This window comes from Streptomyces sp. NPDC048479 (genome assembly GCF_040651435.1).
GTDB lineage: Bacteria > Actinomycetota > Actinomycetes > Streptomycetales > Streptomycetaceae > Streptomyces.
The window spans coordinates 56,190-112,254 of record NZ_JBEZKA010000010.1 but is presented as its reverse complement, the minus strand read 5'-3'; the positions used below and the strand labels follow the sequence as shown (position 1 = coordinate 112,254).

Sequence of the window (56,065 nt, the reverse complement as noted above, 5' to 3'; positions counted from 1 at the left end):
CAGGTGGATCACGTCGGCGACGGCGTGGCCGCGCAGGGTGCCGTCGATCGGCGGTACCAGTTTGACCCTCGGGTACTGCTCCACCTCTGCGATGGCGGACCGGAGCACCTCGGTCATGGTGACCGGGTTGGACCATTGCCGACGGGAGATGGCGCCACCGAGGACCGCGAGGTTCTCGGCGTGCCTGCGGATGCGGGTGGCCAGGTGGTCCACATGGAAGAGGCCCTTGAGCAGCTCGGGATCCTCGACCTCGTTCTCCAGCTCGTCGAGCAGCTGGATCTCGCGGTGGACCAGGGACTGGAGCCGACGGGCCAGATTGACGAAGACTTCGACCTTCTGTTCGTTGCCGACGCTGCTCGAGAGCCGGGACGCCTGCACCACCGCCGCCACAGCGGCCTCGTGGGAACGGCTCAACTCCTGTGTCAGCAGATCGAATTCGTCTCCGCCCGGTGGTACGGGCTGCGGCGTCCTGCGGGCGGGCGGGCCTTCGCCCCGTCTGAGCTGCTCGATCACCGTGCGCAGCTCGGTCTGCCCGCGCGCTGTGGACTGGCGCAACGCGGCGCAGCGGTCGTGTACGGATTTGGCCATGCGGTCCGCGCCCATCGCCGCCGCCGCCACGGAGGCGACGGCCAGCACAGCGGAACCGGTGAGCACGGCCCACAGGTTGGCGGAAGGCTGGGCAGCGGCGGAGCGGATCGCGAAGATCACCGCGGCCGCGCCGATGAGCGCGGTGACGACCGCGGGCAGGACTGCGGTGCGCAGGAGTTGAGGACGTATACGGGCTTCCGGTGACGACGGCACGGAATGCGGCCTCCCTGCCGATGACAGGGAGCGGGCGCCTGGCCGGCCGTGGCGCCCGCCCTCACGGCGGTCCGGCCGCGCGGCGGGTGCGCGTAGTTGAGACATCAGCGTCCTTGGTACGTGGGGCCCCAGGAATCGGCGTACTGCAAGTGGTCAGCTTCGGCTCCCAGCGGGCTCGTCATGCACAACATGAGCCCACCGCTGATCACCGGCAACACACGGTAGTCGCCAAGCGCGCACGTGCGACGGGCAGTTGACAAACTTGCCCGCCATTCGTCCCGCTCTGGTATGAGGCCTCGTACGCCAGCCCGAAAACGCGGGCTTGACCCCCTCCCGCCGCGAGGGCGGCGAAGGGGGACTCGGATGCCGCAGGGTAACGCGTTGCGGGTCGGATGCCGCAGGGTCACGCGCTACGGATCAGGCGCCGCAGAGGCAGGCGCCGCAGGGTCAGGCGCTACTCATCAGGCGCTCGGTGCCACCTCGGGGCTGCCCGTATCGGCCGACGCGGTCCACCCCGTGGCGGGCGCCGTCGCCACCGCGCGCCACCACGGCTGGGACGGAATGCCCTCGGCGGTCGGCTCGAACGGCTCGCCGGGCCGCGGCAGCGCGATGCGCGCACCTTCCGCGGCTGCTGCCGCGACCGTGCCCTCGCCGGGCTCGGCCCACGGGTGCGGCGCGAGATTGAACGTCCCCCAGTGGATCGGCAGCATCGCGCCGGACGGCTTCCCGCCCTGCAGATCGAGATGAGCGCGGATACCTTCGGCGGGCGTCATATGGATGTCGGGCCAGTATTCGCTGTACGCACCGATCTGGATCATGGTGGCATCGAACGGGCCGTGCTCCGCGCCGATGTCCGTGAAGCCGGGGAAGTAACCGGTGTCCCCGCTGTGGTAGATCCGGTGCTCGGGGCCCGCGACGGCCCATGACGCCCAGAGGGTGTGCTGCTGATTGCGCAGACCGCGCCCGCAGAAGTGGCGCGCGGGCGTGGCGGTCAGCCGGAGGCCGGCCACCTCGGTCGACTCGTTCCAGTCCAGCTCGCGCAGCCGGTCGGCGGGCACGCCCCAGTGCTCCAGATGTGCGCCGACGCCGAGCGGCACCGCGAAGACCGTGTCCGTGGAGGCCAGGGCACGGATGGTGGGCAGATCGAGGTGGTCGTAGTGGTCGTGGGAGATCACAACGACGTCCACCGGGCCGAGGACGGCGAGCGGTACGGGCACGGGGTGCAGCCGCTTGGGGCCCGCGAAGGGGAAGGGGGAGCAGCGCTCGCCCCAGACCGGGTCGAAGAGCACCCGCCGGCCGTCGATCTCGGCGAGAACGCTCGAATGCCCCATCCAGGTGAGCCGCAGCCCCGAGGCCGGAGGCTTCGCGATGTCGGCGAGAGTGGTGGCGTGAATGGGCACGAGCCCGACCGGGGACCGGTGCGCCCGCGCTTCCTTCCGGAAGTAGATCTTCGCGAATTCGATCATGGAGCCGCCGGACGGCCTGGTCCTGGCCCCCACAGGGTTCTGGAAGGAGCCGTCCGCGAAGTTCGGCGAGCGGCGGATCCGCTCCCACCGCTCACCGGCCGGGTCGGCGCCGAATGCGGCGGGTCGCAGCGAGCGCAGCCGGGAACTCAGCGGGTGGGGGGAACCAGTGCCGGTCACGGCACCTCCTGATGTCGGTTGTCTTTTCATTATGAGCTGGGGGTACGACACGACGGGAACGGGCCCGTTACGGGACTCGGCATCGCCGGTTTCCCGGGACTTGACGTCGCCGTCCCGGACTGGCCATCGCCGTTCGCGGTCGGGGCCGGAGCGCGGGCGGCATGACCGACTCAGCCGCGCGGCTGGCCATAGGCCCGTTCGATGCGCAGCCGCAGCACAAGGCGCTTGTCGCGGACCATTGAACGCCGGTAGTCGTCCCAGTCCTGGTGTTCACCCACGACGTCCCGGTAGAGGGTGATCAGCTCTTCAACGGTGGCGTCGTGCGGGTCGGCCGCGACCGGGGAGAGCTCCGCAGTGCCCTCGACGACGGTCCATGCCCAGCGGTCGTCGCTGGTGACGTGGTATCCGGCGCGCGGGTCGCGGCGCAGGTTCCTGGTCTTGGCCCGGTCATCGGTGACGGACACCCGGATGGTCCGCTCGTCGGGGTAGTACGCGTGCTTCACATTGGAGAGCTGGGGCCTGCCGTCCCGCTTGAGCGTGACCAGCACCCCTCCGTCGCACTCGGCGACCAGCTTCAGCAGCGCTTCCTGCTGGGCGTCCCTCCGCGGATCCTGCGGTGCGTCGATGTCCGTCATGACCACAGCAACGTCTCATCTCTCACGGGTGTTCCTGAAGATCTTTCCTTCCCGATGTCACATCCCGGGGCACCCGGTCCGTCGTACGCGTGAAAGGACGTCGTCCACACCTTCAGGAGGCCCGTCATGGCCCGTATTTCGCTCACCCCGCGCCGCTCGCTCCTGTTCCGCGCGGTGGAGTGGTACTGCAAGCACACATACGGAAAGGTCCTCGACCCCGCGAGGGCTCTGGCCCACAACCCACGGGTGCTGTGGACCGATCTCCGTTTCGAGCTGTCGGTGGCCAAGTGGAAGGAGCTCGACCCCGGTCTGAAGGCGCTGGCCGTGATGGCTTCGGCGGCCTCGATCGGGTGCAGCTGGTGCATGGACTTCGGTCACTGGGAGAGCCAGGGCCGCGGCATGGACGTCCGCAAGCTGCGCGACGTACCGATGTGGCGCGACAGCACCGTCTACACCCCGCTGGAACGCGATGTCATGGAGTACGCGGAGGCGATGACCGCCAATCCCCCGGAGGTCGGGGACGAGTCGGCGGCCCGGCTGCTCACCGCCCTCGGCGAGGCCGCGTTCGTCGAGCTGACCGCGATGGTGGCGGTGGAGAACCTGCGCTCGCGGATGAACGCCGCACTGGGTCTGACCAGCCAGGGCTTCAAGGACCACTGCGACATTCCGGCACGTCCGGGGACCGCCGCCGGCTGAACCGCGTGCTGCGGGACCACCGGCCGGCAACATTGTTGACGATCATGTTGACGGGGGAGCTCCCAGCTCCAGATATTGACTGGCGATTCAGTTAGTCTGTGATCCGGCCACGGGCGCGGGCGTTTGCTGTCCCCGGCGCCACCGTGATCACCGTTCCGAGGAGACCGCCAGATGACCACTCCCCTGCTGTCGCTCACCTGGACCGACCATGTCACCGGCCGCCGGGGCCATTTGGTGATCGACCGGCTGGTGCGCGGGGTCTCCAGCGGGGGCCTGCGGATGCGCGAGGGCTGCACGCTGGACGAGGTGGCCGGGCTGGCCCGCGGGATGACGATGAAGGAGGCCCTCCACTACAACCCCGAGGGCCGGTACATCCCGCTCGGCGGCGCCAAGGGCGGTATCGACTGCGACCCGCAGGACCCGCGGGCGTACGGAATCCTGGTCCGCTATCTGCGCGCCGTACGCCCGTACATCGAGAACATGTGGACCACCGGCGAGGACCTCGGGCTGACCCAGGACATCGTCGACAGGGCCGCGGCCGAGGCCGGTCTGGTCTCCTCCATCCAGGCCGTCTATCCGCTGCTGGACGACGAGGCGACGGCGCGCGGTCGGCTCGCGGACGCGTTCGCCGTCGAGGTGGACGGCATCGGGCTCGACGAGCTCGTCGGCGGCTGCGGTGTCGCCGAGTCGGTGCTGGTCGCGCTGGACCGGGCGGGCGTGGCGTACGAGGGGACCCGGGTCTCCGTCCAGGGTCTTGGCACGATGGGCGGCGCGACGGCCCGGTTCCTCGCCCGCGCCGGACTGAAGATCGTCGCCGTCGCCGACGTCAAGGGCACCGTCGCCAATCCGGCCGGGCTCGATGTCGATGCGTTGCTCGCGGCCCGTGACTCGTACGGGACGGTCGACCGTACGGCGCTGCGGCCGGACGATCTGGAGCTGTCCGACGACGCGTGGCTGTCGGTCGACGCGGAGGTACTGGTGCCTGCCGCGGTCTCGTACGCAGTGGACACCGCCAACCAGGCGCAGATCACCGCGCGTTGGATCGTCGAGGCGGCGAACATGCCGGTGCTGCCGGATGCCGAGGCGCTGCTCGCACGGCGCGGCATCACGGTACTGCCGGACGTCGTCGTCAACTCCGGTACGAATGCCTGGTGGTGGTGGACCCTGTTCGGGGACATCGGCGCCGACGCGGACGAGGCGTTCGCGTACACCCGTCACTCGATGCGCGCGCTGATCGGCCAGATGCTGGCGCGCGCGGAGGCGGACGGGACCACGGCGCGGGCCGCCGCGCACGCGATCGTCGCCGACCGGCTGCCGGTTATCGCCGAGCGCTACGGCTGGTACAGATGACGGCTTGGCCCGACATCCTCTCCGCCCCGGGGTGGGTCGCCGGCGTCCGCGGACCGCGCTGAGGGCGGCCGGCTGGACCCGCGTCCGGGCCCAAGATCGCCTGTGTAGGGTGACGACGTGACAAGAGTCCGGTTGAGCGTGGCGGAGCGGCGGGAAGAGCTGCTTCGTGCTGCCGTCGAGCAGATCGAGGAACACGGTGTCGCGGCCGTGCGGATCGCCGATGTCGCGTCGGCTCTCGGTGTGAGCAATGCCCTGGTGCTCTACCACTTCTCGACCAAGGAGAAGCTCGTCGCGGCCGCCTTCGCCTACGCCGCCGACGGTGACCTCGCGCATCTGCGCAAACTGCTGGGCCGCCGGACCACCGCACTGCGTCGGTTGCGCGCCGCGGTCCGCTGGTACGCGCCGACCGGGCAGGCCAAGGGCTGGCGGCTGTGGATCGAGGGCTGGGCGGCCGCGCTGCGCGAGCCGGCGCTGCGGGACGTCGCCCGCGATCTGGACCAGCAGTGGAAGGCGGCTCTGACCGAGGTCATCGCGGAAGGTGCGGCGGTGGGCGAGTTCCCGTGCGAGGACCCGGCGGCGACGGCCTGGCGGCTGACGGCGTTTCTGGACGGGCTCGCCGTGCAGATGACCTCGTACGCGGGGTCGCTGTCGCGCGCCGCGATGCTGGAGTGGACGGACGACGCGCTCGCCCGTGAGCTCGGTGTCCACCGTGACGCACTGACCGCCGCCGCACGCTGAACGCCTCAACGGGCGGGACCCGCAGCCCCCATACTGGGCAACTGTGTCTCACCAGTCGCAGTACCAGACGTATCAGCAGCCCGAGCAGCCGACGGATCGCCTCCCACCCGATGTGCTGGTGGTCGGCGGCACCGGGGTGGACACGGTCGTCCGCGTCGACGCCCTGCCGGTCCCGCTCGCGGACTCTGTCGGCGTCGGCCCGATCCGTGAATGGCCGGGCCACACCGGTGGCAATGTCGCCCTGGGCTGCCGGGCCCTCGGGCTGAATGCCACCCTCCTCGACTATATCGGCGACGACTCGCCAGGCCGTATGGTCCGGGAACAACTCGCCGCGGGCGGCGTGGATTTCGAGTCCCTGATCTCCCCGGCCGGGACGCGGCGCGCGGTCAACCTCGTCGACCCCGCGGGCCGCCGGATGTCCTTCTACGACGCCCGCGATCCCGACGGGCTGCGGATGCCGCGCGACTTCTACCTCCCCCATCTGCGGCGTGCCCGCCACATCCATCTCTCGATCATGAACTTCGCGCGGTTCCTCTACGACGACATCGAAGCGCTGGGCGTGCCGGTCTCCACCGATCTGCACGACTGGGACGGACTGGCGGAGCACCAACGGGAGTTCGCGCTCCGCTCGGACCTGGTCTTCCTCAGCACGGCGGGCGCGGGCGAGCGCATAGCGTCGGTGATGCGGGAGATCCTGCGCGACGGTCGGGCGCAGGCAGTGGTCGCGACGGCGGGTGCCGGTGGCTCGTACCTCCTCAGCCGCGACGGCGGATCCACCCCGCGCCCGGTCCCGGCAGTCGCCCCGCCCGCTCCGGTGGTGGACTCCAACGGCGCGGGTGACGCCTATGTCTGCGGCTTTCTGTTCGGGCAGCTGTCGGGCCGCGACCTGGAGGAGAGTGCGAGGCTGGGGGCGGTGGCCGGTGCCCATGCCTGTACGGGCGAGGGCAGTACGGCACTGATCGGACCGGCCGAACTCCTGTCGTCGGCCGTGGCCTGACGCACCGGTTCGTACGCCGCTGTGCCTCAGCCGTCGTACGGGGCGAGGAAGGCGATCCCTGTCAGTCTCGCCGACTCCTGCCACAACCGGCACGCGACCGCACCTGTCCGCGCAGCCGTTCCACGTCGGCCGCTCCGCGCTCCGGGTCGCGGGCGCCGAGGAGCAGCCGCGCTCCGGATCCGGCGAGTCCCGTGGCGACCGCGAAGCCGATCCCGCGGTTGGCGCCGGTGACCAGGGCCGTACGCCCGGTCGGCCGGGGCAGGTCTGCCACGCCCCAACCATCCGCTGTCACAGGGGCAGCAGATTCGGGCGCTTGGCCTCGACATGGTCGCCGGAGCTCTCACCGCGCAGCCGTCGCCCGATCCACGGCACCAGGTGCTCGCGCGCCCAGTTGATGTCGTCGCGGCGCACCTCGAGCGGTCCGCGCCGCGGCAGGGGCGGCCACGCCTGGTCGGGGTCGGCGGGCACCTCGAGCCCGAGCACCTGGGCGGCACGCAGTGCGACCCTGGTGTGGCCCTCGGGCGACAGATGCAGCCGGTCGGCGTCCCAAGCCCGCCTCTCCTGGATCGACTTGAGCGACCACAGGTCGAGTACGGGGCAGTCGTAACGGTCGGCGATGGACCGTACATGCGCGGTGTACGTGGCGATCTTGCCGCGCAGATGGCGCAGTACCGGCACTCCGCGGGTGTCGAAGCCGGTGGTCACCATGACGGTGCCGACCGAGCCGGTGAGGTCGGCGACGGCCCGCTCGAAGCGCTCGGCCACGTCGTCGGGGTCGGTGCCGGGCCGGATGATGTCATTGCCGCCGGCGCAGAAGGTCACCAGATCCGGGGCGAGTTCCTTTGCCCGCGGCACCTGTTCCTCGACGATCTGGTCGAGGAGACGGCCGCGTACGGCGAGGTTGGCGTAGCGGAAGGTGTGTTCCGGCATTCGGTCGTCGAGCAGGACCGCGAACCGGTCCGCCCAGCCGACGTACGTCCCGTCGGGGCCCGGGTCTCCGACGCCCTCGGTGAAACTGTCACCGATCGCCGCGTACGACCCGAATACGCCACTGTTCTCTGTTCTCGAATCGTCTGCCACGAGACCTCATTTTTCCCTTACGGATGTGACCTACGCGACCGTAAGGAGGGGTTGACGAGGCGTGATCTATACCACCGGTCAAGATTCGTCCAACCCGGAATACGCCGACTCCCCCCGCGCCGCGGGCGGCGGCACGAGGGGAGGACGGGGCACTGCGTGCGTCGGACGGATCAGATGGAGACGCCGTGCTGACGCAGGTAGGCCAGCGGGTCGATGTCCGAGCCGTAGCCGGGGCCGGTGCGGATCTCGAAGTGCAGGTGCGGGCCAGTGGAGTTGCCGGTGGTGCCGGAGAGGCCGATCTGCTGGCCGCCGCTCACGCTCTGGCCGGAGGCGACGGAGAGGGCGGAGAGGTGGGCGTACTGCGAGTAGGTGCCGTCGCTCTGCTGGATGACGATCTGGTTGCCGTACGCACCGCCCCAGCCGGCGGAGACGACGGTGCCCGGGCCGACCGCCTTGACGGTCGTGCCGGTGGACGCCGCGAAGTCGAGACCGGTGTGGTAGCCGCTGGCCCACATGGCGCCGGCGAGGTGGTACGGGGTAATGACGGTCGCGCCGTCGACGGGGGCAGTGAAGCCGGAGCCGCTGGTCTGCGCGGCGTTGCCGCCTGCCGAGCCACCGGACGAGGACTGCGCGGAGGACTGCACCACCGAGCCCGAGTCCGAGGAACCCGAGTCCGAGGAACCCGAAGGCGCCTTCGAGGAGGACACCTTCGACGAGGACCGGTCCGGGCTCGACGGGTGCTGCGACTCTTCGGACGCCTTCGCCTTCGACTTCGCGCCGAGGGTGAGCTTGAGGCCCGGGTGGATCAGCGACGGGTTGTCGCCGACGGCCTCACGGTTGTCCTGGTACAGCTTCTTCCAGCCGCCGGGGACACCGTGCTCGTCGGCGATCTTGGACAGGTAGTCGCCGGGGACGACGGAGTACGTGGTGGGAGAGGCCTTCTTCTGCGCCACGTGGGCCGCGGCTGCGGACCCGGCGGAGAAGGGGGAGGACGGGGCGGCGGTCACGGCCTTTTCCGACGCCACAGCCGGAGCGGTCTTTCCTGCCGCGTGGGCGCCTGCGGCGCCTATCAGCGGAAGGGCGATGGCGGCGCCACCCGTACCGGCGGCGACGAATCCGCGCGTGATCGGGCTGACCTTGGGGCGGCGGTGCTTACCCTTCTTGGGCATGGCGAATTCCTCTCCGGCGCCGGCGAGGTGAGCTGTCGGGTTCGGGCTGGAGATGCCCGGCCGCGCAGTTGCGCGACTTCACCCCAAGCCGTCCGGAAGTCCGGAATCGGCACATCACCTGGGTCCCCCGCTCCTGCCACACATGAGTGGGTGGAATTCCGGTCGGCGGCAGGATTAGGCGTTCCGTCCGGATTGGTCGTGACCGTAAACGAATGGGCGTACCGGAACAAGCTGTCGCTTTCGCCCGCCAATGATCCCTCTGATATCGGCGCGAAATTCCCGTAACCCTCCGTAAATCAATGATCTTCGCCGTCCGCCCCGGAAACGGAATTCACCCCAGTCGCCCCACCACACACCGTCACGAATATGATCCCGCTCACGGCCATGCACCGTCCGCATTGCAGAACGGGGTCACGTTATCCCGAATCGCCCAATTCGGACAGAACGGTCATATAATGACGATCGACTAGTTATGACACGTACCCCTACTTACCCCCTAATTCACGCCACGTCGCAGGAAATCCCACCGCGGCTCACTGCCCTTGTCCGAGGGGCACATCAGCGGCGCGGAATCAGCGGCGCCGCAGCCGGATGACCGTGGCGTCCATGTCGCCCTTCAGTCCGGTGTGCAGCCCGTGGTGCAGGAGCACGGATCCGCGGTGCACGACGCCCGCGTCCAGGCACTCGTACGCGGCTGCCGGATCGAGCCCGCGCAGCCTGAGCCTGGGCGGCTGTTCGCCGTAGTGCTGTGCCTGGAGCCAGGCGAGAACGACGATCTCGTCACCGCATACGTACTGCACGGCGCTCAGTCCGCCCTTCGGCGCCCGCAGCCGGTACAGCTCGCCGTGCTGAACCACCGGCCTGATCTTCTTGTAGAGCTCCACCCAGCCGTGCCCCTCGGCGAGCTCCTCCGCGCTCCACTCGGTGAGATCGCCACCGACTCCGAGCACTCCTGCCATGGCGCTCACAAAGCGGAAGCGGAGCGTGCTGACGCGGCCGTTGAGCTGGACATTGGGACTGTCTGTCACCCAGGCCGCCATGACCCGTGCCGGGTGCAGCTGGGTGAAGCCCTGCTGGATGGCGAGCCGGTCCAGCGGATCGGTGTTGTCGGAGGTCCACACCTGATCGGTCCGGGACAGAATTCCGAGGTCGATCCGGCCACCGCCGCCGGAGCAGGACTCGAAGGCGACCGAGGGATGCGCGACGCGCAGCCGGTCGAGGAGTGCGTACAGCGCCTGCACATGCTCGACCCACAGCTTCTGCGGATATGTCTCGCCGGGCCAGCCGGCGTCCGTGAAGCAGCGGTTGAAGTCCCATTTCACATAGTCGATGGGCGCGCTGCCGAGCAGTCCGTCCAACTGCTCCCAGAGGTAGGCCTGTACGTCCTCGCGCGCGAGGTTCAGTACGAGCTGGTTGCGGAACTCCGTCCGTGCCCGGCCGGAGTGGTGCTGCACCCAGTCGGGGTGCGCGCGGTAGAGATCGCTGTCGGCGTTGACCATCTCCGGTTCGACCCAGATCCCGAACTGCATGCCCAGCGCGTGCACTTCGTCGGCGAGCGGCTTCAGTCCCTGCGGGAAGCGCTCGGCGTTGGGTGTCCAGTCGCCGAGTCCGGCGCGGTCGCTGGTGCGCTGCCCGAACCACGCGTCGTCCACCACGAACAGTTCGACGCCCATGGCCGCGGCCCGCTGCGCGAGCGCCCGCTGCTGCTCCTCGGAAATGTCGAAGCCGGTGGCCTCCCAGGAGTTGTAGAGCACCGGCCGCTCGGCCTGGGCGTCCGGGATCACATGCGCCAGCTGCCAGGCGTGCCATGCCCTGCTGGCTGTACCGAACCCTCCTTCGCTCCACAGTCCGGCGAAGACGGGCGAGGTGTACGACTGGCCCGGTGCGAGCCGCAGCAGCCCGGAGTCGTCATAGCCCGCTCCGCCGGTGATCTGTACGAGTCCGTCGGGCAGCTGCGCCACCGAGATCCGCCAGGACCCGGACCAGCCGAGCGCGGCGCCGTACACCTCGCCCCGCTCCTCCGTAGCCCCTTCCGCGTCCAGCGCGACCCAGGGCAGATGCTGGTGGCCGGTGTGGCCGCGCCTGCTGCTCAGCACCTTCTCGCCGTACGTCAGCTCCGACCGTACGAGCAGCGACTCTGCCGCCCACCGGCCGTGCAGCTGGCTGAGTCGCCAGCTGTCGCGCTGCGGCAGAGTCCAGGTGGCGGCATCGGCGCGCAGTAGTTCCAGGTCGGGGCCCTCGCCCTCATGGGTGACGGTGACCCAGCGCTCGATGACGTCCGCGTCGTCGCGCATCCGATGGTGCAGGGTGAGCCCGAGGCCGTGTACGGCGTCGGTGAAGCGGAGCCTCAGCTCGTCGCCGCGCACCTCCTCGGCGCCGGCGAAGGTCCACTCGGTGCCGCGCACCGTGTCCGTACGGACGGAGAGCGCCGGCCGTACGAAGCGCGGGCCGCCCTCGACCGGGTACTCCTCGTGGCCGTCGAGCTGTGACTCGAACGGCCAGTAGGGCGGCAGGCCCTGGGCCGCGAGTGCCTCCGCGTCGGCGCCGGAGATCCGTGGCCCCCAGTGGAGATGCAGCAGTTCGTCAGCGTCTGTCAGACGCAGCGCATAACTACTCCTCGGTCCGGAGAGAACCCACGTACGACCCTTGCCAGCGCTCTCGATCATCCCGACCCCTCAGATACTCACAGGTCCGCACAGGTCCGCACATCATCCGACGGGAGCCGTCGCCGGTGCAACGCTCTTGCGGAGACGAACCGAGATGATTGCCCGATGAAGCAATGTCGTATCGTCGGGAAACGCGCCATCGTCGGCGAGCAGCGCCGACGGCTGTCACTTCAGGAGCCCCCGTGACACAGCAGCTGCCGCAGATCCCGTCGACAGAACCTGAGCTGTCCGGAGTGCGCAATTTCCGGGACGTGGGCGGCCTGCCGACCGTGGACGGCCGGCGGGTGCGGTACGGACGGCTCTTCCGCAGCGGCCACCTCGCCCATGCCACCGAGGGCGACACCGCGTTCCTCTCCACCCTGGGCCTGCACACGATCTTCGACTTCCGTAATGCCGCGGACCAGAAGCTGGAGGGCCCGGACGTCGAGCTGCCGGGCGTGCGCAATGTGAATCTGCCGCTCACCGACCCGGCCGACGGCGCCCAGTTCTGGAAGATGGTCCGGGAGGGCGATCTCGACCAGCTGAAGTCGATCCTCGCGGACGGCAAGGCGGCGGGCCGGATGTCGGCGTCGTACCGGACGATCATCAAGCAGCGCACTGCCGAGCACAGCCGCGTACTGCACGCGCTCGCTGACGACAGTGTCCCGGCGCTGATGCACTGCGCGGCGGGCAAGGACCGCGCCGGAATCTCGATCGCCGTGTCGCTGCTCGCGGTCGGCGTGGAGCGCGAGGCCATCGAGGCGGACTACCTCAAGTCCAATGATCCGCACCGGCGTTATCTGGTGCGCCGCAGCGACAACTCCCCGGCCGGGATGTCCCCGGAAGTGATGGAGCTGCTGAGCCCGCTCTTCGACGCGCGCGCCGAGTACCTCGAGGCGGCCTTCGAGACGATCGAGGAGACCTGGGGCACGACGGAGCGGTACCTCGCCGAGGGCCTGAAGATCGCCCCGGAGACGCGTGAGCGTCTGCGCGAGCGTCTCGTCGACGAGGCGTAGACGACCGCGGAGCAGGAGATGCGGAGCCGCCGGATACTGAGCGGCCGCCTACTGGTTCTGGCCGCCCAGCGTGAACAGAAGGTAGAGGAACCCGGCGAACAGATGGCCCGCCACCAGATAGGCGAACAGCCGGATCACCAGCCCACGGGGAAACGACCGCTCTTCATTGCTTTTGGACATAACGGGCCTCTTCTCTGAACTCAGTTGTGCGGATGGAGGTTGGGGCTCTGCAGCAGCGTGTGGACGAACAGCAGCTCGGCACCCTCGCGACCGACCGCCGCGAGACGGTGCGGGGTCAGTGAGTCGAAGTGCGCGCTGTCCCCGGGCGCCAGCTCGTAAACCGCGTCACCCAGGCTCAGGCGCAGCCGGCCGTTGAGGATGTACAGCCACTCCTCCCCGGGATGCACCCGGACGAGCTCGCCCTGGCTGCCGTACGGAACCACCAGCCGCAGTGCCTGCATCGCCCGGCCGGCTCCGCCGGTCTGGTGGTAGGTCCAGCCGTCGGCCTCGGAGGGCTCCCGGCTGCCGGCGCGGATGATCGGATCGCGCTCCGGCGCGAGCTCGCCGAGGAGCTCCGCGACTGTCGTACCGTAGATTCTGGCGAGAGCGAGCAGCATCGGCAGCGACGGCTGACGGTTGCCCGTCTCCAGCCGGGACAGGTGGGCGGGGGAAAGCCCCGCACGCTGGGCTGCGGCTTCCAGAGTGAGGCCACGGCGGCGGCGCAGATCGCGTAGCCGTGGCGCGACATCCGGCAGCACCGCGGCCACCTCTTCAGTGGGGCTCATGCCTCCATTGCGCCAGGATCTTTCCCCTGGGGCAAATTTTTTGCCCCAGGGGCAAAATCAGCGGTTGGCGACCGCCTGCTTCACCAGCGTCTTGCCGAAGTCCCACATCAGCCCGCCACCGCCGTGCGCATCGTCCATCACCGCGGTGAAGGCCGCCACGAACCGCTCGACCTCCCGCTCTCCGATGGTCAACGGCGGAATCAGCTTGATCACTTCCAGGTGGTCGCCGGAGACCTGGGTGAGGATCCGGTGCTTCTGCAGCAGCGGCACCACCACCATCTGCGCGAAGAGACCCTTGCGGGCCGCCTGCAGCATGGTCCAGCGGCTGCGCAGCTTGATCGAGTCCGGGCGGCCGAACTCGATGCCGATCATCAGGCCGCGGCCCCGCACCTCGTACAGCAGCTCATAGCGGTCGACGAGCGCGGCCAGTCGCGACCGCAGCAACTCTCCGGTCACCCGCGCGTTCGCCACGACATGCTCGTCCTCCAGCACCGAGAGCACCGCGAGCCCGGCAGCCATCGCCTGGGCATTGGAGCCGAAGCTGGCCGAATGCACCAGCACCCGGTCCATCGACGAGTAGACCTTCTTGAAGATCCAGTCCTTGCCGAGCGTCGCGCCGACCGGCACGTACCCGCCCGAGAGCGCCTTCGCCACACAGACCAGATCCGGCTCGACCCCTGCCTCGTACTGGTACGCGTAGAAGTCGCCGGTCCTGCCGAGGCCGGTCTGCACCTCGTCGGCGATCAGCAGCGCCTTGTGCTTGTGCAGCAACTCCTGTGCGGCGTAAAGGAATCCTGGCGGCGTCGCATGCACGCCCTTGCCCTGGATCGGCTCCACGACGAAGCCCGCCACATCGCCCCGCACCAGCTCCCGCTCCAGCGCGGCCAGATCGCCGAGCTCGATCGCGGTGTCGGGCAGCAGCGGCGCGAAGCCGTCCCGGAAGCCGGCCTCCCCGTTGACCGACAGTGATCCGGTGGTCAGCCCGTGGAAGGCGTGCGGACAGTAGAGGATCCTCGGCTTCCCGGTCGCGTACCGGGCGAACTTCAGCGCCGTCTCCACCGCCTCCGTACCGCTGTTGCCGAAGAACACCCGGTCCAGGTGCGGACTCTGCCTCAGCAGCTTCTCCGCCAGCAGCCCCGGCAGCGGCTGGCAGTCGAAGCGTGTGAGGTCCGCGAGCGAGGCGTCGAGGACATCGTGCAGCGCCTTGCGTACGACGGGATGGTGCCGGCCGAGCCCCATCACCCCGAAGCCCGCGAGCATATCGAGGTAGTCGTTGCCGTCGGCGTCCCAGAAGTACGCGCCCTCGGCCCGCTCATAGACCTTGTCGAAGCCGATGGTGTGCAGCATGCGCGGCAGCTGGTGGTTGAGATATCGCGCATGCAGCTCATAGCGCTCGGCCCCGCGCTCCGCGAGGAGTCCCGCCAGATCGAAGCCCTTGAGCGGATCGGTCATTCCTCAGCTCTCCTTGACTGCCATGGCGGCACTGATCCGTCCAGCGATCTCGACCGGGGTGAGTCCGATGTCGGCCAGCACCTCGCCGCGTTTGGCATGCGCGAGGAACTGCTCGGGGATGCCGAAGGTGCGCAGCGGCACATCCACGCCGGCGTCGCGCAGCGACTGCCCGACGGCCGAGCCGACGCCGCCGTTGCGGCTGTTGTCCTCGACCACTGCCACCAGCCGGTGCTGGGCGGCGAGCGGTGCGAGCTGTTCGTCGACGGGCTTGACCCACCGCGGGTCCACCACGGTGCAGCGGAGACCGCGGCCCCTGAGCAGCTCCACCGCCTGCAGACAGACGGCTGCCAGCGCACCGACCGAGACCAGCAGCACCTCGGCGTCGTCGGCCCGGTGCAGTACGTCCATCCCGCCGATCCGGCCGATCGCCTCGACCGGCTCGCCCACCGACTCCTTGGGGAAGCGCACCACTGTCGGCGCGTCAGCCACGGCGACGGCCTCGCGCAGCTCCTGGCGCAGCCGGTCGGCGTCGCGCGGCGCCGCGATCCGCAGCCCCGGGACGACCTGCAGGATCGACATGTCCCACATGCCGTTGTGGGAGGGCCCGTCGACCCCGGTGACGCCGGCCCGGTCCAGTACGAACGTCACCCCGCACTTGTGCAGAGCGACATCCATCAGCAGCTGGTCGAAGGCGCGGTTGAGGAAGGTGGCGTACACGGCGACGACCGGGTGCAGTCCGCCGGTGGCCAGCCCGGCCGCGGAGACCGCGGCGTGCTGCTCGGCGATGCCGACGTCCCACACCCGCTCGGGGAACCGCTCGGCGAACTCGGTCAGCCCGACGGGATGCAGCATCGCGGCGGTGATCGCCACGACGTCCGGCCGTTCCGCGCCGATCTCGGCGATCTCGTCCCCGAACACCGAGGTCCAGGAAGGCCCGTTGGAGGGTGCGAGCGGCTCGCAGGTGAGCGGGTCCATCACGCCGACGGTATGGAAGCGGTCGGCGTCGTCCTCCAGCGCGGGCTGGTAGCCCCGCCCCTTCTCGGTCAGACAGTGCACCAGTACGGGCCCGTGGAAGCGCTTCGCGCGGCGCAGCGCGGACTCGACGGCCGCTATGTCGTGTCCGTCGATCGGCCCCACGTATTTCAGGCCCAGATCCTCGAACATCCCCTGCGGTGCGAAGGCGTCCTTGAACCCCTTCTTCGCGCCGTGCAGCGATTCGTACAGCGGCTTCCCGACCACGGGTGTGTGCTGAAGAACGTCCTTGCCCCAGGCCAGCATCCGCTCGTAGCCGTCGGTGGTGCGGAGTGTGGCGAGGTGGTTGGCGAGGCCGCCGATGGTCGGCGCGTAGGACCGCTCGTTGTCGTTCACCACGATGATCAGCTGCCGGTCCTTGGCCGCGGCGATGTTGTTGAGCGCCTCCCAGGCCATACCGCCGGTGAGCGCGCCGTCGCCGATGACCGCGACGACATGGTCGCTGCTGCCCAGCACCTGATGTGCCTTGGCCAGGCCGTCCGCCCAGCCGAGCACGGTCGAGGCATGGGAGTTCTCGATGACGTCGTGCTCGGACTCCTCGCGGGACGGGTAGCCGGAGAGACCGCCCTTGCCGCGCAGCTTGGAGAAGTCCTGTCGGCCGGTGAGCAGTTTGTGTACGTAGCTCTGGTGCCCTGTGTCCCAGAGGATGCGGTCGACGGGTGAGTCGAACACCCGGTGCAGGGCGACGGTCAGCTCCACCACCCCTAGGTTCGGCCCCAGATGGCCCCCTGTTCTGGCCACCGCTTGGACCAGGAACTCTCTGATCTCCTCGGCGAGATCTTCGAGTTCCGCATCCGTCAGCGCCTTGAGATCGTGCGGCCCCCGGATGGTCTCAAGAATCGTCACGGTCGGACCCCCTTCACATGCTGATCAGCTCACGGTGACGGCGGGCTGCCCGGAGGCCACCCCTGCGTCCTCCATGGATTCGGCGATCTTCATCGCCTCTTCGATGAGGGTCTCGACGATCTTCGACTCGGGCACGGTCTTGATGACCTCGCCCTTCACAAAGATCTGACCCTTCCCATTGCCCGACGCCACACCGAGGTCCGCTTCCCTCGCCTCGCCGGGGCCGTTGACGACACACCCCATGACGGCGACGCGCAGCGGCACCTCCATCCCCTCGAGACCCGCCGTGACCTGGTCGGCGAGCTTGTACACATCCACCTGCGCCCGACCGCAGGACGGGCAGGACACGATCTCCAGCCGCCGCTGCCGCAGATTCAGGGACTCCAGGATCTGGATGCCGACCTTGACCTCTTCGGCGGGCGGGGCGGAGAGCGAGACCCGGATGGTGTCGCCGATGCCCTCGCTGAGCAGCGCGCCGAAGGCGACGGCCGACTTGATCGTCCCCTGGAACGCCGGTCCCGCCTCCGTGACGCCCAGATGCAGCGGATAGTCGCAGGCGGCCGCCAGCTGCCGGTAGGCGCCCACCATCACCACCGGGTCGTTGTGCTTGACCGAGATCTTGATGTCGCGGAAGCCGTGCTCCTCGAAGAGGGACGCCTCCCACAGCGCGGACTCGACAAGCGCCTCAGGGGTCGCCTTGCCGTACTTGGCGAGGAGCCGGGCATCGAGCGATCCGGCGTTCACCCCGATCCGGATCGGGGTACCGGCCTCGTTGGCCGCGCGCGCGATCTCCTTGACCTTGTCGTCGAACTGCTTGATGTTGCCCGGGTTGACCCGGACGGCCGCGCAGCCGGCGTCGATCGCAGCGAAGACGTACTTCGGCTGGAAGTGAATGTCGGCGATGACGGGGATCTGGGACTTGCGCGCGATGGTGGCCAGCGCGTCCGCGTCGTCCTGGGTGGGGCAGGCGACTCGTACGATCTGGCAGCCGGACGCAGTCAGTTCGGCGATCTGCTGCAGCGTCGCGCCGATGTCGGAGGTGCGCGTGGTCGTCATCGACTGCACCGATACGGGGGCGTCCCCGCCGACGGCCACGGTGCCGACCTGGATGCGCCGCGAGGTGCGGCGCATCGCGATCGGCCTGGCCGGCAGCTCGGGCAGCCCCAGTACGACTGGCTTCCCTGCGGACATCACGTCACCCGCGGTTTCCCGAGACGGTGTCGCGCGCCGCCCGGAGGGACTCCTTGAGAGAGCCCATGGTGGCGAGGACGGCGGTGGGCTCGTAGCCGCAGTGCGCCATGCAGTTGGCGCAGCGCGGGTCCTTGCCGCGGCCGTACTTGCTCCAGTCGGTCTCCTCGATGAGCTCCCGGTAGGTGGGGACGTATCCGTCGGCCATCAGATAGCAGGGGCGCTGCCAGCCGAAGAGCGAGTAGTTGGGGATCGCCCACGCCGTGCACGGGAAGTCCGCCTTGCCCTCGAGGAAGTCGAGGAAGAGCGGCGAGTGATTGAGCCGCCAGCGTCGCCGGTTGCCGCCCGCGAAGGACTTCTTGAACAGCTCACGGGTCTGCTCGACGCCCAGGAAGTGCTCCTGGTCGGGCGCCTTCTCGTAGGCGTACGCGGGCGAGATCATCATCTCGTCCACCTTCAGGTCGTCATTGAGGAAGTTGAGCACCTCGATGACGGTCTGCGGGGTGTCGGTGTTGAAGAAGGTGGAGTTGGTGGTGACCCGGAAGCCGCGCTTCTTGGCCTCCTTGATCGCCTCCACCGCCTCGTCGAACACACCTTCCTTGGCGACCGACTCGTCGTGCCGCTCGCGCAGCCCGTCGATGTGCACGGCAAAGGCGAAGTAGGGAGAAGGGGTGAACTCCTCGATCTTCTTGCGCAGCAGCATGGCGTTGGTGCAGAGGAACACGTACTTCCTCTTGGCCACCAATTGCCGCACGATTTCGTCGATCTGAGGGTGCATCAGCGGCTCGCCGCCTGCGATCGAGACCATCGGGGCCCCGGACTCGAGCACCGCCCCGACTGCCTGCGCGACCGGCATGCGCTGCTTCAGGATCCCGGCCGGGTGCTGGATCTTCCCGCAGCCCTCGCACTTCAGATTGCAGGCGAAGAGAGGCTCCAGCTCGACGATGAGCGGAAACTTCTCACGCTTGCGGAGCTTCTGTTCAATGAGATAAGTCCCGACCCTGATGGTCTGACGGAGCGGCATGGCCATCTAGCTCACCTCCTGGGGAGCAGCAAAGAACGGTGCCATTCGTAGAAAGCGGGAAGGATGGCGCGAAGAACACGGAAAGCTGATATTCCACCGCGCACCGTGCCAATACGGACCAGTTCATGCTCCGGAGCATCCACGACCACCCGGACGGCCGCAACCGGGCGGGGCCCGGTGCTCAGAGCGCTGCGCAGCGTGGCCGCGGACTCCATGTCCACCGCGATCGCCCCGGTGGCACGCAGCTCGGCGCGCTCCTGCCCGCGTACGACATGGTCGGACCCGGTCAGCGGGCCGGTGTGCACGGTGCGTCCGGGTACGGCCCGGGTCACCGCCTTGACCAGCAGTTCTGTGTTTGTGCAGGCCGTGACGCCGGTGGTGTCGCGAGTCTCGTCGGCGACGACGAGGTCCCCGGGATGCATGCCCGGGGCGAGGCCCGCGCAGAAACCGGAGGCGACAACCACCGCACCGCCGAGCGGACCGTCGCGCAAGGCACCGAGAACGGCACGTTCCGCGTTGTCCGGCCCCATACCCGTACGGAGCAGGGTGACCGGGCCCCGCGCGCCGCTGCGGTCGCCGCTGCGCAGGGCGAGCTTCTCGATGCCGAGCGCACAGGCGATCAGCAGGGGCGCGGCGGAGCCGGACTGCTCCGAGGACGTTTCCATCAGCCCCCCTTGCGGCTGTCCGTGCGGTCGGCGAAGGGCTCCCCGTGCACATAGCGGCCGAGCGCCGTGAGCGGGAAGACCTGCCGGTAGAGGTGGTAGTTGATGGAGAAGTCCCAGGGGAAGCCGGTGCCGGTGAAGTGCGGCTCGTCCCAGGAGCCGTCCGACTGCTGGTTCTCGACGAGCCAGACCACTCCCCGCTCCGCCGACTCGCTCTCCCGCTCCCCCGCCGCGAGCAGGGCGAGCAGCGCCCAGGCCGTCTGGGACGCGGTGGAGGCACCGTGGCCGATCCACTTCTCCTCGCGATACGAGCGCAGGTCCTCGCCCCAGCCTCCGTCGTCGTTCTGAACGGATCTGAGCCAGCGGACGGCACGGCGGACGGCGGGATGCGCCGCGGACATTCCGGCCGCGATCAGCGCCGGCACCACCGACCCTGTCCCGTATACGTAGTTGACGCCCCAGCGCCCGAACCAGGCGCCGTTCGTCTCCTGTTCGGCGAGCAGCCACTCGATGCCGCGCCGGGTACGGGGGTGGTGAGCCTTGCCCTCATGGGCCAGCATCTCGACGACATGCGCGGTGACGTCGGCCGACGGCGGGTCGATGACCTCGCCGAAGTCGCAGAACGGCAGCCGGTTGGGGAACGTGCTGGTGTTGTCTGCGTCGAATGCGGCCCAGGCGCCGTTCCTGGACTGCATGCCCATGGTCCAACGCGCGCCCCGCCCGATCGCCGCATCGACCTGCGTCGGGTCGGCGTGCTTGACCCTCCTCAGGGCGAGGATGACCTCGGCCGTGTCGTCGATGTCCGGGTAGTTGTCATTGTGGAACTCGAACGCCCAGCCGCCCGGAGCCAGTCCGGGCCTGCGTACGGACCAGTCGCCGGGCCGTACGATCTCCTCACCCAGCATCCAGTCGGCGGCCTTCACGAGCGCGGGGTGGTCCGCTGCCAGCCCGGCGTCGGCGAGCGCGATGGTGGCGAGGCAGGTGTCCCAGACCGGTGACTGACAGGCCTCGATCATGCGGGCGCCGTCCTCGCGCCACACGGCGAAGCGGTCCAGCGACTCCAGGCCCGCCCGCATGACGGGATGCTGGAGGTCGTAGCCGAGGAGGTGCAGGGCGATCACGGAGTACACGGCGGGCGGCTGGATTCCGCCCCAGCAGCCGTCGTTCTCCTGGCGCTCGATGATCCAGCGAGCGGCGGCGTTCATCGCGACACGCCGCAGCCGGCGCGGTGCGAGCTTGTGGTACGCGTGCAGCGCCTTGTCGGCGCGCTGAAAGAACCCGTCCCAACTCGCGGCGGGCGCAAGTGGTTTGGGCGGATTCGGCACCCGGGCGTCGATGTGCAGCTCGTCGAGCGCGAACGGCGCGGGCCGCACCGGCCGCTTCGCGGAGACCACGGTGAGCGGAACGATGGTCTGCCGCGCCCAGCAGCCGAAGTCGTAGATGTTCAGCGGGAACCACTTGGGCAGGAAGATCAGCTCGGGCGGCAGCTCGGGAAGGTCGTCCCACTTCCACCAACCGAAGAGCGCCAGCCAGATCCGGGTGAAGACCCGGCTCGCGGCGATGCCGCCCTGCTCGCGGATCCAGCCGGAGGCGCGCGCCATGTGCGGGTCGTCGGGCCGGTCGCCGGCCAGCCGCAGGGCGACGTACGCCTCGATGGTGGTGGAGAGTTCACCGGGACCGCCGTAGAAGGTGGCCCAGGTGCCGTCCTCGCGCTGCTCGCCGCGGATGAAACGGGCGGACGCCTCGGTGACCACAGCGTCCTGGATGCCGAGGAACTGGCGGAGCAGTAAATCCTCCGCGTCCATCGTCACATTGGTTTCGAGGTCGCCCTTCCACCAGCCCTGGGCGTCCTGCCGACCCAGCAGATGCTCTACGGAGCGTTCCGCGGCCCGCCCTGCGGCGTCGAGAACGGCGCTCGCGGCGGATGTCGTTTCGGTTGTTTCACTGGCCGCGGTTGCGCCGGCCCACGCGGGCCCGCTGCTTCCGTCGGTCGTCGCTGTCATGGCTTCCCCTTCGATGCAGTGGCTCTCTGCTGTGCTGGGGTCTCCGTCGGCCGGCGCACGGTTGTCCGTGCACCGGCCGGCGACTGCGATTTATATGCGGCAGGCGATATCGATCATCTCTTTCGTACGACGACGAAGTCGGCGAGCGCGACGAGCTGCGCCCGCACCTGTTCCGGCATGTCGACACCGCTGAGGGCCTCGATCGCGACGGCGTGCTGCCTGCGGGCCTCCTGAGAGGTCCACTCGCGGCCGCCCGCCTCCTCGATCAGGGCCGCCCTGATCGCGAACTCTTCCTCGGAGAAGCTGTCGAAGTCATTGCTCTTGGCGTCGGCCGCGAGCAGCTCTCCGAGGCGCTGTGAGGCCGGTCCGCCCGCGGCGAGTGCGGCGACGACCGGCAGGGACTTCTTGCGCTGGCGCAGATCGCTCCAGGTCTGCTTGCCGGTGGAGACAGGGTCGCCCCAGATGCCGAGCAGATCGTCGACGGCCTGGAAGGCGAGGCCGAGGTGGTAGCCGTACGCCTCCAGCGTGTCGGCCGTCCTGTCGTCCGCCCCGCCGAGCACCGCGCCGATGGAGACGGCGCAGGCCAGCAGCGCGCCCGTCTTGTTGCCCTCCATCTCCAGGCACTCCTCGACGGTGACCCGCTCGCGGTGCTCGTAAGAGATGTCCTGGGCCTGGCCGTCGATCAGCTTGCGCGTGGCGGTGGTCAGCCGGCGCGTGGCACGCCCCGCCTCGACCGTGCCGAGCTCGAGCAGGACCTCGTTGGCGAGCGCGAAGAGCGCGTCGCCGACGAGGATCGCCTGGGCCGGGCCGTGGACCTTCCAGACGGTGTCCCGGTGGCGGCGCTGCTCGTCTCCGTCCATCAGGTCGTCGTGCAGCAGTGAGAAGTTGTGCACCAGCTCCACGGCGACCGCGCCGGGCACGCCGACCTCGGGCGCTGCTCCGGCCGCCTCGGCGGAGAGCAGTGCGAGCGCCGGCCGTACAGCCTTGCCGCCGTCCCCGGCGGAGGGCCGTCCCTCCGCGTCGATCCATCCGAAGTGATAGGCCGCGACAGTGTCCATGGGCGGCGCGAGCCGGTCCACGGCGGCGCGCAGCACCGGGGTGGACATGGTCCGCCCGCGTTCAAGCAACGCAAGGGTGTCCAGGCTCTCTCCTCCGGCTGCGGTGTCACCAGCCGGATTCGCCGAGGGCACAGTCGGCACGGTCTCTCCTCTTGTTCCAGTACTCAGACTCACGCCGCCTCCTTGAGCGGATGTTCATGGGGGCGGCCGAGCGCGGAGAGTGCGGCACCCGCGGCGCTGAAGCCACTGCGTACCGCGCTCTCCATGGTCGCGGGCCAGCCGGTGGCGGTCCACGCGCCCGCAAGGTACAGGCCGGGGGCGCGGGTCTGCGCGCCGGGTCGCAGCCTGCCGACTCCCGGGGCCGGGGCGAAGGTCGCCGTCCGCTCCCGGGTCACGAAGAAGTCGCGTACCTGGGCGCCGCGCGCGGCGGGCAGCAGCCGTTCCAGCTCGGGTAGATACCGCTCGCGCAGTACGGCGACGAGCGCGTCGATCTCGCCCTCGGCGGCGGACTGGGACAGCGCCAGATACTGGCCGTCCTGCAGCCCCGAGGCCTCGGTGCGGTCGAAGACCCACTGGACCGGGGTGCCGAGCGCGGCGAAGAAGGGGCGGCGCAGCACCTTGCGGTCGTACAGGACATGGATGTTGAGGATCGGCGCGGTGCCGATGTCGAGCAGCCGGTCGGGGTCCTGGAGCGCCCCTTCGGGCAGCAGGGCGTGGGTCTCTCGCTGCGGTACGGCGAGCACGACGGTGTCCGCTTCCAGCTGCTCGCCGTCCACCTCGACGTGCCAGCGGCCGTACTCCGCCCGGGAGATGTCCTTGACGCGGGTCGACAGTTCGGTGCGTACGCCTGCGGAGTCGAGGGCCTTGCGAGCCAGCGTGTCGTGGAGTTCGCCGAGCGGCACGCGCGCCCAGCCGATGTCGGCGGCGCCGGGCTCGGAGAGCAGCCCGGTCTTGAAGACCATCGCGGCAAGGCCCATCGAGGCGTTCGGCGCGGTGGCGTTCAGGGTCGCCACGCCGACGAGGTCCCAGAGGGCGTCGATGGTGCGCTGGGACTGGCCGTGGCGGCCCAGCCAGGTGGCGAAGTCGATACCGTCCAGCGCCGGGTCGGCCGGGTCGAGCCTTCCGAGGGCGAGCGCGGCGCGCCCGACACTCGCCCGCTCGGCGAGCGAGAGGTGCGGGTAGGTGGCGAGGCTGCCGGCCAGGTGCAGCGGCACGGGCAGCGCGGTGCGGCGCAGCCGTCCGAGCCGCGGGCCCCGCGCGCGCGCCACGTCCAGTACCGGTACGTCCAACCGGTCCTGGAGCGGGGCGAGATGAGCACCGCCGACCCGCTCGAGGAACCAGCGGTATGCGGTGCAGCAGCGCAGATACACATGCTGGCCGTTGTCGACGGTGAGGTCGCCGCGGCGGAAGGAGAAGGCGAGACCGCCCAGACGAGGGCGGCCTTCGACCAGAGTGACGCGGACTCCCGCGCCGGCGAGTTGCAGTGCCGCGGTGACTCCGGCGAGTCCCCCGCCGACCACCACCGCGTGCCGGGACCGCATGTCGTCGTCCGTCATGCGACCTCCCCTCGGGCCGTTGCAGTCAGGGACGCCGCGCCGTGGCGGACGGTTGCTCGCCGCTTGTGCGCGTGCGCCGGCATCAGGAACGCCCCCTGAGCGTCTGCCGGGTGATGTGCCGGGCGTCGAGTCCGGACAGGCCACGCACGGCGACGTACGCCTTCTCGCGTCCGGGCAGGGACACGCGGCCGCGCAGCACCGCCTCGGGGTCGCGCTCGATGCGGTCGAGCAGTCGGCGGTAGATGCCGGCCATCGCGGCGACACAGGCGCCGCTGCGCCGGTCCAGCATCGGCAGCAGCCGGTAGCCCTCGGCGAAGAGCGTGCGGGCGCGCCGGACTTCGAAGTGCACCAGGCCGGCGAAGTCGGACCCGGGCGGCGGGGTGGTGGTGCGGAAGCCCGCGGAGCAGCCGAACTTGGCGAGGTCGTCGGCGGGCAGATAGGTGCGTCCGCTGCCCGCGTCCTCGCGAATGTCCCTGAGGATGTTGGTGAGTTGGAGGGCGAGGCCGAGCGTGTCGGCGTACTCGGCGGCGCGCTCGGCGCCACGCGCACCGGGCTGGGTGCCGAACACGCCGAGCGAGAGCCGCCCGATCGCGCCCGCGACACACCGGCAGTAGACCTTCAGGTCGTCCCAGGTTTCGTACGTCTCGCCGCGCACGTCCATCAGCACGCCGTTGATGAGTTCGTCGAGCCCGCCGAGCGGGAGGGGGAAGCGGCGCGCCGCGTCCGCGAGCGCCACGGCGACCGGGTCGATGTCGTCCTCGTCGACCGCGTCCTGCCGGATCCGGTCCAGCAGGTCCCGCGTGTCCTCGAGCCGGTCCTCCTTGGCCTTCCGCTCGAGGCTGCCGTCGCCGATGTCATCGACACGTCGCGAGAACGCGTACAGCGCCGACATCGCCTGGCGCTTCTCGGTCGGCAGCAGCCTGATGCCGTAGGCGAAGTTGCGCGCCTGCTGTCCGGTGACGGCCTCGCAGTAGCTGAACGCGGCCTGCACCGGTGCGGACACCTCCGTCGGTCCCTCCATCGTCCGGCTCACCCCTCTCTACGCGCTCTTCGCAAGACAGCTCCCACTTCACGCAGCAGATTCGCCTTGGTGGGCCTGGGCGGTCCTGGCAGGACATCGTGTCCGGCGTCGGCGATCGCGGTGAGGGCGGCGAGCCCCCCGGCCACGAATCCGGCGAGCAGCAGCCGCAGCCTGCCGTGGACGCTACCCACCAGTGGGGTGCCTTCATTCAGCAGCTGCCGGGCGCGTTCAGCTTCGTATGCGACCAGGACGCGCACCGACGCGCTCCCGGTTCCCGCGGCGAGGTCGGCCTCCGTGACGCGGAACCGCTCCATGTCCTCGGCCGGCAGATAGACCCGGTCGCGCCCCAGGTCCTCGGGCACGTCCTGGAGGTGTTCGATGATCTGGAGCGCGGTGCACACGGCGTCGGAGCGGCGTACGCGCTCGGGGCTGGCGGTGCCGGTGATCTGCAGCACCAGGCGGCCGACGGGGTTGGCGGACAGCTCGCAGTAGGCGAGGAGATCGTCGTACGTCTTGTAGCGCCGCACCAGCTGGTCCTGGCGGTTTGCCTCGATCAGGCCGAGGAAGGGCTCGGCGGTGAGCGAGCGGCGGCGCACCGTCGGTTGGAGGGCGCGCAGCAGGGGATGCCGTGGCGTGGCGTCGAAGACGCGCCACAGATCGGCCTCGAAGGCGTCGAGCACGGCGAGCCGGTCCTCGGCCAGCGCCGGGTCCACGCCGAGGTGACGGGCGTCCGCGCCGCCGGGTGCGAGGTCGCCGTCACCGATGTCGTCGACGAGACGGGCGTAGCCGTAGACGGCCATCAGGTCGTCGCGCCAGGCGCGCGGCAGGAAGAAGGGGGCCACGGGGAAGTTCTCGTCCGCGGCCTTGTCGAGTGTGGCGCGCACGGATGCCTCGGGGTGCGCCACCCGGGTGGCAGTCATGGCGCGCTGCCCGGTGCGGGGACGGCGAAAGCCTCGCGGAGCTGGAGATTTTCCGTCATTGCCGTCACATCTCCCGTTCTACACTGCCGACCCAATACATCCTATTTCGGACACGCCGCCCATCCTCCCCGCTGGGAGACCGCCCGGCGGACAGGATTCCTAGGGAGTATCGCCCTACTTGCCGCAATTCAGCACCGGTACAGCTTACGTTGTACAACGCCCAGTGATACGTCGGGGTGTTGCGCGGGTTACAAGAACACTCCAATCCCGGTCAACCTTCCCTGGCGACACAGGACTTGGCCTTCACTTGACGATCCCGGCCCGGAGCGGTGGCGGCTCCTGCCCGGCCGTCCCCTCGAAGGACGCGGAAGGCTCCCGCCTGGATGTCACGACGGGAGCCTTCGACCGGGACTTCGATCGGGACCGGACTACTTGCCGGTCTCCTTCTCGTACGCCCTGATGACCTCGTCGGTCGGGCCGTCCATCAGGAGTTCGCCCCTCTCCAGCCACAGGACGCGGTCGCAGGTGTCCCTGATCGACTTGGCACCGTGAGAGACCAGGAAGACCGTGCCGGCTTCCTTTCGGAGCTCCCGGATTCGTTCCTCGGAACGGATCTGGAACTTGCGGTCACCGGTCGCCAGAGCCTCGTCGATCATCAGGACGTCGTGGTTCTTGGCCGCGGCGATGGAGAAGCGGAGCCTCGCTCCCATACCGGAGGAGTAGGTGCGCATCGGAAGGGTGATGAAGTCGCCCTTCTCGTTGATTCCGGAGAAGTCCACGATCCCCTCGTAGCGATCGCGGATCTCCTCACGCGTCATGCCCATGGCCAGTCCGCCGAGAATGACGTTGCGCTCGCCGGTCAGATCGCCCATGAGCGCGGCATTGACGCCGAGCAGGGAGGGCTGACCGTCGGTGTAGACCTTGCCGCTCTCCGTCGGCAGCAGGCCCGCAATGGCGCGCAGCAGGGTCGACTTGCCGGAGCCGTTGGTGCCGATCAGACCGATCGCCTCGCCGCGGTACGCGGTGAAGGAGACACCGCGTACGGCGTGCACCTTGCGGATACCGCGGGACTCTCGCTTGTCGCGGCGGAGTATGCGGCTCAGCGCCGCGGTCGCACTGCCCTTGCCGCCGCTGCCGCCGCTGACCCGGTACACGATGTGCACATCGTCGGCGATGACGGTCGGGATGCGTCCCTGGTTGTTGTCAGCCACGGCCGTACCGCTCCTCAGCCTTCCAGAAGTACACAAAGCCTGCGACGCCCAGCAGCACGGCCCAAAGGACTCCGGCCACCCAGACATGCGGCGGCAGGTTGGACGCGCCGTACCCGTCGATCAGCGCGAACCGGATCAGGTCCATGTAGATCGCCGCCGGGTTGTACATCAGCACATGGGTGATCCACTCCGGCTTGCCCTTGAGCATCACCGAGATGGAGAACATGACGCCCGAGGCATACATCCAGGTGCGCATGATGAACGGCATCAGCTGGGCCAGGTCCGGTGTGTTGCTGCCCAGCCTCGCCATGATCAGGGCCAGCCCGATGTTGAACACGAACTGCATGGCCAGCGCGGGGACGATCAGCAGCCAGCCGAGCGACGGATAGCTGCCGAACGAGGCCGCGATGACGAACAGCACGATCATCGAGAACATCAGCTGCTGCAGCTGCTGCAGCGCGAACGAGATCGGCAGTGCAGCGCGCGGGAAGTGCAGCGCCCGCACCAGCCCCAGATTGCCCGAGATCGCCCGGACACCGGCCATCACCGAGGTCTGGGTGAACGTGAAAACGAACACACCCGTCACGAGGAAGGGGATGAAGACCGCCTTGTCCATCCCCCGTCCCGAATCGAGGATCAGGCCGAAGATCATGTAGTAGACGGCCGCGTTCAGCAGCGGGGTCGCCACCTGCCAGAGCTGGCCCAGCTTGGCCTGGCTGTACTGCGCGGTCAGCTTCGCCGAGGAGAACGCCAGGATGAAGTGGCGCCGGCCCCAGAGCTGCCTGATGTACTCGACGAGCCCCGGCCGGGCGCCGCTCACCGACAGGCCGTACTTGGCTGCGAGCTGAGCCGAGGTCAGGCCTTCGTCGGGAGATGGCGGGGCGGTCATCGCGATCGCACCGTCATGGGTTGTGTCACTCACAAGTTGAAACTTTCGTGTTCAAGATGCGCGGCAGGTCGGGCGCTGCTTCGGACGTCGCCGGTCCTGGGAGTACGCCCGATGATCCCAGAAACGAGCTTGTCAGACGATGGGCGGTCGGCCCAGTCGCGTGAGCCGCCATACCGTACGCCACTTCATGGGCCGACGGGGACCGCAGGGCGTCTGCCAGCCCTCTTTGAAGCCGCCGAACCAGGCCTTCAGCGCGGACGCCGAAGGGCGCCTGGCCAGTGTGAGCAGCACCCAGACACCAAGGTAGACGGGGACCAGGGGCGCGGGCAGATTGCGGCGGGCGAGCCAGACCCGGTTGCGGGCCACCATGCGGTAGTAGACCGCGTGCCGGGACGGCGGCATCGTCGGGTGGAACAGCAGCATGTCCGAGCGGTAGTCGATCGCCCAGCCCGCGTCCAGCGCCCGCCAGGCGAGGTCCGTCTCCTCATGGGCGTAGAAGAACTCGTCGGGCAGCCCGCCGACCTCGGCGAGTACCTTCGTACGGACAGCATTGGCGCCGCCCAGGAAGGTCGTCACCCGCGAGGAGCGCATCGGGTCGGAGGCGCGCAGCCGCGGGACGTGGCGGCGCTGGGTGAGCCCGGTCTCCGGGTCGGCGATCCGGAAGCTGATGATGCCCAGCTTCGGATCGGCGTCGAAGGCCTGGCGCACCAGCTCCCCGGTGTCGTTGTTGGGCAGCAGTCCGTCGTCGTCCAGGAAGAGCAGTACGTCGACGCCGGAGCCGGACGGGCCGAAGGCCTCGATGCCGACGTTGCGTCCGCCGGGGATGCCCAGGTTGTCGGGCAGGTCCACGGTGCGTACACCCTCGGGCACGTCCGTCACCGGGGCGCCGTTGCCGACGACGACCACTTCGATCGGGTCGCCGTCCTGCTTGGCCACCGAGTCGAGGAGGGCGCGCAGATCGTCGGGGCGGTTGCCCATCGTGATGATGACCGCGCCGAGCTTCATGGGCGTACTCACTTGAGCCTGCTCGAGGCCAGGATGGACACCAGGTGCAGCAGCGTCTGGAGCAGCGCGATTCCGGCCAGCACGGCGACGCCGAGGCGCGAGAAGAACAGGTCGCCCCGGACCGCGTCCAGGACGGCGAGCAGCAGGATGAGCAGGGACGCCTCAATGCCGAGGACGAGCCGGTGGAACTTCAGCGCGCCGGCGGCCCGGCGGGCCAGTGCCATGCCGGACGAGCGGGGCTCGGACGCCGCCTCCTTGACCGGCGGCAGCCCGCCCTGGTGGCGGGCGACGCCGACCAGGTCGGTCTCGGCCTTGATCAGGATCGCGCCGAGCGCGGCGAGGGTGCCGAGGAAGGCCCACAGCCAGTCGATCCGCCCGGGGCCCCACAGGTCGGCGGCGCGCAGGCCGAAGCCGACCAGGACCGCCGCGTCGCACAGGTAGGCACCGACGCGGTCCAGGTACACGCCGGAGAGCGAGAACTGCTTCTTCCAGCGGGCGACCTCGCCGTCGACGCAGTCGAGCAGCAGGTAGAGCTGGACAGCCACGACGCCGAGGACGGCGCCCCAGACGCCCGGCACGAGCAGGGCGGGGGCCGCGAGGACGCCGCAGAGGGTCATCAGGTAGGTCAGCTGGTTCGGAGTGACCTTGGTGGTGACCAGGCGGCGGGTGATGCGCAGGGAGATCTCGCGCATGTACAGGCGGCCGCCCCAGTGCTCGCCGCTTCGCCGGTCCTTCACTCCCTCCGGGTGAACGACCGGACGGAGTTCAGCTACTGATGGTCTTGGCATAGTCGGCGTACGCGTCCCTGATCTGATCGGTGGTGAGGTCAAGGTGCTCGAGGATGGTGAAGCGGCCCGGACGGGTCTGCGGTGCGTATTCCACGGCCTTGACGAACTCGTCCGTGGAGAACCCGATTTCCTCGGGCAGCACCGGCAGGCCGTGTCTGCGCAGCACCTCGGCGAAGAGCCCCGCGTCGTCGTGGGCACCGCGCAGATGCATCGCGAAGGCGGCGCCGAGGCCCACCTGCTCGCCGTGGAGCGCTGCGCGCTTGGGGTACAGCAGGTCGAAGGCGTGGTTGATCTCGTGGCAGGCGCCGGAGGCGGGCCGGCTGTCGCCGGCTACCGACATCGAGATACCCGTCAGGACCAGCCCTTCGGCGAGGACGGTGAGGAAGGCGTCGTCGCCGATACCGCCGGGATGCCGGAGCACTGCCTCGCCGGCCTGACGGGCCATTGCGGCGGCCAGTCCGTCGATGGATTCGCCGGTCAGCCGGTGGGAGAGCTCCCAGTCGGCGACACACGAGATGTTCGAGATCGCGTCACCGATGCCGGAACGTACGTAGCGCACCGGGGCGTCGCGGACCACATCCAGGTCGATGACGACGGCGATCGGTGTGGGGACTCCGTAGGAGCCCCGGCCATTGTCGTTGTCGAGAGTGGCGACCGGGGAGCAGAGCCCGTCGTGCGCGAGGTTCGTGGCGACTGCGACCATCGGCAGCCCGACGCGGGCCGCGGCGTACTTCGCCACGTCGATGATCTTGCCGCCGCCGAGACCGACGACCGCGTCGTACCGCTTGCCCTTGATGTCGTCGGCCAGTTTCACGGCAGAGTCGATCGTGCCGTCGGCGACCGCGTACCAGTCGGCGTCGGGCAGCAGCGGCGCGAGCTTCTCGCGCAGCGCCTGGCCGGAGCCATTGCTTATCGCGAAGGCGAGCCTGCCCGACGCCGAGATCCGCTGGTCGGCGAGGAGGCCGACCAGGTCGTCGAGGGCTCCCGTGCGGATGTCGACGACGACCGGGGACGGGATCAGTCGGGTCAGTACAGGCACGCGATTTCACGGCCCTTCGCGAGGTCGTCGTGGTTGTCGATCTCGACCCACTTGACGTCGCCGATGGGGGCCACGTCCACGGTGAAGCCGCGGTTCACGAGCTCCTGGTAGCCGTCCTCGTAGTAGAGGTCGGGGTCGCGCTCGAAGGTGGTCTTCAGCGCGTCCGCGAGCTCGTCGGCAGCCTCGGGCTCGATGAGGGTGACGCCGATGTACTCGCCGGTGGCGGTGGCCGGGTCCATCAGCTTGGTGATGCGCTGAACGCCCCTGTCACCATCCGTGATGACCTTCATCTCCTCGTCGGCGAGGTGCTTCACCGTGTCGAGGGCAAGGATGATCTTCCGGCCGTTGCCGCGGGCGGCGAGCAGGGTCTGCTCGACGGAGACCGGGTGGACGGTGTCGCCGTTGGCGAGGATGACGCCCTGCTTGAGGACGTCACGGGCGCACCACAGGGAGTAGGCGTTGTTCCACTCCTCGGCCTTGTCGTTGTCGACGAGGGTCAGCTTGAGGCCGTACTTCGCCTCGAGGGCGGCCTTGCGCTCGTACACGGCCTCCTTGCGGTAGCCGACGACTACGGCGGCCTCGGTGAGCCCGATCTCCGCGAAGTTCCCCAGGGTGAGGTCGAGGACGGTGGTGTCGCCGTCGACGGGCACGAGGGCCTTCGGGAGCGTGTCGGTGTAGGGGCGCAGACGCCGTCCGGCACCGGCTGCCAGTACAAGGCCGATCATGCGGGTTCTCCTTCGTCATGTACGGCGGGTGCTCCGGAGGACACCCAGAAGCGGATGCTCTCGACGAGCACCACGAGTGCCACGGCCACAGCAAGGACCGTCAGCGCGGTGGTGAAGTCCGAGTTGTTGAGCAGGGCGGCCAGCAGCGCGACTGCCAGGATCCGTCCTTCGTGCCCGCCGATCGCCCGCACCAGCCAGTGCGGGGGCGCGCCCGTACCGCCGCGGATGCGGTAGACCGTGTCGTAGTGATGGTAGGCGACTGCCGCTACCAGCCCGAAAGCCGCGGGCAACGCCCCGTTCACGTCGGCGCGGGCCGCGAGCACCAGGACAGTGCCGTACTCGGCGGCCCTGAACACCGGTGGGACGAGCCAGTCGAGTGCGCCCTTCAGGGGGCGGGCGACGGCGAGGCCCGAGGTGATGACATACACCACAGCGGCGAGGGCGGGCCAGACGGTGCCGTAGTCGGTGAAGGCGGCGGTCGCCACGAGAGCGGCGCCGCCGGCCACGGCGGTCGCGAGCGGCAGGTACCCGGGGAGGCTCTGCGCACGCGTCCTGAAGGAGCGCGCGACGGCTTCGGCGAGTGGGCCCGAGTCGGCGAGGTCCGCGAGCGCCCGGGCGGCGCGGTCGGTGCGCTGTGCCTTGCGGGTCAGCGAGCGCAGGACGCGGCCGGCGGTGGTGTAGCAGGCAGCCAGCCCGCAGCCGATCAGCAGCGCGTAGAAGACGACGCGAGGGCTGGTCACGGCAGTGAGCACGGCGATCATCGCCCAGCGCTCACCGATCGGCAGCACGATCATGCGGCGTATCCAGACTGTCCAGCCGACGCTGTCGAGCCTGTCGGAGAGGGCAGCCGTGGGACTGGTGTTGGCCGTCGCGTCGTGGTTCGCCTCGTTGAAGGAGAAGTCGACGACATGCCGGCAGGTCTGCAGCACCATCGCGCCGAGCGCGAGCGCCCAGACGTCATCACCGCTGCGGGCGGCGCCGAGGGCGAGGCCCGCGTAGTAGGCGTACTCCTTGGCACGGTCGAAGGTCGCGTCCAGCCAGGCGCCCATCGTCGAGTACTGCAGCGAGTAGCGGGCGAGCTGCCCGTCGGCGCAGTCCAGGACGAAGGAGAAGAGCAGCAGCAGGCCTGCCGCGATGTATCCGGCGCGGGTGCCGGTGGCCGCTCCGGCCGCCGCGATCAGCGCGGTGAGCAGCGAGGCGGTGGTGACCTGGTTGGGGGTGAATCCGCGGCGGGCGCACCAGCGGGCGAGGTAGCGCGAGTACGGGCTGATGCAGAAGGTGGTGAAGAACCCGTCGCGGGCCTTCACGGCCGAGCGCAGGCGTACAGCTTCGTCATCGACCGCGGCGATTGCCTGCCGGGCCTCATTGCGAGCCTGCGGGTCACCGGGAACCGTCGCGACGAGCGACCCCAGCTCGGGCCGGTGCACGGCGGTGCCGTCGGCGTCGAGCGCGTCGGCGAGCGCGTCGGGCAGCACCGCGGTCTGGAGGGCCGACCGGGTGTCACTGGTGTCGGCCACGCCGCCGTCCCGTGCGCCGGTCGCCGCCTCTGCGGCGGCTCCGGACGGTGCGGGCCCCCCTGCGGCGGCTCCGGACGGTGCGGGCCCGTCCGCGCGGGACGGCGTTCCGGTGCCCGCGGCGACCGACAGTGCGCGGCTCAGGGCAGTCCGCGCCTCGGGCTGCGCCGTGAGCGCGCCCGGGACCGCGGCGGCCGGGAAGCGGGGATCGGTCAGTGCCAGCCGCAGCGCGTGGACGTGCCCGACGAAATGGGGGTCGACGACGGCGATGCGGTCGGCGACCGGTACGGCGTCGATCAGCGCGGCGGTGTCCTCGGCGCCGGAGGCGACCCGTACGTCAAAGCCCAGCGACCGCAGATCGCCCTCGAGTGACGATCCGGGTACCGGCGGACCGGTGAGGATGGCGGTCGACAGACGAACTCACTCCTTGGAACTGACGGTGCGGGTGCGGCGGCCCGGCCCGGCCCGGCTACGCGGGCGGCGGCACGTCGGCAGAGGCTATCGGATGAACGGAAGCGGGAGTCCACTGGCCGTTTACGTCCCGCTCGGCACGGACCGGGCCCCGAAGGGCCCGCCGCGATCATCATCGTCGATCCATGCCTCGCCCGACAAACCGCGGACCGGCAGGGCCTAGGCTGGTCGGCATGACTTGGCTGATCACAGGTGGGGCGGGGTACATCGGAGCGCATGTGGCGCGGGCCATGACGGCGGCAGGTGAGCGGGTCGTGGTCCTCGACGATGTCTCGTCGGGCGTCGCCGAGCGGCTGCCGGAGGGGATCCCGCTGGTGCGCGGGGCGGTCCTGGACCGGAAGCTGCTGGACCGCACGCTCGCCGAGCACGCTGTGACCGGTGTCGTACATCTCGCGGCGAAGAAGCAGGTCGGACAGTCCGTCGAGCAGCCGCTGCACTACTACCGTGAGAATGTGCACGGTCTGACGGTGCTCCTGGAGGCGGTCGTCGAGGCCGGCGTGAAGCGATTCCTGTTCTCGTCATCGGCCGCCGTGTACGGCGTACCGGAGATGGACCTGATCCCCGAGTCCGCTCCGTGCGAGCCGATCAATCCGTACGGCGAGACCAAGCTCGCGGGCGAGTGGCTGGTCCGGGCGACCGGCCGGGCTCACTCCCTGTCCACCGCCTGTCTGCGCTACTTCAATGTCGCGGGGGCGGAGCGGCCCGAGCTGGCCGACACCGGGGTGTTCAACATCATTCCGATGTTCTTCGACCGGATCACCCGCGGTGAGGCTCCGCGGATCTTCGGCGCCGACTACGCGACCCCTGACGGCACCTGCATCCGGGACTACATCCATGTCTCGGATCTTGCCGATGCCCATCTCGCGGTCGCGCGCCGGCTGGCCGAGCAGGACGGCGGCGGGGATCTGACGGTCAATATCGGCCGTGGGGTCGGTGTCTCGGTGCGCGAGCTCGCCGACGTGGTGGCCGAGATCACGGGGTTCACCGACGAGCCGGTCGTCGAGCCGCGGCGTCCTGGCGATGCGGCGAAGGCCGTCGCCTCGGTCGATCTGATCGCCAAGGAGCTGGACTGGACGTCCTCGCGAGGTGTGCGCGAGATGGTCGAGTCGGCCTGGGAGGGCTGGTGCCTGCGGCACCCGGAGACCCGGATCAAATGATCTTGTCAGCGCCCTGACCTGCGGTCATTTCCGCAGGTCAGGCGATATGACAACGGTGTTCAGTGCCGTGTTGCCCGATACCCCCCACCCGTAGTTGACTGAGGTCTCGGCAGATCGTTTCGACGACCAGGAGGCGTCCTCATGGGGGCTGGGCACGATCACGGGCACTCGCACGGCGGACCGCCGCCGACCGGCACCGCGGCCGCGGCCTACCAGGGGCGCCTGCGCGTCGCGCTGACGATCACGCTGGGCGTGATGGTCCTGGAGATCGTCGGCGGTGCGCTCTCCGGCTCCCTCGCCCTGATCGCCGACGCCGCCCATATGGCGACGGACGGGGTCGGCCTCGCAATGGCGCTGCTGGCGATCCACTTCGCCAACCGCCCGGCCGTACAGAACCGCACCTTCGGCTACGCGCGGGCCGAGATCCTCGCGGCCCTCGCCAACTGTCTGCTGCTCCTCGGAGTCGGCGGCTATCTGCTGTACGAGGCGGTGCAGCGCTTCATCACCCCGGCCGAGACCAAGGGCGCGCTGACCATCGCCTTCGCCCTCATCGGTCTCGTCGCCAACATGATCTCGCTGTCCCTGCTGGTGCGCGGCCAGAAGGAGAGCCTCAATGTGCGCGGGGCGTATCTGGAGGTGCTCGCGGACACGCTCGGCTCGCTCACAGTGCTGGTCTCGGCCGGCATCATCATCGCCACCGGCTGGCAGGTGGCCGACCCCATCGCGTCACTGGTCATCGGCCTCATGATCGTGCCGCGCACCTGGAAGCTGCTGCGGGAAACCCTCAACGTCCTGCTGGAGGCGGCTCCCCAGGGCGTCGACATGGGTGAGGTGCGGGCGCACATCGTCGCTCTTCCCGGCGTGGAGGACGTGCACGATCTGCATGCCTGGACGATCACCTCCGGGATGCCGGTGCTCTCCGCGCATGTGGTCGTGAGTCAGGGCGCCCTGGACTCGGTCGGCCACGAGAAGATGCTGCACGATCTGCAAGGCTGCATCGGGGATCACTTCGATGTCGAGCACTGCACCTTCCAGCTGGAGCCCGTTGGCCATGCGGAGCACGAGGCCAAGCTCTGTCACTGAGCGCTGCCAGTCTGACCGCCACGCTTGAGAGGAGCTGAGTTGACGACCGTCGCAGTGCAGGCTGCCCCGCGCAGCGCCACGCCTGGTCCGTCCTCGGCTTCCGGGTCCCGGCCGACCTGATCTCGCATCACGTGATCACGTACGTCTGACCTGATCACGTACCTCTGACCTGATCACGTACCTCTGATCTGATCTCGTACGACTGACCTGATCTCGTACGCCGGCCGGCGGGCCTGGTGGACGCACTGCGTCTCGACGGTGCGGCGTGGCTGCCAGGGACGTCGTATGTCGCCGAGGCGGCGGACGGCACCGTGGCGGCGTACGCACTGCTCACCCGGTGCCATGTGGAGGACGTTCCGGCGGTGGCGCTCGCGCCGGTCGCGGTGGCTCCCGAGCACCAGCGCAAGGGCGCCGGCCAGGCGGTCGTCCGTGCTGTGCTGGATCTGGCCAGGGTGCGCGGAGAGCGGCTCGTCCTGGTCCTCGGGCATCCCGGCTACTACCCGAGGTTCAGCTTCGAACCGGCCTCACGGTACGGAATCAGGCCAACCTTCGAGGTGGCCGACGAGGCCATGATGGTCCTTGTGCTCGACGGCTCCGGGGGCGTGCCGCACGGCACGATCCGCTATCCGGCGGCTTTCGGGGTCTGATGAGTTCTGATGAATTCTGGTGAGTAGGGTCGCCCTCGCCGCGTGCCGACGCGGCGAGGGCGGACATGCCCGGGCTGCCGAAGTACGGACAAGCCGCTTTTGTGCGGCAGACTGGGCAGGCCCCGCAGGGCCGAGGACCGAAGCGAAGGATGGGTATGCCGACCACACCAGCCACCGCGGCGAACAGCTCGTCGAACGGCGTTCCAGAAGCGATCCTGCTCGAACTGGTCGACGAGCACGGCACCACCATCGGCACCGCGGAGAAGCTCTCCGCACATCAGGCGCCCGGACAGCTGCACCGGGCGTTCTCCGTGTTCCTCTTCGACGAGCAGGGGCGGCTGCTGCTCCAGCGTCGCGCGCTGGGCAAGTACCACTCCCCCGGTGTCTGGTCGAACACCTGCTGCGGCCACCCGTACCCCGGCGAGGCCCCGTTCGCGGCCGCCGCCCGGCGTACGTACGAGGAGCTGGGCATCTCGCCCTCACTGCTCGCCGAGGCGGGCACGGTCCGCTACAACCACCCCGACCCGGACTCGGGCCTGGTCGAGCAGGAGTACAACCACCTCTTCGTCGGGCTGGCGCAGACTCCGCTGCGGCCGGATCCGGAGGAGGTCGGCGAGACGACCTTCGTGACGCCGAAGGAGCTGGCCGACCGGCATGCGGAGGCGCCGTTCTCCGCGTGGTTCATGACCGTGCTGGACGCGGCGCGGCCGGCGATCAAGGAGCTCACGGGGCCGTCCGGCGGCTGGTGAGGCAAGCCGGGTCCGCAGTAGGTCCAGGCCCAGTACAAGCGGTCAAGCGGTCAAGCGATCTACAGCGACGCGCTGTCGCCGACCGGTCTCAGCGGCAGCGCGGCCCATATGATCTTGCCGCCACTCGCGGTGTGCTCGACATCGCAGGATCCGCCTGCCTCCAGGGTGATCTCCCGTACGAGCAGCAGACCGCGGCCGCCCGTCTGCCCGTAGTCCTTCTCCAGCGCCTTGGGCCGGTACGGGTGGTTGTCCTCCACGGAGACGCGGATCCACTCCGCGCCGATGGCGACCTCGACGGCAACCTCGGGCGAGAGCAGGGCAGCGTGCCGTACGGCATTGGTGACCAGTTCGGACACGATGAGCAGCAGTCCCTGGACGAGATCGTCCCCGACCGGTACGCCTTGGCGGTTCAGTAGATCGCGTACGGCATGCCTGGCCTGCGGGACCGATATGTCGACGGCAGGAGCGGTGAATCGCCAGACGCCCTCGTACGACAGTGGCCGGGCCGGGACGCTCCCACGGCTCTCCATAGTCCGGCACCCACCCTCGGATCGATTGCCACTGACCATCGAGTAATAAGTGTTGGGAGTCAGTTGGTCCGGACCGAGCTGCTGAGCAGAAGTCAGCGCCAATCGACGGTATTTGACCGGGTGCGTATGACAGCATCAGCTGCGCGACTGTTCCTGATCCCCTTCTGGCCGCTTCGTCGGATCCGTGACCACGCTCACCTAACGATCATAGGTTCGGGTCCGGCGGATAGCATCCGGCTCATGGAGCCGCCCCAGTCGTCCGAGCCGTCCGAGCCGTCCGAGCTGCCCGAGCCGCAGCCGCAGTTGACGCACACCGTCGCGGACGGTGTCGCCACCGTCGTCATCAGCAATCCCGCCAAGCGCAATGCCATGACCGCCGGGATGTGGCGGGCCCTGCCCGAGCTGCTCGGACAGCTGGCGGCGGACCAGGAAGTACGGGCGCTGGTGCTGACAGGCGAGGGCCCGACCTTCTGCGCCGGCGCCGACATCTCCTCCCTGCGCGAGCCCGGCGAGGACCCGCAGGCACTGGCCGTGCGAGCCGAGGAGGCACTCGCCGCGTTCCCGAAGCCGACGCTGGCCGCGGTGCGCGGCTACTGTGTGGGCGGCGGCTGCCAGCTGGCCGCGGCGTGCGATCTGCGGTTCGCGGAAGAGGGCGCTCTGTTCGGGGTGACGCCGGCGAAGCTCGGAATCGTCTACCCCTCCTCGTCCACCCGTCGGCTGGTCTCGCTGGTGGGTCCTGCCGCCGCCAAGTATCTGCTGTTCTCCGCCGAGTTGATCGATACGGAGCGGGCGCTGCGGACCGGTCTGGTGGACGAGGTGCTGCCGGGCGGCCAACTGGGCAAGCGGGTGGCGGAGTTCACCAGAATCATCGCGTCGCGCTCCCAGCTCACCCAGGCCGCGGCGAAGGAGTTCGCGACGGGCCGCACCGACCGTGACACGCACTGGGAGGAGCAGGCGCGCCGCAGCGGCGACCTCACGGAGGGGGTCGCCGCCTTCCTGGAGCGCAGAGTGCCCCGGTTCACCTGGACCGCCTGACCCCGGATGGCCTACCGGAGGATGAAGCGGCTCTTCGTACGGAACTCCTCGACCAGGGCGGCCGGGGCCTTCTGCGGTGATCCGGCGTCGTACGGCGGCTGAGGGTCGTATTCGGTGAGCAGCTGTACGGCCTGCGCGTGCTCGTCGTCCGCGATCCTGCCGACCAGGGTGAGCCCCATGTCGATGCCGGACGAGACGCCCGCGGCCGTGACGTACTTGCCGGCGGTGACGACACGTTCGCCGGTGGGCTCGGCGCCGAACTGGCGCAGGAAGTCAAGGGCCAGCCAGTGCGAGGTGGCCGGGCGACCCTTGAGCAGGCCTGCCGCGGCGAGCAGCAGCGAGCCCGTACAGACCGAGGTCGTCCAGGTCGTCGTGGCGTCGACGGCGCGCAGCCAGCCCAGCAGGATCTCGTTCTCCATCTGGTCGCTCTGGCCGGGGCCGCCGGGGACGACGACGATGTCCGGGCTGCTCACCTCGGCGAAGGTCTTCGCGGCGACGAGCGCGAGGTCGCCGCGGTCGTTGGTGACCGGTCCGGTGTGCTCGGCGACGAAGACCACCTCGGCACCGGGGAGGCGGCAGAGCATTTCGTAGGGCCCTACGGCGTCCAGCGCGGTGAAGCGGTCGAAGAGAACAATGGCGATCTGCATGGTGGTCGGTCCCTCTCGGTTCGGGTTCTTCCCGGTTCTGCGGGGTTTCTCCGGGTTTCTACAGGCTTCTGCAGGCTTCTGCGGCTGCTTCGGGCTACTTCGGGCTACTTCGGGGTCAGGGTGCGAAAGCGGCGCCGGTATTCGGCCGGTGCCGTGCCGAGGGTCTTGACGAAGGCGCGGCGCATGGCCTCCGGAGTGCCGTAGCCGCAGCTGCGCGAGATCTCCTCCACGCCGTCGGGGCTGCCCTCCAGGAGCCGGCGCGCCTGTTCCAGACGGACCCGTTCGACGTAGCGGCCCGGTGTCATACCCGTCTCCTCCTGGAAGGCGCGGGCGAAGTGGCGCGGCGAAAGCCGGGCGCGGGCGGCGAGTGCCTCGACCGAGAGGTCCTCTTCCGGATGCTCGGTGATGTGCTGCTGCACGTCACGCAGCGGCTCACGCCGCGCGGTCTGTGCGGCGAGCTGGACACTGAACTGCGCCTGGTTCCCGGGCCGCCTGAGGAAGACGACGAGATGGCGGGCGACGGTCAGCGCGATGTCCCGGCCGAGGTCCTCCTCGACCAGGGCGAGGGCGAGGTCGATGCCGGAGGTGACACCGGCCGAGGTGGCCAGCCTTCCGTCGCGTACGAAGATCGGGTCCGGGTCGACGTCGACGGCCGGGTAGCGGCGGGCGAGGTGGTCGCAGGTGGCCCAGTGCGTGGTGGCCCGGTGGCCGTCGAGCAGACCGGCCTCGGCCAGCAGCAGGGCTCCGGTGCAGACGGACACCAGACGCTCGGCTCGCGGGGCGTGGACGCGCAGCCAGTCGATGAGGCGCGGGTCCGGGGTACGGGTGCCGTTGCCGCCGGGGACCAGCAGCGTATGGGGGTCGGCGGCGTCGGTGAGACTGGTGTCCGGGACGAGCGTGAGGCCGCTGGAGGTACGGATCGGGGCACCGTCCAGGGACGCGGTGCGGATCTCGTACGCGCCGCCCGCCGCCGTGCTCGCGCCCGCGAAGACTTCGACCGGGCCGGTCACATCGAGGCTCTGCAGGTCGTCGAAGAGAACGACGAGTACGGATCGCTGGGTCATGGTGTCCATGCTTCGCCGTGGCGGAGATGGCCGCAATGACGAGTACCCCACCTTTCCTGCCATGAGCACGGACTTCCACTACGTACCGACCAGTCGGTAACATTCTGTCTATGAGCTCTCTGCCCGCGCGTGCCGGCCGCCGCTGCCACAATGCCCTCAACCCGATGCACTCGACGGTCTACTTCTCGCCCGACTTCACGAAGGAGCTCGCTCAGCTCGGCGTCGAGGACGCGAGCGCCGCCTACTTCGCCGGACGCGGCGCCGCGATGGGCGCCGTCGGGCCGGGTGCGGTCGCCGCGGCCTTCTACAACTTCAACCACGAGCTGATCGCCCGGCATCTGCCCGCCGTGTGGGACACCGCATCCCCCGAGGCCGTGCTGGAGGCGCGGCTGCGCGCCGTGGACAGCACGTTGCGGCGGCTGCTCGGTGACGAGGTCGTCGCGTCGAAGGAGCTGGCGGAGGCCGCAGAGCTCGCGCTGCGCGCCGCCGAGGCGGGCACCCGGCACGCCCGGCCGCTGTACGCGGCGCACGCCGATCTTCCCGTGCCCGAGGAGCCGCACCTCGCCTACTGGCATGCCGCGACCCTGCTGCGCGAGCATTATGCAAAGGAAGTCCAGATGTCTCAGTCGTGATCCCCGAGTGACTTGAGGCCCCAGGTGCGGCTGTTAGGTTCCACACCTCCTGGATGTCTCATGATCGCGGTGGTGTGGGATGAACTACTTCTTCGTGTCACGCAGCAAGGTTCGTCGCTTCTACGAGGCGCCGCCCGGGGTGGATCTCGACGCTTTCGCGTACGTGTCGCGAAAGGGGGCGCTGAAGGACGGCACCCCGTTCTTCTTCGACTCGCAGATGCGCCCGGCGGAGCCGCTGGTCTCGTTCTTTCTGGAGATGGCCAAGACGCTGAAGGCGAAGTCGCTGCAGGACTACACGTACGACGCGCTCGACTTGACCGACTTCCTCAAGGACGAACTCGACCCGCCTGTCGATCTGTTGTCGGTGATCGAGGAAGACCTGTTGGCGTACCGGGAAGACTGCACCGAGCACCGTGAGTCGCCGGATGCTCCGGCGACCTGGAAGCGCCGCCGGGCCATGATCAACAACTTCTACGAGTGGGCAGACCACGAGAAGTTGATCGACGAACGCCCCTACTTCCGCCGCCGTAACGGCCGTGACGTGCTGTCCTGGGGCGCCACCACACAGCTCGACGTCCGGCATCTGACCTGGCGGCAGTGGAACTTCCTCAAGCAGGTCGGACTGCGTGGCTACCTGCCCGACGGCCGCGTTGATCGCACGTTCCGCGGGCGCTCGCCCCTGCGCGACAGCGCAGCACCCGAACTGTCCATCACGACGGGCATGCGGCTGCAGGAGTTCAGCTGCTTGTTGGATATCGAGGTCGGGCCACCGCGACGGGATGCTTCCCCGGCAGAGGTCCAGTTGCAGGCGATCGCGAAGTTCGGCCTGCCTCGCTCGGTGATGATCCAGGATCCGACGCTGCGGGAGCTGGACATGTACCGGCGCACCGAGCGCGCGGCGCAGGTCCGAGCTGCGGCGGAGGCTCTGTGGAGACGCCGCGAGGAGCTGTTCATCGTCGATGACATCGACCTGCGGCGGATGAAAGTGCGCGGGATGCTCGATGGCCAGCGCCGCACCTTCCGCGTCGAGAGCATGAGTGCGGACAAGCGCCGCCGCGCGGTCATCGAAGGCGATCACGGGCTGGAGCCGATGGCGATGTTCGTCGGCCGCGGCGGCCGGATGCCGACCCGGCAGCGCTGGGAGCAGATATTCGACGCCGCGCATCTGCGCGCCGTGCGGCTGAGCGAGGAGCACGAGGTCGGCATCGTCATGCCGCGCGAGGTCCGGATCCACGACACCCGGCACACCTTCGCCATCTACATGCTGCGGCTGCTGACCAAGCTGATCCTCCAGGAGGAAGCCGAGGAGTACCTCGCCGGCCGGCACTCCGGCTACCTGACGGACCACATCTCGCGGAACCCTCTGCTGATCCTGCAGGACCTCTTGGGACATCGCCGTCCAGAGTCGACTTTGCGGTACCTGAGGTACATGCGTGACACCAACGTGCTGGTGGCGAAGGCGATCGCCGAGTGGAACGACAAGAACGCCACCTACGCCGACTACGCGGCCTCGATCGCCGAACAGCGGGCCGCCTGATGCCCCGCCGCGGCGAGCGCAAGGCGCGCGTGCGCAACAGCGCCCCGAAGCCGCTGCCCACCCGGGACCTGGACCACGTGGGCATCCGCGTCCTGACCTGGACGCGCCCAGGTGGGACGTCGAGCCACTTCGTGAACCCGGCGAAGTACCGGTGCAGCGCCCTGGCGGCACAGCTCGCCGACGAGTGGATCACCTACACGCGTTCCATGGCCCGGTCCGACGGCGGCGCGAACTTGTCCCAGGCGGTGCGGTCCTTCGCGAAGTTCGTCGACAAGCATCTGCCGACGATCGGGGTAGATCCGGCGGATGCCCGACTGGACGGCCACAAGGTCGACCTGGTCGAAGTAATCCAGCTATGGGAGGAGGACCTGCGCCAGCATCACGGGCTGCGTTCCAACTCCCCGTACGACAAGACCAACTGCCTACTGACGCTGATCGAGCAGCGCGCGCTCAAGGACACGAGCATGCCGGAGGCACTGCGGGTGCGCGCGAAGGCCCCGGCCGCCTATCCGACGTACACGGGCGAGCCGCTGGACGAGTTCTCCAATGCGGAGCGCCTCGACCTGCGCGACGCGGCACGTGACGCCATCCGGTCGCTGGAGGCCCGTCTGGCCCGCGGCCGGAAGCTGCTGGGGCGCGGGGTCGATCCCCGAGATGATGGATGGCACGAACCGGCGAACCTGCTGTGGGCGGCGACGCATCCCTCATTGCTGACCGGGAAGGTCCTCAAGCCGCAGTTCCGACAGAATGTGTTGAGCTGGCCGGAGCCGGTGAAGGCGCTGCTCCCGACCGCGCCGGACGGCACTCTCCTCAAGCGCGGATTCCGCTATCTCGTCGCCGAGTTGGGCCGTCTTCTGTATCCGACCGAAGCGGATCTGCAGGCATTTCCGGTGCTGTTGATGCTGGGCATGAGCGACACGAGCCCGGAGGAGCTCCACTATCTCCAGCTGCCCGACATTGAGTTCACCGACGGCGGTGTGCGGCTGGTCCAGCGCAAATATGCGGGCCCACCGGGCCCGTGCCGACCTGCACCCCGATCCGGAGCAGGAGCCGGAGGAGGAAGCGCCGGAGTTCGCCGGGGACGGTGCCTGGGACGTCCCGGGTCTGCTCCGGCGCCTGCTGGCGGTCACTGAACTGTCCCGGACGGTCTTCCCGGACGCGGACCCGTGGCTGTTCCTCGCGGTGGAACGACGGTACCGGGGCGTTTTGGACGCCGAGCTCGCCGGTTTCAGGGACCGCGAGCGGAGCTTCGGCGGCTGGATCGCCGGGCAGCGCGATGCGGCCGGGAAGCCGCTGAAGATCTCCGAGCCGTATGAGATCCGGCGGCTGCGCAAGACCACGAAGGTCGTCCGCGCGGTCGCGCTCGGCGGCACCGTGAGCGACCTTGCGGGCGATGACCATCACGTGGAGGTCTACCGCATGCACTACGCGCATGGCACGACCGCGCACATCATGGCCGGCCGGTCGATCAACCGGGCGCAGAAGTGGGTCTTCGATCGGATGACCACCCCCGCACGGCCGGTTCTCGTCACCGAGGAGGCCGAGCAGCACCTGGAGGAGGCTGAGGTCGCAGACGATCTCGGCCTGGACACCGCGCAGGCCAAAGCCCTGCGGACGGGAGAGCTGGACATGGGGTTGGTCAACTGCCGTAACCCGTGGGACTCGCCGCACCGCAACGACGCCAAGGTCTGCCACGTCGCTCCCGCCATGTGCATGTTGTGCCGCAACGCTGTCGTGTTCACCTCCCAGATCCCCCGGCTCCTCCTGTTGTCCGATCACATCGAGCGCATGCGGGCCAACCTCACGCCGCGCCACTGGCAGGCCCTCTGGGGCCGGCAAGCAGCGGCCCTGGCGGAGGTTTTCGAGGAGTGCGCTGATGTCATCCCCGCAGCCCGCCGCGAGATCGCCGAGCTCGGCCTGCGCCTGGACCTCCCCCTGGGCATGAGGACGGAGTTCGACCGATGATGGCCCACCCCGCGCCCAAGGCGCTCGCCTCCGCTGCATTCCACGACGAGGAGAATGCCTTCAGCTACGGCGGCTACCAGCTTCTCGACGACATCGTGGTGCCACTGTTCGGAGAGATCCACCGGTGGCCCGCCGACTGCATCGGCCGACCCGCCAGCCGGAAGCCGGGCGAGTGGCGCTTCGTCTTCCCCGTGACCGACCCACTGATCAACCTGCAGCTGCGCGAGTACTGCTTCGCCCTCCTCAACCCCTCCCACCCCGTCCTGCGGCGATCCCTGATCTTCCTGTCCGCCGTCCCGCTGTCCGTGGTCACCATCCGCGCTTCGATGATGGAAATCAGAAAGATCATGGACTGGGGCCGCGGACAAGGACTGCCCGCCGATCTGGGGCTGTGGGACCCGGAGGACTGGCATGACGAGATCGTCCACAAGGCCTCCCAGGTCGAGAGTGTGAAGACCGTCGCCTTCCATGTGACGACCATCCGCCGCCTGCGCCAACTCGCCCCGGTCCTCACCGGAATCAGCGCTTTCGACGACCCCTGGGGCGACGAATCCGCCGCGAGTGTCGCCGCCAAGTTGTACGACGAGGACGCCCCCAGCCGCGACACGCTCGCCACTCCGGCCATCCCGCCCGACACCTGGTGGCCGCTGCTGCGCGGCGCCTGGACCTACATCCACACCTTCGCCCCGGATCTCTTCCGCTGGCGCGACCACTTCGCCCAGCAGCAGGAGTCTCCTGCCGACCAGCCGCGCTCCACCAAGGCCCAGCCGGTGCGCCCTCAGGAAACGGACGCCCTGCTGAAGAAGTGGCTCGGGACGCGAGGCAACGCGGTGCCCGTCCACGAGGTGTCCTACGGCAGCGTCGCCGCCGGCACCCCGATGTGGACCGCGCTCAGCAAGATGGTGACCAACGGAAGAGCCATGAACATCTTCGCCGACAACCAGAGCGGCCGGCCCCGCAGGCGGCGAGACGCCGTTCGGGCCGCGATCGGCGAAGGCCGCGTCGCGACCGTCACGGCGAGCGTGGGCCGCGGCAAGGGAACTGGCGCTCCGCGCTACATCCCACCGGGCACCAGTACGGGCGTCACCCAGAAGCAGCTGGACGAGGACGTACGACGGTGGCTCGCCGACCGCGCACATCCAGGGCAAGGACGGGACGACGGCGCCGTGGCGTACGCAGATCAGTGCCATCGAGCTCGCCTTCGAACTGCACATGCTCCGAGCCGCGATCTACGTCTTCGTCGCGGCCTTGACTCTGATGCGCGACTCGGAGATTCAAGAGATCCAACGCGACGCCGTGCGGACCTACTTCGGCTCCCCGGCCGTCCGCTCCCGCAAGACCAAGCTGGACCCCACGCGCCCGGAACTGTACTGGTGGATCATTGAGCCGGTCGCCGAGGCGCTCGCGGTCCTCGAGCAGCTGTCCTGGCACCCCACCCACCTGTTTGCAGCCCTGCGCCCGCCCGTCGGCAAACAGGTCCACACCGAGCCCGGGATCCTCTCCGAGGCCGAGATCGACTTCTTCATCAACGGCGTCAACGGCATCGCCCACCGGCACGGCCTGGCCAAGATCCCGCCCGTGCACGTCCGCTCGCACATGTTCCGCAAGACCATGTCGCAGCTCGCCGGACGCGAACCGGACTCCGAGATCGCCCTCGGCCTGCAGCTCAAACACGCCGCCCGCCGGGCACTGGCCAACCGCACCACCCAGGCGTATGCGCAAATGGACGCGAGCTGGGCCAAGGAGTTCGACACCGAACTGCAGCAGGCCGCCGCTCGCAAACTCGTGGACCTGCTCCGCGGCCGCCAACGCGGCGAACGCGTCGCCGTCGGTCCCGGCGCCGCCCGCCTCCACGCCGGTCTCGACAAGGTCATCGACACCATCAACAACAATCCGCAGCTGCGGGCGCAGATCGCCGACGCGCGGGCCGAAGAGGCTCTGCTCGCCGACGAGTTCCCCAACCTGCACCTGGGCACCATCAACCACTGCATGTTCGACGCCCCGCAGGCCGAGTGCCAGGACGAACTCCCCGAAGACCAGCGTGGACTGGCACCTCTCCTCGGCGCCTGCCAGCCGGCCCGCTGCCGAAACTCGACCATCACCCGCGCCCACGCCCCGTACTGGGTCGCCGAAGAAGACGACCTGACCGCCCGGTCCAAGGACCCGCGGCTGTCACCGCCGAAGCGAGAGTCGGTGTTCGTCCGACTTTCCGACGTCCAGCGCATCACCCGCGCACTCGATGAGGAAGGCCGCGCCTGATGCCGGTATCCGCAGCGTCCGCCGACAAGCTGAGGGCGGCCATGGCCCGGCTGCTGGCCGGCGAGTCCCTGCACACCGACGGCGCCCTTACCAAGGAGAACCTTGCCCGCGAAGCTCAGGTCAGCCACGCGACCGTGCACCGCGCCGAAGGCATCCTCGCCGAGTGGGACGCGAAGGTCGCCCGCCCCGTCCTGCGTACGCCTGGAGAGGTCCAGCGCGACGAGACGATCGCCGGGCTCCGCAAGCAGCTACGCGAGGCGAAGGAGCAGGCGGCACAGACTCAGAACAAGCTCGAGGCCCTCGCCACGGTGACGGCGAATCTGTACGCCGAGAACCTCACCCTGAAAAAGCGCCTCGGACGCCGACGGGTGACGGCCCTGCCTGTACAAGATCGCGAATAGCCGAGCTCGGCCTCCCCGTAGCCGGTGGCCACTTCCAGCACGAGCACTACGAGAACGAGGCAGCCGTCTGGAAGCACATGGAGCTCACCGCCGACGGCCAGAAGGACCATGCCGAGGCGACCGAGTTCATCCAGCTCACGATGGTCGGAAACCTCACCCAGAAGTTCCGCGACACGTTCCTCGGCGGCGGGGGAACCGACTTCAAGCCCTTCCGCAGTGTCAGTCGCTGACAACTGGGGCCGCCGCCCCACCGCCGCAAACCCGCCGCAGCTCCCGGTCCAGACAGGGTCGCCTGCGGCGGGTTCGGCGCTGTTCCCCGCAGCCCCGGCCGATCCTGGGCGAACGCCTGTCAAACCGAACGGTTCGGTCGCGTATGGTGTTTCCATGCCTCGTTCCACCGCCTCCAGCAAGACCCCGGACGCCACTGCCGTCGGCACGCCCGACACCCGGCAGCGGATCATCGCCGCGGCCAAGGAGGAGTTCGCCCGGTACGGGATCGCCGGCGCGCGCGTGGACCGCCTCGCCAAGCAGGCCCGGACCAGCAAGGAACGGGTCTACGCCTACTTCAGCAGCAAAGAGGCCCTCTACCGGCACGTCGCCGAGCAGGAACTGACCGCGCTCGTCGAGGCCACCCGGCTCGACACCGCCGACCTGCCCGGTTACGCCGGCATCCTCTTCGACCATTTCACGGCCCATCCGGAGCACTACCGCCTGATCACCTGGGGCCGCCTGGAACTGGCCGACTCCGATCCCGACGCCAACCCCCTGCAGGCCACCATCGCCCGCAAGATCGCCCAGCTCCGCGACGCACAGCGCACCGGGCTGCTCGATCCGAGCTGGGATCCGGTCGACGTCCTCGCGCTGATCAATCAGATCGCCACCACCTGGGCGGGCCAGCCGGAGATCGCCGCCGCCGCGGCCGAGTACGCCACGAACACCTCAGCCGACGCACGCCGCGCAGCCCTGGTGACCGCCGTCGAGCGCCTGTTCCCCCGTACGAGCTGAACCCGTCAGTCCAGCGGGAACCGGGCCGGTCGCTTCTTTCGGGGCATCTCGTCGCCATGCGGATCGCGGTCACCAGTGCGGCGTGACTGTCGGAGATGACCAGACGCACTCCGCCCGGGCCGCGGCCCGCGATGATCCGGAGAGGCAAGCGCGCAGACGGGATCCGGCTACTCATCCGGGGCGGGAGGGCCGCAGGAGCCGCGGATGGCGAGGAAGAGGCGCGGCGAAGTGTCACCCGGTGACCATGGGGTGACCGCTGTCCGGCGGGCGATGTGTCGGATCCCAGGGAACGATGGGAGAGCGTCACCGCAGCAATCAGCTGCCGATACACCGCGCGAAGCATCCGAACCGCGCCGGAAGGACATGTCATGACCGCCGCCGCTCCCAAGGCCCCGACCGCACCAGGGGTGCGGTCCTGGTGGGGAATTCCGTACGCCACCGCCGAGCGGTACCGCCGTCCCGTGGTCGCGGACTTCGATCCGGGTCTCCCGTACGACCGCAAGGGCGTCGTCTCCGTCCAGCCCGACAGTGGGGACTGGCTCGAGGCGGACAGCGGGATGGGCGAGGACTGCCTGAACCTGAACGTGTGGGCCCCCGAGCAGCCGGCCGGCAAGGCGCTCCCGGTGGCCGTGTACATCCACGGCGGCGGATTCGAGTACGGCGCGAACACGCAGATCACCTCGAACGCCGCCGGTCTCGCCGCGACGGGACGCGTCGTGGGCGTCTCGGTCAACTACCGGCTCGGCGCCCTTGGCGCGGTCTCGCTCTCGCAGTACGGCGGGAAGCTCGCCGAGGCCAGCAACCTCTTCCTCCAGGACATCATCGCCGCGCTCACCTGGATCCAGCGGAACATCGCCCACTTCGGCGGCGACCCCGACTCCGTCACCGTCTACGGCCACAGCGGCGGCGCCTACTCCTCCCTCGGACTGCTCGGCGCCTCTTCCGCCGACGGCCTGTACCGGCGGCTGGCCGGGTTCTCCGGCGGGCCCGCCCGCTCCATCCCGGCCTGGTGGGCCGAGGAACTCGCACATTTGTTCGTCACCGAACTCGGCGTCGCGGACAACCCGGAGAAGCTGCTGGACCTCGACCCGCTCTCCCTGCGGGACGCCCTGCGCAAGGTCGCCCCGACGGACCTCGGGGAACGGGGCGGGGTGGACAACAAGGCCACCGGCGTCGTCCTGGACATCGGGCAGCCCGGTGCGGTGGTGCACGCCCACCCCATGGACGTCCTGGCCTCGGGCGCGCACCGTGACGTCGACATCCTGCTGAGCATGGCCAGCGACGACATGGGCTGGTGGGTGGCGAACGACCTCGACCGGTTCGACCCGGGCACCGTCGACCGCATCGTCGACGAGGTCGCGGGGTGGCGCATCTCCCGCTCCCGCGCGCAGAAGATCCTCGAAACCTACGACCAGGGCGGTCGTACCCCGGCCGAGGTCCGCGCCGCAGTCATGGCGGACTACCTCTTCGCGATCCCCGCCGCCCGCGGCGCCCTGGCCCACGCCGCCGCCGGCGGCAACGCCCACCTCCTCCTGATCGGCCCCGCCGAGGGCGCACCCGCCGTGCACGGCACCGAGATGTACGCCCTGGTCGGCCAGGAACAGCCGGGCCGCAGCACGGAGCAGGCCGAGCGTGACACCCGTATTCGCGACATCGTGCTCGACTTCGCCACCGGCGAGCACTCCCGTCTGTGGCCCGCGGTCACGGACAAGCCCACCTCGGAAACCGTCGGCAACTCTCCCTTCGAGGCCACCGCCCACTACCAGCAGGTCCTCGACCTGTGGGAAGGCATCGACCGCCCCTGACGGGAACAACACACCAAGAGGGGGCGAACAGAGTGAGGAACTCGGCATGAGCCAACCGACAGCAGCTGCCGGCGCCGCACCGGCGACGATGAGGGCCGTCGTCGTCACCCGGCCCGGCGGCCTGGAGGCATTGGAGATCAAGGACGTGCCGGTGCCCGTCCGTAAGCCCGGCTGGGTGCGGATCAAGGTAACGGCGTTCGGCGTCAACGAGTCCGAGGTCACCACCCGCAAGGGCGAGTCGGACGCGGAGGTCACCTACCCGCGCGTGCCTGGCATCGAGGGCGTCGGCGTGGTCGACGAGGCCGACGAGGACAGCGGGCTGCGGCCGGGGCAGCAGGTGGCCACGATGATGGGCAACATGGGCCGCAGTTACGACGGCGCATACGCCCAGTACGTCACCGTCCCCGCGGCGCAGGTCATACCGTTCGAGACCGGCCTGCCGTGGGAGATCGTCGGTGCGCTGCCGGAGATGTTCCAAACCGCCTACGGATCGCTGACCCGTGGCCTGGACCTCAAGGCCGGGCAGACGCTGCTGATCCGCGGCGGCACCTCCACGGTCGGGCTGAGCGCGGCGGGAATCGCGAAGGACCTCGGAGCGACCGTGCTGTCCACCACCCGCAGCGAGTCGAGGGCCAGGGAACTGCGGGCGGCGGGCGTCGACCATCCCCTCGTCGACAACGGCACCCTCGCCGACCAGGTGCGCGAGCTGCTGCCGGACGGCGTGGACGCCGCGCTGGAACTGGTGGGCTGCTCGGCCCTCGCCGACACCCTCAACGCCGTCCGCCTCCACGGCACGGTCTGCTTCACCGGAGCCCTGGCGGGCCAGTGGACGATCCCCGACTTCAGCCCGTTCATGATCCCGGGCGGCGTGCGCCTGACCTCCTACGACGGTGAGGCCGCCGACCTCCCGGCCGACGTCTTCGCCCACCAGCTGCAGGCCATCGCCGCAGGACGCCTCAACGTCCCGGTCGCGAAGGTCTACCACGGCCTGGAACAGGTCCGCGACGCCCAGGCCGACCTCGAATCCGGCGCCACGCCGGGCAAGCACGTCGTCGTCCTGGACGACTGAGACCTGATCGCGGGACGCGACAAGGCCATCGCACACATTCGTGCGCAGTGGGTGCCTCAGCCCGGCGGTGAGCGTCGGTGGTGCCCGTTGTTGCCGAAGGTGAGAACAGATCGCGGACCGCACAGCAGCAGACATTTTCGGTGCCACGACCATCCGGCCCCCGTTGGACCAGGAGCTCGCGCCCGTCGAGGAGGCGCGGGGCGCTGTCTTTCCGGCCCTGACGGACGAGACCCTGCAGGAGATCCGACGGCAGATCTCTGCGGATTCCCCCGCGTTGGATGCGCAGGCTCTGACGGCGGGCGGCAGGGTGCGGGTGGAGGAGCGCCAGGTACCCGGGCCGGAAGGCGCGCCGGTCTTCCGCTTCCAGGAGGGGAAGATGCGGTCTGGCCGGAGTCGCGGGACTGGGGCATGGTCCCAGGATTGAACGCCAAACCGTTTGGTTTGGCATTTGGGTGGCCAGCGCGTAGTATCAAACAGAACAGTTCGGTTTGACCTCTGCGGGTGAAGCCGGCGAACTACTCAGGGAGTGAACTCATGCAGCACCGCAATCTGGGCTCTCAGGGTCTGCACGTCTCGGCGCTCGGCCTGGGGACCATGGGCATGTCCATGGCCTACGGCGCCTCGAACGACGAGGAGGGCATCGCGACCATCCGCCGCGCCCACGAACTCGGGATCGACTTCTTCGACACCGCCGAGCTGTACGGCGCCGGTACCGGCAGCAACGAGATCCTCCTGGGCGAGGCAGTCAAGGACTTCCGGGACGAGGTGGTCCTTGCCACCAAGTTCGGCTTCGACATGACCGCGCAGCCGCTGGGCTCCGGATTCAACAGCCGTCCGGAAAACATCCGTAAGGTCGCCGAGAACAGCCTGCGCTACCTGCAGAGCGACCACATCGACCTCTTCTACCAGCACATCTCCGACCCCGACATTCCGGTCGAGGAGGTCGCCGGCGCGGTCGGCGAACTGATCACCGAAGGCAAGGTGAAGTACTTCGGCCTGAGCAACGTCGGCCCCCAGTACATCCGCCGCGCCCACGCCGTCACCCCGGTCTCCGTGCTCCAGTACGAGTACTCGCTCTTCGAGCGGGAGGTCGAGGAGGAGATCCTTCCCGTTCTGCGGGAACTCGGCATCGGCCTGGTGCCCTACTCGCCGCTCGGCCGCGGCTTCCTCACCGGCCAGGCCAAGCCCGCCAGCGAGTACGCCGCGGACGACATGCGCAGCTGGGACGAGCGCTGGCAGGGCGACAACTACACCTACAACCTGCACGCCACCGAACAGCTCAAGAATCTGGCCGACACCAAGGGCATCACCACCGCCCAGCTCGCGCTGGCCTGGCTGCTCGCCCAGGGCGAGGACATCGCGCCCATTCCTGGCACCCGCAGCACCAAGCGCATCGAGGAGAACGCCGGCGCCATCGACGTCCAGCTCTCCGCCGCCGACCTGGCCCGCATCACGGAGATCCTTCCCCACGGCTCGGCGGGCAGCCGCCTCCCGGCCGCGGTGCTGTCCAGCTTCACCACAGACTGACCGAGCCGGCACCCGCGCGTGCGAGGCCGGGCCCGTCGGCCAAAGGCGGCACGCGGGGGCTCGGGATCGTCAACCAGGGGGAGGCGGCGGGAGGGGCGTGGTCTCCTCGGCCGCGAAGGCGCCCGGGGTGAGACCGGTGCGGTCGCGGAAGAAGCGGCCGAAGTTCGCGGGGTCGGTGAAGCCGAGGTGGTCGGCCACGGACCGGGCATCCCATCGGGCGCTTCCCAGCAGGCGCCGGGCTTCAAGCAGGCGCCGCTCGTCGATGAGCTCACGCACTCCCTTGCCGGTGGTTTCCCGGGCGGCGCGGCTGAGGGTGCGGACCGAGCAGCCCAGCAGTTCCGCGTACTCCGCGGCCCGGTGCATCTCGCGAAAGTGCAGCTCCAGGGCGTCGAGGAACCGTGCGTACGTGCCGGGAGCGGCGGCGCGGACGGTCCGGGTGATGTCGGGTGAGTTCGCGAGCCGCAGCAGCAGCGATTCGAGCAGGCTGCGCCGCAGCGCGTGATGGGTGTCCAGCGGGCGATGCCCCAGCGCCCGGTGTTCGTCGAGGAGCTGGAGGGCGGTCTGCTGGAGCCAGAGGGTGTCGTCGGGGTGCGGGGTCAGTACGGGCGGGGCGTCGTGCGCGGTGAGCGGGGCAAGGAGACGGGCGATGTCGGGCCGGAGCACGTCCGGCTCGAACAGGATGAACGGGCTGCGGGCCCCGCCCGGCGGGTGCCAGCACTGCGTGTGCCCGGGGCGCACCCACAGCCACTGGCCGGGGGCGACGGTGCGGGTGACGTGGTCGACGTCGTGCAGCAGCTCGCCCTCGGTGACCGCGATGAGGTAGTGGAAGGTGGCCCGGCCCGGGACCGGCGGGTTCCAGGGCCAGTCCGCGTGCTGGGCGAAGAAGTCCTCGACGGTGTTCACCTCCAGGCCGAAGGGGGTGCCGACCGGGGGCTGGAAGCCGTGCAACCGCACGCTGCCCGGTTCGGGCTGTCGTCCACTGACCATCATGTGTCCGCAGCCTACCGGCCGTTTTGCCGGTTTCCGGGTGAGGATGGGAGGAGCCGCCGCGCAGGTGTGCAGAGTCCGTCGGCACCGGGCGCCGCTGCCGGCATCCCTATCCCGCGAGGAGTACGACGCCATGAACGGAAAGACCCTGCACAAGACCGCCGCCGACTGCGCCGAGGAACTCCCCGGAGCGGAGCTCGAGCACCCCTTCGGCGACGACTGGCAGGTCTTCAAGGTCCGCGGCAAGGTCTTCATGCTGATGACCGAGGTCCCTGGCCGTCCCGTCGTGATCCTCAAGTCGGACCCCGGCGAGGCCCGCGCGCTGCAGGGCGAGAACAGCCACATCACCCCCGGCTACCACATGAACAAGAAGCACTGGATCACCCTGGAGGGCGGCGACACCGTCGACAAGGGGCTCGTCCGTGAGCTCGTCACCGAGTCCTACCTGCTCGTCGTCGCCCACCTGCCCAAGGCCGAGCGGCCCGTCGACCCCCATACCTACGGCAGCCGCGCCAAGGCCGCCCGGTGACCGCCGCCGGAGACGGCCTCCAGGACGCGGCACGCAAGGCCGCCCTCGTGCTGCCCGGGACGGACCACGGTTATCCGTTCACCGAGCACCTGGACGTGTACAAGGTCGCGGGCAAGGTGTTCCTGATCGTCACCGACGACCCGGACGAACAGATCATCACGGTCAAGTGCGAGCCCGAGCACGCCCGGGCGCTGGAGCGCGGCTACGCCTCCATCACCCCGGGCCGCTACCTCGACAAACGGCACTGGATCTCCCTCGGACCCGGACGGGGCGTCACCAAGCGGTTGGTCACGAACGCAGTCGAGGATTCCTACGACCTGGCCGTCGCGCGGCTGCCGCAACGCGACCGCCCCCGGCCCCGTACCTGATGCGCACCGCAAGCACGCCCACGAGCCGCTGACCCCACGCCTGTCAGTGCCCCGTGCAAGGCTCGTCACGCCCGCACACCTCCGCCCGCGATCCGAGAGACCGATGGAACCGACCCTGCCGCTCTTCGACGAGGAGCCCGCCCGGCCCCTCGCCGACCGCCTGCGCCCCACCCAGCTGGAAGACGTCGTCGGGCAGGACCACCTGCTGGCCCCGGACGCCCCGCTGGGCCGCATGGTCGCCCAGCAACGCCTCAGCTCCGCCATCCTGTGGGGCCCGCCCGGCGTGGGGAAGACGACCATCGCCCGCCTCCTCGCGGACGGCAGCAACCTGGCCTTCGAACCGGTGTCGGCCACCTTCTCCGGCGTGGCCGACCTGCGCAAGGTCTTCGCCGCCGCCCGCAGCCAGCGCACCATCGGCCAGGGCACCCTGCTGTTCGTCGACGAGATCCACCGCTTCAACCGCGCCCAGCAGGACAGCTTCCTGCCCTACGTCGAGGACGGCACGATCACCCTGATCGGCGCCACCACGGAGAACCCCAGCTTCGAACTCAACGGCGCCCTCCTCTCCCGCACCCAGGTCCTCGTCCTCAAACGCCTCGACGAAGCCGCCCTGTCCACACTCCTCGACCGTGCCGAAGACCTCACCGGCCACCGGCTGCCCCTTCACGGCGACGCCCGCCGCGCCCTGATCGCCATGGCCGACGGCGACGGCCGCTACCTCCTCAACATCGCCGAACAGCTCCAGGCCCTCCCGGACCCCGGCACCCCCCTGGACACCGCCGCGCTCGCCCACCACATCCAGCAGCGCGCCCCGCTCTACGACAAGGCGCAGGAGGGCCACTACAACCTGATCTCCGCGCTCCACAAGTCGATGCGCGGCTCCGACCCGGACGCGGCCCTGTACTGGCTCGCCCGCATGCTCGACGGCGGCGAGGACCCCCTGTTCGTGGCCCGCCGCCTGACCCGTTTCGCGAACGAGGACATCGGCATCGCCGACCCGCACGCCATCCAGCAGGCCCTCGCCGCCTGGGACGTGTACGAGCGACTCGGCTCACCCGAGGGCGAGTTGGCTATCGCCCAGGCCGTCGTCTACCTCACCACCGCCCCCAA

54 protein-coding genes, 1 pseudogene and 1 riboswitch (2 of these 56 only partly in view) are annotated in these 56,065 nt (G+C 69.5%); of the genes and pseudogenes, 24 read left to right on the top strand and 31 right to left on the bottom strand.

Features of this window, described 5'->3' with window-relative positions; all coding sequences use genetic code 11:
- The 3 genes from AB0D12_RS17825 to AB0D12_RS17815 all read right to left on the bottom strand — a co-directional run.
- A protein-coding gene (locus AB0D12_RS17825; protein ID WP_362683079.1) for an ATP-binding protein crosses the window boundary here: on the bottom strand, window positions 1–906 show its start. It extends 960 nt beyond the left edge of the window; only the first 906 of its 1,866 coding nucleotides appear in the window; it begins with the start codon at window positions 904–906; its stop codon lies off the left edge, out of view.
- Between the two features lie 356 nt (window positions 907–1,262).
- Complete coding sequence (locus AB0D12_RS17820; RefSeq protein WP_362683077.1) at window positions 1,263–2,444, bottom strand: MBL fold metallo-hydrolase; 1,182 nt, start codon at window positions 2,442–2,444, stop codon at window positions 1,263–1,265.
- Between the two features lie 170 nt (window positions 2,445–2,614).
- Window positions 2,615–3,079 carry a PPOX class F420-dependent oxidoreductase gene (locus AB0D12_RS17815; RefSeq protein WP_362683074.1) on the bottom strand — a complete coding sequence of 155 codons (465 nt, stop codon included), beginning with the start codon at window positions 3,077–3,079 and terminating at the stop codon, window positions 2,615–2,617.
- Between the two features lie 126 nt (window positions 3,080–3,205).
- On the opposite strand from AB0D12_RS17815, the gene AB0D12_RS17810 reads away from it, so the two are divergent.
- The 4 genes from AB0D12_RS17810 to AB0D12_RS17795 all read left to right on the top strand — a co-directional run bounded on the left by AB0D12_RS17810 (window position 3,206) and on the right by AB0D12_RS17795 (window position 6,860).
- Entirely contained in the window at window positions 3,206–3,775 is a 570-nt protein-coding gene (locus tag AB0D12_RS17810; RefSeq protein WP_362683071.1) for a carboxymuconolactone decarboxylase family protein, read from the top strand.
- Window positions 3,776–3,946: 171 nt separating this feature from the next.
- Window positions 3,947–5,125: a Glu/Leu/Phe/Val dehydrogenase dimerization domain-containing protein gene (locus tag AB0D12_RS17805; protein ID WP_362683068.1), complete on the top strand. Its 1,179-nt coding sequence runs from the start codon at window positions 3,947–3,949 to the stop codon at window positions 5,123–5,125.
- Window positions 5,126–5,242: 117 nt separating this feature from the next.
- Window positions 5,243–5,863 carry a TetR family transcriptional regulator C-terminal domain-containing protein gene (locus tag AB0D12_RS17800; protein ID WP_362683065.1) on the top strand — a complete coding sequence of 207 codons (621 nt, stop codon included), beginning with the start codon at window positions 5,243–5,245 and terminating at the stop codon, window positions 5,861–5,863.
- Window positions 5,864–5,978: 115 nt separating this feature from the next.
- The gene (locus AB0D12_RS17795) at window positions 5,979–6,860 is read left to right on the top strand and encodes a carbohydrate kinase family protein (protein ID WP_362683433.1); all 882 of its coding nucleotides are present in this window, start codon (window positions 5,979–5,981) and stop codon (window positions 6,858–6,860) included.
- 61 nt (window positions 6,861–6,921) lie between these two features.
- Here AB0D12_RS17795 and AB0D12_RS17790 read toward each other — a convergent pair whose 3' ends face one another.
- From AB0D12_RS17790 to AB0D12_RS17775, 4 genes are all read right to left on the bottom strand, one after another.
- Window positions 6,922–7,131, bottom strand: coding sequence for an SDR family NAD(P)-dependent oxidoreductase (locus AB0D12_RS17790; RefSeq protein WP_362683062.1), 210 nt, complete (start codon window positions 7,129–7,131; stop codon window positions 6,922–6,924).
- Window positions 7,132–7,148: 17 nt separating this feature from the next.
- Window positions 7,149–7,940, bottom strand: coding sequence for an SGNH/GDSL hydrolase family protein (locus AB0D12_RS17785; protein WP_362683059.1), 792 nt, complete (start codon window positions 7,938–7,940; stop codon window positions 7,149–7,151).
- A 170-nt stretch (window positions 7,941–8,110) separates the two neighbouring features.
- Complete coding sequence (locus tag AB0D12_RS17780) at window positions 8,111–9,109, bottom strand: LysM peptidoglycan-binding domain-containing M23 family metallopeptidase (RefSeq protein ID WP_362683056.1); 999 nt, start codon at window positions 9,107–9,109, stop codon at window positions 8,111–8,113.
- Between the two features lie 4 nt (window positions 9,110–9,113).
- Window positions 9,114–9,272: riboswitch (cyclic di-AMP (ydaO/yuaA leader) on the bottom strand.
- A gap of 409 nt (window positions 9,273–9,681) precedes the next feature.
- Window positions 9,682–11,775, bottom strand: coding sequence for an alpha-galactosidase (locus AB0D12_RS17775; protein ID WP_362683053.1), 2,094 nt, complete (start codon window positions 11,773–11,775; stop codon window positions 9,682–9,684).
- A gap of 182 nt (window positions 11,776–11,957) precedes the next feature.
- On the opposite strand from AB0D12_RS17775, the gene AB0D12_RS17770 reads away from it, so the two are divergent.
- On the top strand, window positions 11,958–12,770 hold the full coding sequence (locus AB0D12_RS17770; protein WP_362683050.1) for a tyrosine-protein phosphatase: 813 nt from the start codon (window positions 11,958–11,960) through the stop codon (window positions 12,768–12,770).
- A gap of 48 nt (window positions 12,771–12,818) precedes the next feature.
- Here AB0D12_RS17770 and AB0D12_RS17765 read toward each other — a convergent pair whose 3' ends face one another.
- The 20 genes from AB0D12_RS17765 to AB0D12_RS17670 form a co-directional block, all read right to left on the bottom strand.
- Window positions 12,819–12,950, bottom strand: a complete 132-nt coding sequence (locus AB0D12_RS17765) for a DUF6126 family protein (protein ID WP_327327298.1) — start codon at window positions 12,948–12,950, stop codon at window positions 12,819–12,821.
- A gap of 20 nt (window positions 12,951–12,970) precedes the next feature.
- Window positions 12,971–13,555 carry a helix-turn-helix domain-containing protein gene (locus tag AB0D12_RS17760; protein WP_362683047.1) on the bottom strand — a complete coding sequence of 195 codons (585 nt, stop codon included), beginning with the start codon at window positions 13,553–13,555 and terminating at the stop codon, window positions 12,971–12,973.
- Between the two features lie 57 nt (window positions 13,556–13,612).
- Complete coding sequence (locus AB0D12_RS17755) at window positions 13,613–15,007, bottom strand: aspartate aminotransferase family protein (protein ID WP_362683044.1); 1,395 nt, start codon at window positions 15,005–15,007, stop codon at window positions 13,613–13,615.
- Between the two features lie 3 nt (window positions 15,008–15,010).
- Window positions 15,011–16,885 carry a 1-deoxy-D-xylulose-5-phosphate synthase gene (dxs, locus tag AB0D12_RS17750; RefSeq protein WP_362683041.1) on the bottom strand — a complete coding sequence of 625 codons (1,875 nt, stop codon included), beginning with the start codon at window positions 16,883–16,885 and terminating at the stop codon, window positions 15,011–15,013.
- A gap of 24 nt (window positions 16,886–16,909) precedes the next feature.
- The gene (gene ispG, locus AB0D12_RS17745) at window positions 16,910–18,076 is read right to left on the bottom strand and encodes a flavodoxin-dependent (E)-4-hydroxy-3-methylbut-2-enyl-diphosphate synthase (protein WP_362683038.1); all 1,167 of its coding nucleotides are present in this window, start codon (window positions 18,074–18,076) and stop codon (window positions 16,910–16,912) included.
- A 4-nt stretch (window positions 18,077–18,080) separates the two neighbouring features.
- Window positions 18,081–19,103 (bottom strand): adenosyl-hopene transferase HpnH, encoded by a 1,023-nt coding sequence (gene hpnH, locus AB0D12_RS17740; protein WP_362683035.1) that lies wholly within the window; start codon window positions 19,101–19,103, stop codon window positions 18,081–18,083.
- Between the two features lie 5 nt (window positions 19,104–19,108).
- Window positions 19,109–19,762 (bottom strand): 1-hydroxy-2-methyl-2-butenyl 4-diphosphate reductase, encoded by a 654-nt coding sequence (locus AB0D12_RS17735; protein WP_362683032.1) that lies wholly within the window; start codon window positions 19,760–19,762, stop codon window positions 19,109–19,111.
- Window positions 19,762–21,762 (bottom strand): squalene--hopene cyclase, encoded by a 2,001-nt coding sequence (shc, locus tag AB0D12_RS17730; RefSeq protein WP_362683029.1) that lies wholly within the window; start codon window positions 21,760–21,762, stop codon window positions 19,762–19,764. The genes AB0D12_RS17735 and shc overlap by 1 nt, the downstream gene beginning before the upstream one ends.
- A 113-nt stretch (window positions 21,763–21,875) precedes the next feature.
- Window positions 21,876–22,952, bottom strand: a complete 1,077-nt coding sequence (locus AB0D12_RS17725; RefSeq protein WP_362683430.1) for a polyprenyl synthetase family protein — start codon at window positions 22,950–22,952, stop codon at window positions 21,876–21,878.
- Between the two features lie 38 nt (window positions 22,953–22,990).
- The gene (gene hpnE, locus AB0D12_RS17720; RefSeq protein WP_362683026.1) at window positions 22,991–24,376 is read right to left on the bottom strand and encodes a hydroxysqualene dehydroxylase HpnE; all 1,386 of its coding nucleotides are present in this window, start codon (window positions 24,374–24,376) and stop codon (window positions 22,991–22,993) included.
- Window positions 24,373–24,459: a DUF6380 family protein gene (locus tag AB0D12_RS17715; protein WP_362683427.1), complete on the bottom strand. Its 87-nt coding sequence runs from the start codon at window positions 24,457–24,459 to the stop codon at window positions 24,373–24,375. The genes hpnE and AB0D12_RS17715 overlap by 4 nt, the downstream gene beginning before the upstream one ends.
- Entirely contained in the window at window positions 24,459–25,397 is a 939-nt protein-coding gene (hpnD, locus tag AB0D12_RS17710; protein WP_362683023.1) for a presqualene diphosphate synthase HpnD, read from the bottom strand. The genes AB0D12_RS17715 and hpnD overlap by 1 nt, the downstream gene beginning before the upstream one ends.
- Window positions 25,398–25,405: 8 nt before the next feature.
- Window positions 25,406–26,317 (bottom strand): squalene synthase HpnC, encoded by a 912-nt coding sequence (hpnC, locus tag AB0D12_RS17705; RefSeq protein WP_362683020.1) that lies wholly within the window; start codon window positions 26,315–26,317, stop codon window positions 25,406–25,408.
- A 428-nt stretch (window positions 26,318–26,745) separates the two neighbouring features.
- Window positions 26,746–27,528, bottom strand: a complete 783-nt coding sequence (locus tag AB0D12_RS17700) for an ABC transporter ATP-binding protein (RefSeq protein ID WP_327327287.1) — start codon at window positions 27,526–27,528, stop codon at window positions 26,746–26,748.
- Window positions 27,521–28,450: an ABC transporter permease gene (locus AB0D12_RS17695; protein WP_362683017.1), complete on the bottom strand. Its 930-nt coding sequence runs from the start codon at window positions 28,448–28,450 to the stop codon at window positions 27,521–27,523. Before AB0D12_RS17695 ends, AB0D12_RS17700 begins: the two co-directional genes overlap by 8 nt.
- 99 nt (window positions 28,451–28,549) lie before the next feature.
- On the bottom strand, window positions 28,550–29,434 hold the full coding sequence (locus tag AB0D12_RS17690; RefSeq protein WP_362683014.1) for a glycosyltransferase: 885 nt from the start codon (window positions 29,432–29,434) through the stop codon (window positions 28,550–28,552).
- The gene (locus AB0D12_RS17685) at window positions 29,431–30,210 is read right to left on the bottom strand and encodes a CDP-alcohol phosphatidyltransferase family protein (RefSeq protein ID WP_362683011.1); all 780 of its coding nucleotides are present in this window, start codon (window positions 30,208–30,210) and stop codon (window positions 29,431–29,433) included. The genes AB0D12_RS17690 and AB0D12_RS17685 overlap by 4 nt, the downstream gene beginning before the upstream one ends.
- Window positions 30,188–31,249 carry an iron-containing alcohol dehydrogenase family protein gene (locus AB0D12_RS17680; protein ID WP_362683008.1) on the bottom strand — a complete coding sequence of 354 codons (1,062 nt, stop codon included), beginning with the start codon at window positions 31,247–31,249 and terminating at the stop codon, window positions 30,188–30,190. The genes AB0D12_RS17685 and AB0D12_RS17680 overlap by 23 nt, the downstream gene beginning before the upstream one ends.
- Entirely contained in the window at window positions 31,237–31,974 is a 738-nt protein-coding gene (locus AB0D12_RS17675; protein WP_362683005.1) for a phosphocholine cytidylyltransferase family protein, read from the bottom strand. Before AB0D12_RS17675 ends, AB0D12_RS17680 begins: the two co-directional genes overlap by 13 nt.
- The gene (locus AB0D12_RS17670; RefSeq protein WP_362683424.1) at window positions 31,971–33,902 is read right to left on the bottom strand and encodes a DUF5941 domain-containing protein; all 1,932 of its coding nucleotides are present in this window, start codon (window positions 33,900–33,902) and stop codon (window positions 31,971–31,973) included. Before AB0D12_RS17670 ends, AB0D12_RS17675 begins: the two co-directional genes overlap by 4 nt.
- A gap of 230 nt (window positions 33,903–34,132) precedes the next feature.
- Here AB0D12_RS17670 and galE point away from each other — a divergent pair, with 230 nt between their 5' ends.
- The 4 genes from galE (at window position 34,133) to idi (ending at window position 37,595) form a co-directional block, all read left to right on the top strand.
- A complete protein-coding gene (gene galE, locus AB0D12_RS17665; RefSeq protein WP_362683002.1) occupies window positions 34,133–35,116 on the top strand; it encodes a UDP-glucose 4-epimerase GalE in 984 nt (327 codons plus the stop codon).
- Between the two features lie 141 nt (window positions 35,117–35,257).
- Entirely contained in the window at window positions 35,258–36,199 is a 942-nt protein-coding gene (locus AB0D12_RS17660) for a cation diffusion facilitator family transporter (protein WP_362682999.1), read from the top strand.
- Window positions 36,200–36,435: 236 nt separating this feature from the next.
- Window positions 36,436–36,846, top strand: coding sequence for an N-acetyltransferase (locus AB0D12_RS17655; RefSeq protein ID WP_362682996.1), 411 nt, complete (start codon window positions 36,436–36,438; stop codon window positions 36,844–36,846).
- Between the two features lie 155 nt (window positions 36,847–37,001).
- Window positions 37,002–37,595: an isopentenyl-diphosphate Delta-isomerase gene (idi, locus tag AB0D12_RS17650; protein WP_362682993.1), complete on the top strand. Its 594-nt coding sequence runs from the start codon at window positions 37,002–37,004 to the stop codon at window positions 37,593–37,595.
- Window positions 37,596–37,654: 59 nt separating this feature from the next.
- On the opposite strand, the gene AB0D12_RS17645 is transcribed toward idi, so the two are convergent.
- Window positions 37,655–38,125 (bottom strand): ATP-binding protein, encoded by a 471-nt coding sequence (locus AB0D12_RS17645; RefSeq protein ID WP_362682991.1) that lies wholly within the window; start codon window positions 38,123–38,125, stop codon window positions 37,655–37,657.
- A gap of 240 nt (window positions 38,126–38,365) precedes the next feature.
- On the opposite strand from AB0D12_RS17645, the gene AB0D12_RS17640 reads away from it, so the two are divergent.
- Complete coding sequence (locus AB0D12_RS17640; protein ID WP_362682988.1) at window positions 38,366–39,160, top strand: enoyl-CoA hydratase-related protein; 795 nt, start codon at window positions 38,366–38,368, stop codon at window positions 39,158–39,160.
- An 11-nt stretch (window positions 39,161–39,171) separates the two neighbouring features.
- Here AB0D12_RS17640 and AB0D12_RS17635 read toward each other — a convergent pair whose 3' ends face one another.
- A complete protein-coding gene (locus AB0D12_RS17635; RefSeq protein ID WP_362682985.1) occupies window positions 39,172–39,807 on the bottom strand; it encodes a DJ-1/PfpI family protein in 636 nt (211 codons plus the stop codon).
- Window positions 39,808–39,911: 104 nt separating this feature from the next.
- A complete protein-coding gene (locus tag AB0D12_RS17630; RefSeq protein ID WP_362682982.1) occupies window positions 39,912–40,871 on the bottom strand; it encodes a GlxA family transcriptional regulator in 960 nt (319 codons plus the stop codon).
- Between the two features lie 110 nt (window positions 40,872–40,981).
- Between AB0D12_RS17630 and AB0D12_RS17625 the strand changes: the two are divergent.
- The 11 genes and pseudogenes from AB0D12_RS17625 to AB0D12_RS17575 all read left to right on the top strand — a co-directional run.
- Window positions 40,982–41,470, top strand: a pseudogene (locus AB0D12_RS17625) (hypothetical protein); the annotation flags it as partial.
- 112 nt (window positions 41,471–41,582) lie between these two features.
- On the top strand, window positions 41,583–43,040 hold the full coding sequence (locus AB0D12_RS17620) for a recombinase XerD (RefSeq protein ID WP_362682979.1): 1,458 nt from the start codon (window positions 41,583–41,585) through the stop codon (window positions 43,038–43,040).
- Entirely contained in the window at window positions 43,040–44,173 is a 1,134-nt protein-coding gene (locus AB0D12_RS17615; RefSeq protein ID WP_362682976.1) for a hypothetical protein, read from the top strand. The genes AB0D12_RS17620 and AB0D12_RS17615 overlap by 1 nt, the downstream gene beginning before the upstream one ends.
- Before the next feature lie 828 nt (window positions 44,174–45,001).
- Entirely contained in the window at window positions 45,002–46,390 is a 1,389-nt protein-coding gene (locus AB0D12_RS17610) for a hypothetical protein (protein ID WP_362682973.1), read from the top strand.
- Window positions 46,302–47,264, top strand: coding sequence for a hypothetical protein (locus tag AB0D12_RS17605; protein WP_362682970.1), 963 nt, complete (start codon window positions 46,302–46,304; stop codon window positions 47,262–47,264). Before AB0D12_RS17610 ends, AB0D12_RS17605 begins: the two co-directional genes overlap by 89 nt.
- Window positions 47,264–47,665: a hypothetical protein gene (locus AB0D12_RS17600; protein ID WP_362682967.1), complete on the top strand. Its 402-nt coding sequence runs from the start codon at window positions 47,264–47,266 to the stop codon at window positions 47,663–47,665. Before AB0D12_RS17605 ends, AB0D12_RS17600 begins: the two co-directional genes overlap by 1 nt.
- A gap of 77 nt (window positions 47,666–47,742) precedes the next feature.
- Window positions 47,743–47,895: a hypothetical protein gene (locus tag AB0D12_RS17595; RefSeq protein WP_362682964.1), complete on the top strand. Its 153-nt coding sequence runs from the start codon at window positions 47,743–47,745 to the stop codon at window positions 47,893–47,895.
- 154 nt (window positions 47,896–48,049) lie between these two features.
- Complete coding sequence (locus AB0D12_RS17590; RefSeq protein ID WP_362682961.1) at window positions 48,050–48,670, top strand: TetR family transcriptional regulator; 621 nt, start codon at window positions 48,050–48,052, stop codon at window positions 48,668–48,670.
- Window positions 48,671–49,038: 368 nt separating this feature from the next.
- The gene (locus tag AB0D12_RS17585) at window positions 49,039–50,475 is read left to right on the top strand and encodes a carboxylesterase family protein (protein ID WP_362682958.1); all 1,437 of its coding nucleotides are present in this window, start codon (window positions 49,039–49,041) and stop codon (window positions 50,473–50,475) included.
- A 46-nt stretch (window positions 50,476–50,521) separates the two neighbouring features.
- A complete protein-coding gene (locus AB0D12_RS17580) occupies window positions 50,522–51,544 on the top strand; it encodes a zinc-binding dehydrogenase (protein ID WP_362682955.1) in 1,023 nt (340 codons plus the stop codon).
- A gap of 534 nt (window positions 51,545–52,078) precedes the next feature.
- Window positions 52,079–53,071: an aldo/keto reductase gene (locus AB0D12_RS17575; protein WP_362682952.1), complete on the top strand. Its 993-nt coding sequence runs from the start codon at window positions 52,079–52,081 to the stop codon at window positions 53,069–53,071.
- Between the two features lie 69 nt (window positions 53,072–53,140).
- On the opposite strand, the gene AB0D12_RS17570 is transcribed toward AB0D12_RS17575, so the two are convergent.
- On the bottom strand, window positions 53,141–54,061 hold the full coding sequence (locus AB0D12_RS17570) for an AraC family transcriptional regulator (protein WP_362682949.1): 921 nt from the start codon (window positions 54,059–54,061) through the stop codon (window positions 53,141–53,143).
- A gap of 130 nt (window positions 54,062–54,191) precedes the next feature.
- Here AB0D12_RS17570 and AB0D12_RS17565 point away from each other — a divergent pair, with 130 nt between their 5' ends.
- From AB0D12_RS17565 to AB0D12_RS17555, 3 genes are all read left to right on the top strand, one after another.
- Entirely contained in the window at window positions 54,192–54,587 is a 396-nt protein-coding gene (locus AB0D12_RS17565) for an MmcQ/YjbR family DNA-binding protein (protein WP_362682946.1), read from the top strand.
- Entirely contained in the window at window positions 54,584–54,955 is a 372-nt protein-coding gene (locus tag AB0D12_RS17560) for an MmcQ/YjbR family DNA-binding protein (protein ID WP_362682943.1), read from the top strand. The genes AB0D12_RS17565 and AB0D12_RS17560 overlap by 4 nt, the downstream gene beginning before the upstream one ends.
- Window positions 54,956–55,058: 103 nt before the next feature.
- On the top strand, window positions 55,059–56,065 hold the 5' portion of the coding sequence (locus AB0D12_RS17555) for a replication-associated recombination protein A (RefSeq protein ID WP_362682940.1). It continues 355 nt past the right edge of the window; only the first 1,007 of its 1,362 coding nucleotides appear in the window; the start codon lies at window positions 55,059–55,061; the stop codon falls past the right edge of the window.

What these genes read in the sequence shown, in the direction of transcription:
- AB0D12_RS17735 (WP_362683032.1), bottom strand. Translation starts at nt 19,762, where the DNA reads ATGGAAACGTCCTCGGAGCAGTCCGGCTCCGCCGCGCCCCTGCTGATC.
- AB0D12_RS17575 (WP_362682952.1), top strand. Translation starts at nt 52,079, where the DNA reads ATGCAGCACCGCAATCTGGGCTCTCAGGGTCTGCACGTCTCGGCGCTC.
- AB0D12_RS17780 (WP_362683056.1), bottom strand. Translation starts at nt 9,109, where the DNA reads ATGCCCAAGAAGGGTAAGCACCGCCGCCCCAAGGTCAGCCCGATCACG.
- AB0D12_RS17640 (WP_362682988.1), top strand. Translation starts at nt 38,366, where the DNA reads ATGGAGCCGCCCCAGTCGTCCGAGCCGTCCGAGCCGTCCGAGCTGCCC.
- idi (WP_362682993.1), top strand. Translation starts at nt 37,002, where the DNA reads ATGCCGACCACACCAGCCACCGCGGCGAACAGCTCGTCGAACGGCGTT.
- AB0D12_RS17715 (WP_362683427.1), bottom strand. Translation starts at nt 24,459, where the DNA reads ATGCCGGCGCACGCGCACAAGCGGCGAGCAACCGTCCGCCACGGCGCG.
- hpnE (WP_362683026.1), bottom strand. Translation starts at nt 24,376, where the DNA reads ATGACGGACGACGACATGCGGTCCCGGCACGCGGTGGTGGTCGGCGGG.
- AB0D12_RS17805 (WP_362683068.1), top strand. Translation starts at nt 3,947, where the DNA reads ATGACCACTCCCCTGCTGTCGCTCACCTGGACCGACCATGTCACCGGC.
- AB0D12_RS17590 (WP_362682961.1), top strand. Translation starts at nt 48,050, where the DNA reads ATGCCTCGTTCCACCGCCTCCAGCAAGACCCCGGACGCCACTGCCGTC.
- AB0D12_RS17615 (WP_362682976.1), top strand. Translation starts at nt 43,040, where the DNA reads ATGCCCCGCCGCGGCGAGCGCAAGGCGCGCGTGCGCAACAGCGCCCCG.
- hpnD (WP_362683023.1), bottom strand. Translation starts at nt 25,397, where the DNA reads ATGGAGGGACCGACGGAGGTGTCCGCACCGGTGCAGGCCGCGTTCAGC.
- AB0D12_RS17635 (WP_362682985.1), bottom strand. Translation starts at nt 39,807, where the DNA reads ATGCAGATCGCCATTGTTCTCTTCGACCGCTTCACCGCGCTGGACGCC.
- AB0D12_RS17595 (WP_362682964.1), top strand. Translation starts at nt 47,743, where the DNA reads ATGGAGCTCACCGCCGACGGCCAGAAGGACCATGCCGAGGCGACCGAG.
- hpnH (WP_362683035.1), bottom strand. Translation starts at nt 19,103, where the DNA reads ATGGCCATGCCGCTCCGTCAGACCATCAGGGTCGGGACTTATCTCATT.
- AB0D12_RS17755 (WP_362683044.1), bottom strand. Translation starts at nt 15,007, where the DNA reads ATGACCGATCCGCTCAAGGGCTTCGATCTGGCGGGACTCCTCGCGGAG.
- AB0D12_RS17600 (WP_362682967.1), top strand. Translation starts at nt 47,264, where the DNA reads ATGCCGGTATCCGCAGCGTCCGCCGACAAGCTGAGGGCGGCCATGGCC.
- AB0D12_RS17620 (WP_362682979.1), top strand. Translation starts at nt 41,583, where the DNA reads ATGAACTACTTCTTCGTGTCACGCAGCAAGGTTCGTCGCTTCTACGAG.
- AB0D12_RS17810 (WP_362683071.1), top strand. Translation starts at nt 3,206, where the DNA reads ATGGCCCGTATTTCGCTCACCCCGCGCCGCTCGCTCCTGTTCCGCGCG.
- AB0D12_RS17815 (WP_362683074.1), bottom strand. Translation starts at nt 3,079, where the DNA reads ATGACGGACATCGACGCACCGCAGGATCCGCGGAGGGACGCCCAGCAG.
- shc (WP_362683029.1), bottom strand. Translation starts at nt 21,762, where the DNA reads ATGACAGCGACGACCGACGGAAGCAGCGGGCCCGCGTGGGCCGGCGCA.
- AB0D12_RS17570 (WP_362682949.1), bottom strand. Translation starts at nt 54,061, where the DNA reads ATGATGGTCAGTGGACGACAGCCCGAACCGGGCAGCGTGCGGTTGCAC.
- AB0D12_RS17685 (WP_362683011.1), bottom strand. Translation starts at nt 30,210, where the DNA reads ATGCCAAGACCATCAGTAGCTGAACTCCGTCCGGTCGTTCACCCGGAG.
- AB0D12_RS17765 (WP_327327298.1), bottom strand. Translation starts at nt 12,950, where the DNA reads ATGTCCAAAAGCAATGAAGAGCGGTCGTTTCCCCGTGGGCTGGTGATC.
- hpnC (WP_362683020.1), bottom strand. Translation starts at nt 26,317, where the DNA reads ATGACTGCCACCCGGGTGGCGCACCCCGAGGCATCCGTGCGCGCCACA.
- AB0D12_RS17580 (WP_362682955.1), top strand. Translation starts at nt 50,522, where the DNA reads ATGAGCCAACCGACAGCAGCTGCCGGCGCCGCACCGGCGACGATGAGG.
- AB0D12_RS17630 (WP_362682982.1), bottom strand. Translation starts at nt 40,871, where the DNA reads ATGACCCAGCGATCCGTACTCGTCGTTCTCTTCGACGACCTGCAGAGC.
- AB0D12_RS17775 (WP_362683053.1), bottom strand. Translation starts at nt 11,775, where the DNA reads ATGATCGAGAGCGCTGGCAAGGGTCGTACGTGGGTTCTCTCCGGACCG.
- AB0D12_RS17585 (WP_362682958.1), top strand. Translation starts at nt 49,039, where the DNA reads ATGACCGCCGCCGCTCCCAAGGCCCCGACCGCACCAGGGGTGCGGTCC.
- galE (WP_362683002.1), top strand. Translation starts at nt 34,133, where the DNA reads ATGACTTGGCTGATCACAGGTGGGGCGGGGTACATCGGAGCGCATGTG.
- AB0D12_RS17610 (WP_362682973.1), top strand. Translation starts at nt 45,002, where the DNA reads ATGATGGCCCACCCCGCGCCCAAGGCGCTCGCCTCCGCTGCATTCCAC.
- AB0D12_RS17660 (WP_362682999.1), top strand. Translation starts at nt 35,258, where the DNA reads ATGGGGGCTGGGCACGATCACGGGCACTCGCACGGCGGACCGCCGCCG.
- AB0D12_RS17760 (WP_362683047.1), bottom strand. Translation starts at nt 13,555, where the DNA reads ATGAGCCCCACTGAAGAGGTGGCCGCGGTGCTGCCGGATGTCGCGCCA.
- ispG (WP_362683038.1), bottom strand. Translation starts at nt 18,076, where the DNA reads ATGTCCGCAGGGAAGCCAGTCGTACTGGGGCTGCCCGAGCTGCCGGCC.
- AB0D12_RS17645 (WP_362682991.1), bottom strand. Translation starts at nt 38,125, where the DNA reads ATGGAGAGCCGTGGGAGCGTCCCGGCCCGGCCACTGTCGTACGAGGGC.
- AB0D12_RS17675 (WP_362683005.1), bottom strand. Translation starts at nt 31,974, where the DNA reads ATGATCGGCCTTGTACTGGCAGCCGGTGCCGGACGGCGTCTGCGCCCC.
- AB0D12_RS17565 (WP_362682946.1), top strand. Translation starts at nt 54,192, where the DNA reads ATGAACGGAAAGACCCTGCACAAGACCGCCGCCGACTGCGCCGAGGAA.